We start from the raw sequence: 57,671 nt of genomic DNA, 5'->3' as shown, positions 1-57,671 counted from the left end.
CGTCGGCACCTTGCCGTAGACGGGACGGCCGATCGTCTCGAGTGCCGCTCCGACGGCCGGGGCGTGGTCGACGATCGCCCCAGCCGAGTCGACCGGATAGGGGCCGAAGTGTTTCTCGCCCCACTCCACGATCTCGGGGATCCGGCCGAGGACCTTGCGTGACGAGGCTTGCAGCCGGGGGTCCACCGCGTTGACGACGGGCACTCCGGACTTGGTCTTCTCCGTCTGCAGATCGAACTTCCCTACGGCCAGGGTGGCGGCGTACGGAATGGTCTGGGTCTTGTTGTTCCAGCAGAATGTGTTCTTGCCGGCCTCGGCGCTCTTCTTGCCCACGAAGTGGCCGTTGGAGACTCCGGTGAGGCCGGAAGGAACGGTGACCGCGACTGTGTACGTCGCCGGGTCGTGCACCGTGTTGTTCACCGGGTACCACGACATCGCGCCGAGCGGCTCACCCATCACGAAAGCGCCGTCGTCGGTCTTGATCCATCCGTCTTCGGATCCGGGGATGAGGCCTGGCAGAGTCGTGGGCATGCCTTGGTAGGTGACCGAGACCAGGAACTTCGCTCCCTTGGCTATTGCTTTGCCTGGTGTGATGGTGAGCTCAGTGCCTTTGTGGCTGAATGCGGCCTTCACGCCGTCGACGGTTGCTTTCTTGACAGTCAGTTGCGCCAAGTCGAGATTGAAGCGCGACAGATCCTGGGTCGCCACCGCCGTCATGGTACTGGTGCCGGAAAGCACTGTTTTTTTCGACGTGGGTTCGACCTTGAGATTGAGAGCGTAATGCGCTGCGTCATAGCCACCGTTGCCGGCCCCCGGAAAGACGGAGTCACCGGTTCCTGGCGCGCCGGGGGTGCCGCTCACAGATGCTGCGACGGCTTCGGCGTCGTCGAGGGGCGAACAGCCTGCGGTGACGGTGACGAGTCCGGCCGCGACTGCGATGGCGACAAGGGGCTTCTTGCGTGTGAGCATCCCTGAATCCCATCCTGGATTCGCCCCGTTCACCAGCCCGATCCCCCGAGAAATCGGGCGATCCGCACCGATAGATTCGCACCGAAAGCCCTTGCCGAGGACCGGTGGACAGTGCCTGCAGCGCAGGCAGAGCGGCAGGGACCAGCCGTGCCGACCGACTCGGAGGGGACCGAGCCGAGCGAACACGAGATCCGGGAGACCGCGGCCGCGCTGCCGATCGGCCAGCGTGCCGCAGTGGCCGCCAGGGCGATGCATCTCACCCTGGGAGCGGGTGTGCGTCGCCGCCCCCGCAGTCCAGTTCCTGCCGCCACAGTTCGTCGGTGAGCCGCTGGACTCCCGTCGCCAGATGACGGCGGTACGTGGACATCGGCAGACGCAGCACTTCCGCCGCACGCTGCTGTGTGCCCGCGGGCTGCAGATACGTGTGGTGCAGGGCACGGTAGCCCCGGCGTTCGGACGGGGCCCGGTCCAACTCGGCTGCCGTCTCCCTGATGACGGCGAGCAGCGCCGCCGCGCGGGCCGCGGAGTCCGCTCCCGGGCCGGCCCGCCGGGTCACCGCCCGCGTGTGCAGGAGCACGCTGTCACGCAGCCCGTTCGCGCGGCCCATCCCCAGCAGTGCCTCCCGTACCCCCGCGGTGAAAGTCTCGTGGTCGAGGAGGCGCAGCGGTTCTCCGCCCTCCGGGGCGGCGAGGGCCAGCGGATCGGGGGAGGACTCCCGCTCGGTGAGCAGGTTGAGCCAGGCGAGCGGGGGAGTGCGGCGCCAGTCGTGGGCGAAGACGCCGTACCGGCGACCGCCGATGTCGAAATCCGCCTCCGGGGCCCGGGTGAAGTCGGTGTAGGCGCAACCGGCGGCCCAGAACTCGGGGTCCGCGAAGGGCAGGAGGGTGAGGGCCGGCGGGTCCTGGGTGAGGTAGTGGTGCGTGAGGCGCAGGGTGATCAGGGTCTGCACGGGTGAGACGTCCTGGTAGGTGTCGGCGGCGAGCCAGGAGCGCACGAGCAACGCCTTCTCGCCCGTGCGGAGCGCCCCGTGCTCGCGCAGCCAGTGCCGGGCTGCATCGGTGGCGGGGTCGCAGGTGCCGTGTGCGGGGTGTTGCGTGCCCATGGTGACGAGCACGTAGAAGCCGGCAGGGTCCGGCCGGTTGCCCCGCACCGTGCCCCAGGACGCATCGGGACGGTCCCACCACTGTTCCAACAGGCGGGCGGAGCGGGGGCCTTCATGCCGTTCCGCCAGAGCGAGCAGTGCCGGCAGTTCGTCGGCGCGGCTCGGGGCGATGGTGAGGGCGTCGAGCCGCGCCGTGGCGGCGGAGCCTCCGGCCACCGGAGCGAGCAGCGGGCCGACGAGCGGGCTGTCGCGGTGCAGATAGGCGAAGTCGGTGAGGACGGTGCGCTGGCGGTGCCGGTCGCCGTCGGTGAACAGCTGCTGGTAGTACGCGCTCGCCCGGCGGCGCAACTCGGCCCGGCGTTCCGGATGGCGCCAGCGGAGTTCGGCGTCCAGCACGGAGCGCACCAGATCGTGCGGATGGATGCCGCGGCCGGCCAGTTCCACGATGGACAGCCCGCAGAGCCAGTCGAAGAGGTCACGGGCGTCGGGGACGCCGGTGAGCGCGGCCAGCAGGGGTTCGCTGGTCACCAGGACCTGGGCCACCGCCTCCAGAGCGGACCGGTGCCGGGCGCTGGGTACGGTGTCGAGCAGTGCTTCCAGCAGGGCGTTGACCACACGTGGGGACTCCACGGGGCTGACGGGGCCGCCGTGGCCGTCCTGGGCGTGGACGTCGGCGATCAGTGCCAGGGCCAGGGGGTGTCCGCGGGCGAAGTCCAGGGCTCCCCGATGGTCGGTGTCCGGAACGCCTCGCCGGCGCAGCAGGTCGCGGCTGTCGTCCTGGCCCAGTGGCCCCAGGGCCATGCTGTGCAGCAGCCCGTGCCAGGCGGGGTCGGTGCGCCACGCCAGTGGTGGCGGCTCGCGACCGGCGAGGACCAGTACGGCGTCGGCGGGAAGCAGGTCCAGCAGCCGCTCCGCCGGCTCCGACCGCCGGCCGGCCGCGGTGTGCTCGCCCGCCGGGTCGACGTCGTCGACGATGACGAGCGCGTTTGAGCCGGCACCGGCCGTCCCGAGCCGACCGTCGTGCAGGTCGTCGGCCTCCAGCCTGGTCACCGCACGTCCCGCTGCGGCACCCAGACGGGCGAAGTGATGGAGCAGTGTGCTCTTCCCGATGCCGCCCGGCCCATGGACGTGGACCACCGCTCCCTGACCGGTGGTGAGGATCCGTCGGAAGGCCTCGGTCTCGGCCTGCCGGCCGACGAATCCCCGTGCGCGTGCCGCGGCGAACCGGTCGGCGAGCCGCTGCGCGGCGCGGCCACGGGTCTCCCCCTTGCCGTCGATGCCCGGGTCCTCCTCACTCTTCCGATCAGACCCGAATTTCCCTGTCGCGCAGTTTCCTGTGGTGGTTTCCGGGGTGTCAACGGACCCGGGACGAGCACTCCGGACACGGAATGGACGGCGATCGGGCGGCGAACGGCCTGGGGGACGGCAAGCGCTCGCTCCTACCGTGGGCACGGCCCGAACGGGCTGACGGCAAAGACACCATGGAGGGGAGACACCATGTCCACCAGCAGCCCCGTCAACGTGATGAGGCGAATCGGTCTGGCGGTGGGTCTCGCGGGAACCTGCGCGGCGGCGGTCCTGAGCACCGCCGGCCCCGCGTCCGCGAGCCAGTTCTACGGCGGCACGCTCCACCCCGGCGAGCAGCGGTGCGTCCAGCAGTACGCCGGGTACCAGGTACGGGCCGACGGACGGGCCACCGGCCAGGGGGCCAAGTTCAAGCTCCAGTTCAACGGCGTCACCGTGCCCGGCACCGGCTCTCCCGGGCTGGTCACCAGCTGGGCGGCCGACTTGCGCACGTCCTGGGGTACCTTCCCCGGCGCCGGCTACTACACGGCCTGTGTGACGAACAACGGCACGGCGGACACGAACGTCCGGCTGGAACTGAAGACGGACGGCGAGTACTGACGTCCGGCGGCCGCGGGTCACCTGCCCTCGTGCGGGTGGCCCGCGGCCGCACGGATGCCCGCACCGCAAGGCATGGTGGGCTGCCCTTCCACGGAGCCGTCTTCGGGGCAGACTGGCTGTGTGACAGCTACCTCCATGAGCAAGGGCGCCAATCTTCCCGTCACCGCCTCCGTGGTGCACGTGGAACTCAGCTGGGCGGAAGGCCCCGGCACACCTGACGCCGACGCCTCGGCGCTGCTGCTGACCGGCACCGGACGGGTACGGGACGACGGCGACTTCGTCTTCTACAACCAGGCGGAACGCAGGTCCCACGCAGTACGGCACCTCGGAAAGCGCCGCGCTTCCGGGTCCGCCACCGACGTCGTCGCCGTCGACCTGCGCGCGGTGGAACAGGATGTCGACCGGATCGTGCTGTGCGCCTCCGCCGACGGAGGCACCTTCGGCTCGATATCCGGACTGACGCTCCGACTGCTGGATTCCGGGACAGGGACCGAAATCACCCGGTTCGAGATGGAGGCGACGACGGAGACGGCACTCATCAGCGGTGAGCTGTACCGTCGCGGCGGCCGGTGGAAGTTCCGCGCAGTGGGGCAGGGGTACGCCTCCGGCCTTGCGGGACTCGCCACCGACTTCGGTATCAGCGTCGACGATCGCGCCCCCGCCGCGGCTCCTCCGGTGACCCCCGAGGCCAGGACGCAGTCCGCCGCCCCCACCGCGCCGGTTCCGGGACCGCGTCTCACCAAGGGGGAGGAGCGTCTGCCCGACGACATGCGCAGACGCCTGTCCCTGCGCAAGGAACACGTGGCCGTCAGCCTGGACAAGCACGGCGCCGCCGGGGCCAGGGCGCGCGTCGTCCTCGTCCTCGACGCGTCCGGATCGATGTCCTCGCTGTACTCGAAGGGCATCGTGGCCGACGTCGTCGAGCGCATGGCCGCGGTGGCCGCCCAGCTCGACGACGACGGCGAGATGCAGGCGTGGACGTTCGCCACGCACCCGGCCAGGCTGCCCGATCTGAGGCCGGGGGAGCTGCCCGAGTGGCTGGAGCTCCATGTGAGGGTGGGGGAGATGAGCTTCTTCGGCCGGCCCAAGAGGCCCAGGGGCGGACTCCGTCCGGGGCAGGTGGACATGCGCATGGTCGGCATCCAGAACGAGGAACAGAAAGTGATCGCCGAAGTCCGTGAGTACGTTCGCCGGCACCCGGTCCCGGACCCCACGCTCGTCCTCTTCTTCTCCGACGGCGGTGTCTACCGCAACGCCGAGATCGAGCGGGAGCTGCGGGAGGCCGTGGAGGAACCGGTGTTCTGGCAGTTCGTGGGACTCGGAAGGGCCGACTACGGCGTCCTGGAACGCTTCGACACCATGCCGGGACGCCGGGTCGACAACGTGGGCTTCTTCGCGGTCGACGACATCGCCACGGTCTCCGACCCGGAGCTGTACGACCGGCTCCTCTCCGAGTTCCCGTCCTGGACGACCGCCGCTCGGAGGGCCGGCATTCTCTGAGAGGGGCGGGGGACCGAGGAGCAGGTGATCCGAACGACGGGCCCAGCGGGACCGTGCGGAGCCGCCGCCTTCCACTGCCGCCCCGATGACGTGCTCCGCTCCGCGGTGGACGACGGGCATGGCGCCCGGCGGCCCGCTGCAGGCATGGCGAGCGAACGGCGGAGCCCCGGCCACCGCCCTGGGGCAAGGCGGTGTGCCGGTGTATTCAGCCCCGGTTGGTATCAACAGTGCGTCGTTTGAGGGGAGTTGCCGTACGGACGAAGTGCCCGTGACCGGTGTGTGCCATGCTCCTGTTCGTCGCCAGGGCGACGCGTGACTTCCGGGGGTGGGATATGCGGCCGTTGACCAGTGACGACCCACGCCGGCTCGGCGAGTACCGCCTGCTCAGCCGGTTGGGCGAGGGCGGGATGGGCTGTGTGTATCTGGGCCGCTCACGTGGCGGGCGGACCGTCGCCCTGAAGGTGGTGCACACCGTGCTTGCGGTGGACCCGGGATTCCGCGCCCGCTTCGCACGCGAGGTCCGGGCGGCCCAGGCCCTCACCGGCGCCGGCACCGTCCCCGTCCTCGACGCCGAACCGGACGCCGCCGTGCCCTGGCTGGCCACCGCCTACGTGCCCGGACCGGCCCTGTCGGAGGCCGTCGACGCCCACGGAGCGCTCTCCGAGCCCGCGTTGTGGCGCCTGTTGTCCGGTCTGGCCCATGCCCTGGACGGCGTACACCGCGCCGGGCTCGTCCACCGTGACGTCAAACCGTCCAACGTGCTGCTCGCGCAGGCGGGCCCGCTCCTCATCGACTTCGGCATCGCGCGGTCCGCCGACGAGACGTCCCTGACCGGCACTGGGCTCGTCATCGGCTCGCCCGGCTACATGTCGCCGGAGCAGGCCGAGGGCCAGCCCGTCGGCCCGGCCTCGGACGTGTTCTCCCTCGGTGCGGTGCTCGCCTTCGCCGCCACCGGTCATGGGCCCTTCGGTACCGGCTCCGCGGCCCAGTTGCTGTACCGCGTCGTCCATCACGAACCAGAACTCACTGGAATGGCACCGAAGTTCGAGGATGTCGTCCGTGCTTGCCTTGCCAAGTCGCCGGCCGACCGCCCCACCGTCACCGAACTGTGTGCCACCGCGGACGCGCGGTGCGACGACGACGGCGCGCACTGGTTGCCCGGCCCCGTCGTCGCCGCCATCGCGCAGAAGGCGGAAGCCCTCCTGAACCTTGAAGCCGAGAACGAAGAGGAGGACCGGCCCACCGCCCTCGCGTCCGGCCACGGCGGCCCGCATCCCGCGGCGACAGCCGTACTGACCGAGGCTTCCGCGACCCGGCGGACTCCCGTCCCCGATCCTGTACCGCGAGCCACCGCTGCTCCTCCGCGCGCGCCCGCGGCTCGGGCTCGTGCCGCCAGTCAGGCCCCGCCCCGGAGCGTCGCCCGGAAGACGACCGTCATGTCCGTCACGAGCGGCCTGGGAAGACCCTTCTTCAGCCTGTTCTACCTGGTGCCCATCGTCTTCTACCTCGTCACCTGGCCCTCGATGAGAGAGCGTTCCGCCCGTCACCCCGACAACTGGGACGAGGACCGGGGCAGTGATTACGAGTGGGCGATGGACGTCTGGTGGCTGATCCCGCTGAGCCTTCTTCTGTTCTGCACAATGATCACGCTGTACGTTTGGCGCGATCGCCTCGCCCGTTCCTCGGAGCGCGCCACTCGTGTGTGGACGGTCTGTGTGGGCGCCCACTGGCTGGCCACAGCGGTCGTGCTGACCCTGCACGTGATGACGTTCATCATTCTCGACAGCGCCACGAACAGCAGCGCGGCAGGGGGCGATCACTGGATGGTGGGCGTCACGATCGGCGTACTCGTTCTGGGGCTCGGAACCACACCGCTCGTCATCGGTGCGGCCCTCCTGAGGATCTTCCGCGGGGTCACGGGCAAGCTGACGGGCAGCCTCTTCTCGCGCCGCGCGTTGTGACACCCGTACTTCGCACCGCCGACGCGTCGGACCGGTACCGGACGAGATCTGGAGCGAGGCCGCCAGGCACTCCGACGAGGAGCAGCCGAGCGCACTGCTCCTGGTGATCTCCACGGTGAACGTCTGGCACCGCCTCAACCTGGCCACCCGTCAGGTGGCGGACACCGTCGGCTGAGCCGGCACGATCAGGGCCAGGTGGCATCCCGCCCCGCGTCCGGGACGGGATGCCGCCGTCCGCGTTGTCAGTTCGCGTTGAGTTCGGCCACGATCGACTGTGGTGTGTGACCGCTGCCGTCGGACCGGCGGTGGAAGTCGACGGACACGTAGTTCGGGTTCCGTCCCCCTGCCGCGGGCCGGCACTGCTGGGCGATGCGGTTGCGCAGTTTCGTGCCGTTGTCCGCCCCGGCCGTGAGGACGGTCGGCACATTGCGGTGGTGGCTCATGGCGAAGAGCCGGCGGAATCCGGGCTCCTGCCGGTCCAGCGGCACATCGGACCACCGGCTCACACACGACAGGTCGTTGCCGAGGTCGCCCAGGCTCCAGTAGTTCATCACGGTCCACGCCTTGTCGTACATCACGCCGAGGTGCTCCCGGTCGGAGCTGCTGGAGAAGATCAGCAGACGCCGGCCGGCCGCGACCATGTCGGCGACCCGGGGCCAGCCGCGCTCCCGCACCTGCCATTCATCGGGCCGGAACACCAGGTCCGGCAGTCCACTGACCTTGCTCATGGACTGCTCGAGCTGAGCGGCGCCGACGTAGTCCTCCAGGAACACCGTCACGATCTCCTGCGGATGGGCGTCGAGGAAGTCCACGACGGTCTGCATGGTTCCGTGGAACGACTGACGCGGCAGGGCGTATGTCGCACCCGCGAACGTCGTGCAGCCGCCGTGGCACAGGTACACGCCGCTGGGGTAGCAGTCGCTGCCGAAACTGATGATGCAGAGCCATGTGCTCCGCTCGTACCAGTGCACGTCCAGGCTGAGCCCGCGCACGCCGCGCTCGAGCTGGCCCCGGACCGATTCGGCCTGGTTGACCGAGGCCCACCGGGCGTCCTCGTAGTTGGTGAACGAGTTGTGCGTGGTCAGCGCACTGATCTCGTCGAGTCGCTTGGCGCCCCATCGTTGGTCCGCCGCGGCTCTGGGGACGGCCGTCCGGGGGACCGTTGCGGGCCCGTCCGTCGCTGCGGCCGTCCCAGGAGACGCGGTCAGCACCAGGCAGAGGAGCACGAGCAGCAGCACGGACTTCCGGCCCGGGGAGGCGGGCCCACCGGCGCGGTGAGCGCGAAGCCGGTCCGAGGCGCGCAAGGCACCCCTTTTGAGAGTGCTCATGACAGTCATGGCTGGCGAGGGTACTGCGGAGGCCCCGCCTCCGCCCTCACCGTGAAGGCATCGTCTGCCGCTCCCCGGGAGCCGTGCCTGTCATGGGCACCACGAACTCGCGCCTCCGGCCGCGTCCGTTCCGTCCCCGTCGGCTCCTCCTACTCGAAGCGCGTCGTGTCACCCGCTCCCCGGCGCACGATCTCCGCCTCGCCGCCCGAGAAGTCGATGACGGTGGTCGGTTCCGTGCCGCAGTCGCCCGAGTCCAGCACGGCGTCGACCACGTGGTCGAGCCTCTCCTTGATCTCCCATCCCTGGGTCAGGGGCTCCGCCTCGTCGGGCAGGAGCAGGGTGGAGGAGAGGAGCGGTTCACCGAGCTCGGCGAGCAGGGCCTGAGTGACGACATGGTCGGGGATCCGCACCCCGACCGTCTTCTTCTTCGGGTGGAGCAACTGGCGCGGCACCTCCCTCGTCGCCGGGAGGACGAAGGTGTAGCTGCCGGGCGTCGCGGCCTTGACCGCCCGGAACACGTCGTTGTCGAGACGCACGAAATGGCCCAGCTGCGCGAAGTTCTGACACACCAGGGTGAAGTGATGACGGTCGTCCAGATTGCGGATGGACCTGATCCGGGCGAGGCCGTCACGGTCGCCCACACGGCACCCCAGGGCAAAGCAGGAGTCCGTCGGGTACGCGATGAGCGCGCCGGAGCGGATCAGGTCCGCCACGTTGCTGATGGTGCGCCGCTGAGGGTTCTCGGGGTGCACGTCGAAGTACTTCGCCATTCGCGGAGCCTATGTGATCCGGCCACCGCCTCCGGCGTCGAGCGCGGCCGTCATCGCCTCCCGGCCGTGGTCCACACGGAGGCCAGCGGTCATCGGGGCCGGTCCGCCTACCCGCACGTCGTCTCCGGAAACCACACGTTGGTGTTCCGCAGCCCAGCCCGTCTTGACGATGCATTGTCACGCTGACGGCGGCGCTTTCGTCCCTTACGCACCCTCGTCCTTGAGGAAGACGAAACTGTCCGAGTTGTAGTAGTTGGGCAGCTGCGCGAGGTGCGAGCCCTGTCCCGGCGGGTTCTCGTCCCACCAGTCCTCCGGTCCCAGAAGGTGCGCGGAGTAGTCGCTCGACGGGACGGGCGGCACGAACTGGAGCCGGAAGGCGGCTGTGCCGTCCTCGGGTCTGATCGTCCACAGCTGCCTGGTGCGCCAAGCGGAAGTCTCGTCATGGCAGTCGTACTGGACGACCCGGACGACGTTGCCGCCATTGCCGGTGCCGTCGAGACACTTGCCCGTCCCCGTGTTGCGGAACTGGTGGGTGCCGCCGCCGGCGTCGACGGTCTCCCATCGCTGCCACGCGGCCGCGGTGCACTTCTCCAGGCGCAGCATCGCCCCGTTGCCTTCGCCTCCGACACCGACGCACAGCCCGGTGCGCCTGTTGACGAGCCTGAATCCCTTCGGGGGCGGAGGCGTGGCATGAACTGCGACGGTGGAGGGCGACGCCGTTCCGGCCGGGCGCGTGGGGCTGCGCGTACCGCGGGGCGACGGCGCGGAGGTCGTGGCGGGCGCGGACGCCGGAGCCGTCGTTGCCGTCGTGGCCGGAAAGGTCGGCCGCAAGGGCACGACAGAGGCACGGGACGGTGCCGTACGGGTGTCCTCGGCCTGGTCGCCCGCGGAGAGGACCAGGGTGGCCGCCGCGAGCGCGGTGACCGCCACTCCCCCCACAGCCGCGGCGCCGACCGGTGAGGCCGCGAGAACCACGCGCAGCGGACGACGCCCACCGGCCGGCCGGGACAACGGGACGCCGGGCGTGATGACGTCCGGCGGAGCCGCGCGGTCATCGGGGCCGCGCTCCGCCCGGGCTCCGGCGTCGGCGGAGAGCCTCAGCAACTCGGCGACGGCTGACGGGGTTCCGCTGTGGACGGTGACGAGTTCCCTGCGCACCGAAGCGCATCTGCGGCACGTGGCGGTGTGGCGGTCCAGATCCTCGGTACGCCGGGAGAGACCGCCCCCTCTGACGGTGTCGTCCAGCACGGCGGTGAGGTGCCGGCAAGCACGCCTGGGGGCTTCGGCGGCATAGGCACGCAGGTAGGCCTCGCACAGGTGCTGACGGGCGAGCTCGGCGGGAGAACCATCCGAGCCGAACGGCGGCCCGGGGACGGGCCCGGTGGCTCCGGGCGCCTCGGCGAGGTCGAGGCACAGGACCGCCTGCCACGACGGATGCAAGGTGCGGTAGGCACGCAGGATCAGCGGGCCGTCGGCGGTCGGGGTCACGGTGCTGCTCCTCGTACACGGGCTCAAGGGGGTTCCCACTTGTGCGGGAGACGACGTCGTCGCCCTTCCCCGCAGGGGCGAGCGCGCCGACGACGCGGTCCTGGTGAGGAGATGACCGGGATGACCTGGACCACGCTGTCCGGAACGCTGACGGTGGTCTCTCCTGAGCCCCGTGGGAAGGGAATAGTGCAGGTGAGAGATATGCGGAGTCAAGTGCTCCAGTGGCTCATGGCAGTTGTGCGGGGCGGCGGTGAAAGCCCTTGCTGTCCGTGCCGGTTCGGCGTCGGCCGTGGTCGGCCGGGCGGTGGCTCATTCGACCCGCCCCCGCGACGGCTGCACTACGGAGGGCTGGTAGCCGAGCGGGCAACCATGACCGGCAGCAGTGCCTCGCACGCCCGTCGACCGTACGGTGCGGGCGGAGCGCCTTCCCTGGGCGGTCTCGCGATCCTCGTCACGCGGGGCCGTCACCCGGGTCGAGCCGGGCGGCCAGCGCCTCGAAGTAGCTGCGGTGCAGGGCGACCAGGTCCACCTGATCCGGGTCGAGCAGCCACAGCAGGTGGGCTCCCTCCAGGAACGCCGTCGTCTCCGCCGCGAGCGTCGCGGGGTCCAGGTCTGCCCGCGCCGAGCCGTCGGCGGCGGCGCGGGTGAACAGAGTGACGAGATGGCCGCGCAGTGCTCGACTGCGGTCGCGGAACCACTCGTGCAGGGCGGAGCCGGACTCCAGGTTCTCGGCGGTGAGCGTGGTGTGCAGGGCGGCGAGATCGCGTTCGGTGGTGGCGGTGTGCACCGCGTCGCGCACGAACCAGTCGAAGGCCTGGCGCAGTGCGGGTTCGGCGTCGGACGTCGCGGACAGCCGCTCCAGGGCGCGCCGGTCCGCTTCTTCGAGGACGGCCCGGACGAGTCCGTCCTTGCTGCCGAAGTGATGGATGAGGGCGGACGGGGTGACGCCGGCGGCCTCGGCGACGGCGGCCACCCCGGTGCCGCGCACCCCGTGCCGGGCGAACAGCCCCAGCGCCGCGCCCACGATGGCGCGGCGGCGTTCCACGCCCCGCCTCTGCACCTGCCCCTTGACTCCCGCCATGCGGATCAGGGTGCCCGGCCCGTGCGCGGTGTTCAAACCGGGTGGCGGAAATGCGATGGCCGAGCCGCCTCCGCTCCATTAACCTGAACAGTCATGCAGGAAAATGATCGGACGATGGAGCACCAGGTGAGCAGGGAACGTACGGCGCGTGCAGGGGACGTCGAGCTGTGGACCGAGGACTTCGGGGACGCGGGAGACCCGGCAGTGCTGCTGGTGATGGGAGCGGGCGCCCAGGGCGTCCAGTGGAACGACGCCTTCGTCGCACATCTCGTCGCCGGCGGCCGTCATGTGGTCCGCTACGACCATCGCGACACCGGCCGTTCCTCCCGGATCGACTTCGCCGCCCACCCCTACACCGTCGCCGACATGGCCTCCGACGCACTCGCGGTCCTGGACGCGTACGGCATCGAACGGGCCCACTTCGTCGGCGCGTCGCTCGGCGGCATCATCAGCCAGCGTCTCGCGGTGACGCACCCGCATCGCGTCCTGACCGTGACGAGCCTCGCCTCCTCCCCGCTGGGCACGGACACGGCGGGCACGGTGCAGCGCGCCATGGCGGGGCTGCCGCCGCTCCCGGACGAACTGCCCCCGCCCACCCCGGAGCTGATGGCGGCACTGGCCGTGTCACTGCCCGCGCCGGACGCGACCTGGGAGGAACGCATGGTCACCCGCCTCCGGTTGTGGCGTGTACTGCACGGGACGGTGCTCCCGTTCGACGAGGACGAGTACCGCGCGATGGAGAAGCGGGTGTGCGAGCGGGCGTCCGATGCCCAGGGCGTCGTCAACCACGCTCTCGCCGGAGGCGCCGGGGAGTACCGCACCGCGGACCTCGCCGCCGTCACGGCGCCCACTCTGGTGCTGCACGGATCGGAGGACCCGATGTTCCCGCCGGCGCATGGTGCGGCGACCGCCGCCGCCATCCCCGGTGCGCGTCTCATCACTCTCGAGGGCATGGGACACACCCTGCCCGCGGCGCTCGACCTGCGGCTGGCGGACGAGATCCTGCAGCACACGGCGGCGGCCCGCCGACGGTGAGTTCCCGCCGACGGCCGTGGCGGGACCGGGCCGGGAGCCGGTTTCGGCGCGGCCGGCCCCGGCGGGCGCCGGGAGGATGGCCGTAATCGCCGACAGCCTTCGTCGCCGAGGCCGATGGCCGGCCCCGGAGCACCGGCCGGGCGAACGCGGTGCCGGGATCGGCCCGGCGCCGCGGGCCCCGATCCCCGGCGCCACTGCTGAGCAGCGCTCGTCCACCTCGGGCCGCGGAACCGCTTGCTTACGCCGGGGCTGATCCGACAGACACCGGCGATCGAGGCCGGCAACCGGGCCGGCCGGGGCCGGACCGAGGGCGAGACCTCACACCGCGTCATTCGGCCGGAGCAGTGCGACCTCCGGCCCGAACGCGACCACGAAGCCCCCGCCGGGCGCGGCGGAGACCGCGTGCACAGGGAGGGGGAGCAGATAGTCGGTCGCCGCCTGGCCGCCGGTGACGGGATCGACGAAGTGCACGGCCCGGTCCAGACCGACGGCGGCGACCACTCGGCCGTCACCCCTCGTGGTGACGCACATGTTCGCACTCGAAGCCGCCCCGGACACCGGGTGGCCGCCGACCTGTTCCATGGCGCGCGGATCCCACACACGGAGCGTCCTGTCACGCGCGCCGGTGACCACGACGGGACCATCGCCGGCCGTCATGGTGAACACGGACGTCACCCAGTCGGTGTGGCCGGTCAGTGGCCCGCCGAGCTGACGGCCGGTCGTGAGGTCCCACAGCCGAACCGTCTTGTCCCAGCTGCCCGTCACGGCAACCGGCCGACCGTCCAGCACCATAGTGGCGACGGCAGTGACGCGACTGGTGTGCCCGGTGAGCCCCAGTATCTGTTCGCCGGTTGTGAGGTCCCAGACCCCGGCGGTGCGGTCACTGCCCGCGGTGAGGGCGACGGGCAGGCCGTCCACCGTCGCACCGGCCATGGCGAGGATCCTGCCCTGATGCGTGGGAACAGGGCTGTGCAGCTCCTGCCCGGTGGACAGGTCGAGCGTCCGCAAAGTGGCGTCGGAGGCGGCGCACACCACGACCGCCCGTCCGTTCACCTCGGTGGTCGTCATGACGGTGGCTTCGGCGTGCAGTGGGTCCGTCGGCTGCTGACCGGTGGCCAGATCCCATGTCCGTACGGTGTGGTCGGCGCCCGCCGTGACGGCCACGGGCCTGCCGTCGAGCAGAGCCGGGGCGAGAGCGACGACGTCCCCGGTGTGTCCGCAGCGATCGCGGCCGGCCGCCCGGGTGCCGCTGAGGTCCCACGTGCGTACGGTGTGGTCGGCGCCCGCGGTGACTGCCACGGGGCATGCGTCCAGCATGGTCGTCGTGACGTCCCACACCTGGCCGGTGTGCCCGGCGAGGGGTTCCCCCTGCTGCTGCCGCGCGGCAACGTCCCATACGCGTACGCTCTGGTCGAGACCGGTCGACACCGCCAGGGGCGCGTGCCCGGCGGAGACAGCGTCGATGGCCCACACGCGATCGGTGTGGCCGGCCAGCGGCCGGCCCAGGGACGATCCATCGACCCCGTCCCGCACCGTGAGCGCGGCGTCCTCGTCGGCGGTGAGACTGACCCGTCGTCCTTCCAGCGCGAACGGCCGGGACGCGACCGGGGTTCCGGCACCCATCGGGTTCAGCGCGGTGAGACCGCCGCTGCTCCGCTCGGAGATCAGATCCCACAAGTGCGTTCGCGCCTCGGTGCCGAAGGACAAGGCCTCCGCCCGCTCCGCCGGGACGATGCTCCGGAGGGCCCGCATACCGCCGACGTGCCGCGGGTCCGCCGTCAGGTCCCAGATGTGCAGCGACTGATCGGCTCCAGCCACCGGCGCGACGCGACGCGTTCCCAGCAGCACGTCCCTCGTCCCCGCCAGGGACCTGACGTTGTAGCAGCTCGTGGCCAAGTCCCCGGTCAGCTCCGGATCGTTCCGGTCGTCGAGCGTCACGGCGACGACTCGCCCGTCGACGACCGTCAGGGCCGACACCCCGGACAGCGGTTCGCTTCGTGCCGCCGACAGGTCTTCGCGGCCGACGTCCACGAGCGGGTGGCCGCTGCCGAGGTCCCACACCTTCGGCGTCTCGCCTTGCCGAACGGTCACCGCAAGCGCGCGCCCGTCTCCGTAGCAGCCTGCGTCCGCGACGTGGAGACATTCGCCGAGAGTGTGGCCGGTGGCGACGTCCCACACCATCGTCCGCTCGTCAGCGGCGGTGACGGCGACAAGGCGTCCGTCGAGCACACCGATGTCCACGATCGAGGGAAACTCGCCGAGCCGCTGCCGGGAATCCAGATCCCACACCTGAAGGGTTCGCGCCGCATCGACGGTGAGAACCGCACGACGCCCGTCGAGGTCCGTGCTCTCCACCATTCCGACGAGCTCGGCTGCCGGGCACCCGGTCTCCAGGTCCCGGACCCGCACTGCCCCGTCCGTATCGATGGTGAAGGCCAGCACGCGTCCGTCCACCACTGCCGTGGCCACGGACAGCACCTCGGCCGTCATGGACGAGATCGGATCGGCAGGGCCGGACACCCACTCGTGCAACTGCTTCCCGGCCGCCAGGTCCCACACCCGGACCGTGGTGTCCCTGCCGGCCGAGACGGCAACCGGCCGTCCGTCGACGACCGCCGTGGCCACCGCCGTCACCGGACCGCTGTGGCCGGTGAACGAATGCAGCAGACGGGGATCGGTGCCGGAGCCGCTGGTCCACTGCACCTCCCATTCCGCACCGGGCCGCCCCGGCACGTCCACCTCGTTGAACGACGCGCCCAGCCGCGGATCACCCATGCGTGCGGCGTCCAGCGCCAGCAACTGCCGCCGCTGCACCGGCGACGCCGTCGGGTGCACGTCTGCCGACGCCCGGTACACCGCCCCCACGAAGCGGGCACGCGGCTCCGACGCGGAACTCGGCAACCCGCCCACCTGCTGTGGATCGCCGTTCACCAGCAGTCCCGGATCCGTCCACCAGGCACCCGCCCCGGACTCGCCCGTGCCCGAAACTCCCTCACGCACATCGTCACTCATGATCGGAACGGTAGACATGCCCTCTGACAGTGGCGGGTGAACCGAATCCGTTCCGCGCCGGGAGGCGGTGTCTCCGTCACGCCGGGCGCGGGAGACATGGTCCGTTTCAGGATCACGAAGCCGGACGGTCACGGACGGTGAACCGGTGGGGAGTCGTGGCACCACGCCGGCCCCGACGGCGGACCGGGCGGCGCCCGATTCCGCCGCCGACGTGCGGTCCGCGGCGGGAAGCGTCGTGGATCTCTCACGTACCCGTCCGCCTCGCAGAGGGACGGCCGGCCGCACAGCGGTCCGGCCCGCAGTGACGTGGCGCGACGGGGCCGCCACGGATCTGCCGGGCTGCAGGGACCGAGCCTGCTCGGCTGGGCGGTGGATGCTTCGTCCGGGGGACGGACACGCGGCCGATCAGTTCTTCGTGTCCGTCCTCGGTCAGGCCGCCCCACACGCCGTACGGCGCCCGCGGGCCACCAGCGCCGCACCGCCGCTCCGGCTCCTTGCGGAGACCACGGTGAGCGGTGTGAGAACCGTTACGTTTTCATCCGATTTAGTCCGTTTTGGTGAATCATGGTGGGCTGAATCCGGCCGACGACTCTGGAAGGCACATGCGACGCACAGCCCGCATAAGGATCACCTGGCGTACAGCTCTCCCCGTGGTGGGCGGGACCGCCCTGCTCGGGCTCGGCGGCCTCTACGCCGCCGGAGCAGCGGCGGGGGAGGTACCCGAGGGCACCCGGGTGCACGGAGTCGACATCGGAGGGATGAGCCGCGCCGAGGCACAGCGCGTGCTGGACCGGAAGCTCGGTGCGACGTTCTCCAAGCCGATCGCGATGAAGATCGGCGATCGCGTCGAGAAGGCGGATCCCGGCACGCTCGGACTGTCCCTCGACACGGCCGCGACCGCTGCCCGCGCCGCCGGCACGGGATCCGGTCCGGTCACCGTGATCGGCAGGCTCTTCGCCGAGGGCAAGGACCTGGAGCCGGTGATACGCGTGGACGAACGCGCGAACCGTGCCGCGATCGACCGCCTCGGCGCCGCTGCCCTGCGCCACGCCCGTGACGGATCCATATCGTTCGACGACGGCAGGGCCAGGACCGTCGCGCCGGTCACCGGCGTCACACTGATCGCGGACCAGGCCCGCAAGGCCGTCCGCGACGCCTACCAGCGCCCGGACGAAGCCGGCCCCGTCGAGATGCCCGTCGCGAAGGCGGAGCCCCGGACGGGTTCCGGTGAGATCGAGCAGGCCATGAAGGGGTTCGCCCGGCCGGCGATGTCCGGTCCCGTCACGCTCACCGTCGCCGGCAAGCGCATCCTGATCACTCCGGACACGCTCGGCAGGCATCTGACGATGCAGTCCGGCCGTCATGGCCGGCTGGTGCCCGCCCTCGACTCCAAGGGCCTGCTCGCCGACCCCGTGGTCGCCCGCCAGGTCGAACTGGCCACCCCCGGCCCCCGGAACGCCGTGCTCGGCCTCGACCGCAACGGCCGGGCGGTGGTGACGAAGGAGAGCCGCACCGGGCACAAGATCACTGAGAAGGCGTTCCGTGACGCCGTCCTGCCGCTGCTCACCCGCTCCGGCGCCGCCCGCACCGGCGAGGTCTCCGCCCAGGCGACCGAGCCGCAGCTCACGAGCGCATCGGCCCGGAAGCTCGGCATCAAGGAGAAGGTCTCCTCCTTCACGGTCAACTTCCCGCCCGCCCCCTATCGCATCACCAACATCGCGCGTGCCGCGCAGCTCATCGACGGCTCGGTGGTGCTGCCCGGCCACGAGTGGAGCTTCAACAAGACGGTCGGAGAGCGCACGAAGGCGAACGGCTTCGTCGACGGCATCATGATCAACGACGGGCAGTACACGAAATCCGCAGGCGGCGGTGTGTCCGCCGTGGCCACGACCATGTTCAACGCCGCGTTCTTCGCCGGCGTCAAGCCCGTGGAGTACGGCGCGCACTCCTTCTACATCGAGCGCTATCCCGAAGGCCGGGAGGCCACGGTCGTCTGGAACAGCCTCGACATGCGCTGGCTCAACGACTCGGACCACGCCCTCTACATCAAGGCCGAATCCACCGACTCCTCGGTGACGATCACCTTCCTCGGTACGAAGAAGTACGACGAGATACGGGCGACCAAGGGACCGCGCACCAACATCGTGGAGCCCGCCGTACGCACCGGCAGTGGCCCCGAGTGCGAGGTCCAGACCCCCCTCGAGGGGTTCGACGTGGCGGTCGGCCGTGTCTTCGTCCAGCAGGGTCACGAGGTCAAGCGGGAGAACTTCAAGACCCACTACACGCCGCGTGACGAGGTCGTCTGCACCCCGCAAGAGGACGCGTAGGCGGTTCCCCTGGTCGGCCGGCCCCTCGCTGAGGGCGGCCGCCCCCGCGGCTGCCGGCGCGGCGCTCCACGGCGCAGTGGGGGTAACCCCCCATGGGGAAACGGTGGTTGACCGGATGGGAGGGAGCCTGGCTGATCCACGAGGCTTCTGTGCATGAAGCAGACCACCAGGAGAAGAACCGCTTGGATTTCCGTCTCGGCAGCCCTCCTTGCTCTCGCCGCCCCGCTGACCACGCCCGCCGCCGCATCGGCGGAGGTTCCCGCCTCGGTGGCCGCGCCCGCCCAGCGCCTGAAGTGGACCAAGTGCCCGGACCGTGAGCTCGATCCACGGCAGGAGTGCGCGTCCGTCGAGGTACCGATGGACTACGCCGACCCCCACGGCGCCGAGATCGTCGTTGCCGTATCCCGCATTCGTGCCGAGAAGCCGGCCGCCCGGCGCGGCGCTCTGCTGCTGATCCCCGGCGGGCCCGGCGGTTCCAGCCTCGCCGCCCCTTCGGGCAAGGGACAGAAGCTTCCGCAGGAGATCCGGGACGCCTACGACCTGATCGGATTCGCGCCGCGCGGGCTGGCCCCGTCCACCGCCGTCGACTGTTCACTCGACCACGGCGACCTCGCCCTCTCGAAGCTGCGGCCCTGGCCGGCTGCGGACGGGAGCATCGCGGAGAACATGACCACGGCCCGCAGGACGGCGGATGCGTGCGCACACCACGGCGGCGAGCTGATACGGCACATCAGCACGGTGAACGAAGCCCGCGACATCGACCGCATCCGTGCCGCACTCGGCGAGGAGCGGCTCTCCGCCTGGGGAGTGTCGTACGGGACCTATGCGGGCGCCGTCTACAGCCGGCTGTTCCCCCACCGCACCGACCGCATCGTGCTGGACAGCAACGACGATCCCGACCCCGTACGGGTCTCGCGTGCGTGGCTCGCCGGTTACGAGACCGGCGTCGAGGACACCTTCCCGGAGTTCGCCGAGTGGGCGTCGGATCCCGGCAACCCGGATCGGCTGGCCGACACAGCGTCCGAGGTGCGGCCGATGTTCCTGCGGCTCGCGGCGCGGCTGGACCGGGAACCGATCCCCTGGCCGGGCGCGAACCCGGAGGAGCTCAACGGCAACGTGCTGCGCCAGACCATGCTGGACAGCTTCTACGAGCCCAGAAGCCGTTTCCCGGTCCTGGCGAAGCTGATGCTGGCCGCGCTGCGCGGCACGGTGCCGCCCGCACCTCCGTCGCCACCGGAAGCAGTGCAGCAGAACGTCACTGCGGTCGCCGCGGCGACCCTCTGCAACGACGTGGCCTGGCCCACCTCCGTCGCCCGCTACCGCAAGGACGTCGCCGAGAGCCGGAGGAAGTACCCGCTGACCGCGGGGATGCCCCGCAACGCGATGGTCTGCGCCGCCTGGCCGTACCCTCCGGCGCACGCTCCGGTACGCATCACCGGCCACGGCCCCTCCAACATCCTGCTCGTGCAGAACGCGCGCGACGTCGCCACCCCGCTGAGCGGCGCCATGAGGCTCCGCGCCGCCCTCGGACGGCGCGCGGTCATGGTGACGGTCGAATCCACCGGCCACGGCGCCTATCTCGCCAACGGGAACACTTGCGGTGACCGCACGGTCTCCCGCTTCCTGGCCGTCGGTGAGCGGCCCGTCCGGGACACCCGCTGCGGCCGGGAACGGTCCGGCCGCTCAGGTGACGACGCATGACCGGCCGACGAGCGTCCGGCCCGTGAGGTGCTGGGAGAGGCCGCCGAGTGGCTGGCCGCTCCGCCGTCGTGGCTGCGCCGCCTCGCGGTCAACTGTCCGGTGCCGGCGCCACCGCCCGGCTGGGAGGTCGTGGACCCCCGCTTCCGGCCGGTGTCCGCGGTGAGCGGCGCGGGCCGACTGCCGATCGTGCTGACCCGAGCAGGGCTGGAGACCCCCCGAACTCTCAGCCACCGCTGCCGTGCAGTCCTCGCCGCCGCCGAGGACTGCACGGCAGCGGTGGAGGTGGTCGACGTCCCGCAGGGCCGCCATGGTTTCGAAACCCCCGACCTCACTGAGGAATCCCGCGACGCCGTCACCTGCGCCCTGCGCTCGGTGCTCACACACCTGCGGACCTGAGGTGAGGCGACGACAGCCCTGAATACAGCGGCCTGGGTGCCCGGCCGGTCGTGCCGGCCGGGCACCCACGCGTCGCGTCGCCCCTCGCCGGCCGGTGGGCCGCAAGGAGCACAGGAGTGCGGGAGGGCTCGGGTTCAGACGCGAGCCCTCGGTGACGGCGCGGGCGTGGTGCGGCACAGGCTGACGAACTCGTAGACGGCCCCGTACGGGACCTCCGCGGTCGGGGTCGCCGCAGGATCGCACGTTCCGGCGGGGGCCACTCCGCCGCTGGTGTTCAGGCGGCGGATCTTCACCACCTCGGCCAGTTTGCCGGTGGACCGGCCCGTCTGGGTGGCCTTCAGTTCCAGCTCGGGGATGTCGCCCGGGCCCTTCGGGGTCTTGCTCGTCACCGTGCCGGTCACGGAGCTTCCGTCGCGGGCGATCCACTGCGGCGGCCCGGAGTTCGGATTGACGAACGAGTGCTTGATGCCGCCCTGCAGGGTGGCACGGACACCACGCTGGGTGAAGGCGAAAGTGCCGTCGGCCTGCTGGGTGCAGGCATAGATCTGCACGCCGGACACCACGGAGGCGCGGAAGGTGCGCTCGACGGTTGCCCTGGGGGCTGCGGCCACTGTCCCGTCCTGAGACGCGAAGCCCGCTCCGGTCGCCGCCGCGAAGGCGCCGGTGACCATGCCGGCGCCGGCAACCAGCCACACGAGCTTCTTCTTCCGCGTTGCGGTTCGTTTTCTGGACATTCTGATCCTTGTCTCGATCGTTCCTGATGAAGGGTGGTGATTTCTGTACCTGAAAGCATGAATGCCATGCATTCCAGGGGGAATTGCGCGCTTTCCGGCCCGCCACCTTCTCCGTGTTCGGCAGTGGATGTCAACATCCTCCGAACCTGCCGCGAGAATCGGAGAACGTCGTTTTTCCCGAAACCCTCGACGCTCGCGAGCCCGGCCCGGAGATGCGTTGGACGACCTGATGTACGCGCCGCCCTCGCCGGGCACTCAACGCCCGGCGGACTTCTTTCGAAACCCCGCAGAAAGAGGCGTCGAATGCGTGGCGGGAACGCGTGGATCCGCGCGATCCGAGATAAGAAACAGCAGGTCAGGGCGTATGCCGATAGACGTTCAAGGTGATCTTCGGGTGCTCCCGAAAGTTTTTCTCAAGCCACCGAGAGGCCGCGAGGGGTGGACCGAAACCTTAGAGACCGCGGCTCCTTCCTCTTGACTGGCCGCGACGGATTCCCTTTTCATGGGATGTGATGGCCATGTATTTTCTGCCATCCGGGGATTGGTGTCCGGGTACGTTGCCCGCAAGGCCGCTGTGGGGGGCCGGAAAATCACGCCGAACCCGCATGCAGTCGCCGCACCTGGTGGTGGCGCGGCGCGGCTCGACCGTTGCGTCGATGCGGTTCCGAGGAGAAGCGGACCGTCGAACCCTTGTATCTCGGACAGTGTGATTGCCTCGGCCTCAGCCAGGCGGCGCCGGAATGCCGCGAAGCCGACGTAGGACCAGGAGATGCCCGGGCTGCTCACGATGCCGTCGTCATGCCGTCGTCTGGACACGGACACAGCCCCACACACGCTCCCTGTCACGGCCGAATGCCCGTGCCGCCCCAACGGGGCGGCACGGGCAACGGAGACGATCCCTGCTCTGGCAGTTGTGTCCGGCCGGACCAGACGACGGGGGAGGAGAGGAGCCCTGGGGAGACGGCGGCCGCTGCCGTACCCGCCCTGTCCCAGGACTCCCCGGAAGCGCGCGTCACCCCGGCCCGCGACGCTCCCGGCCGACGCCTCCCACCCGGCCGTTCACCCCGCGTCCGGTACCGTCCGGGCCCGGGCGCGTACCACCTCGGCCGGGTCCCAGCCCGGGCATGGCACGGACGCCAGCAGCAGCCGGGTGTACGGATCCTGCGGGGAACCCAGCACCTGGGCGGTCGGCCCGTGTTCGACCACCGCACCCCGTCGCATCACCACGGTCTCGTCCGTGATGTGCTGGACGACGGCCAGGTCGTGGCTGACGAAGACCAGCGCGACCGCGATGTCACGGCGGATCTCTTCGAGCAGCTGGAGGATCTGCGCCTGGATCGACACGTCCAGTGCCGCAACCGCCTCGTCCAGCACGAGTATGCGCGGATCGACGGCCAGCGCCCGCGCAATGGCGAGCCGCTGGCGCTGGCCGCCCGACAGCTCGTGCGGCCGGGCGCCGGCCTCGCGGGTGCCGAGCCCGACCTGGTCCAGCAGGGACCGTACACGGTCGTCGACCTGACCGAGCCCGTGCAGACGCAGCGCTGTCGTCAGGCACTGGCGGGCCGTGAGCCGCGGGTCGAGGGACACGTAGGGGTCCTGGAAGACCATCTGGATCTCGCGGGCGGAGGCCAGCCGGGCACGCCGGGACCGCGAGCCCCGCCCCGAGGTCCGGTCCCTGCCGTCCACGATCACCCGCCCGGAGTCCGGCCGGACCAGCCCGGCGAGCATGCGGGCCACTGTGCTCTTGCCCGACCCCGACTCCCCGACGATGCCGACCGAGCCGCCGCGGCGCACCGCGAAGGACACCTGGTCGGCCGCCGTGAGGCTGCCACCGCCGGACAGCCGGTAGGTCTTGCGCAGACGGTCGACCACCAGCAGGGGCGAGGCGTCCCCGGAGGGGACGGGATGGAGGCCGGTCACGGGGTGCTCCTCTGGGTGCGGGCGGCCGGCGGCGCGGGCGAAGGGCCGGACAGGGCGGAACGGCCGGATACGGAACCGTCGGACACCGCACCGACGGGGACGAACGCCGGGTCGTGGAGGCGCAGACAGGCGGCCGTACCTTCACCGGTCAGCTGCCGCGGCTCGGGGTGCCAGGTATCGCAGGCCGGTTCGGCGTGCGGACAACGGGAGGAGAAGGGACACCCGCTGAAGCGGTCCGCCAGGGACGGCGGCCGGCCCGGGATCGGCCTCAGGGCGCGGCTCGTACTGCCGAGCTCGGGTGAACAGTCCAGCAGCCCGCGGGTGTAGGGGTGCCGGGCGTGGCCGAAGAGGCGGTGTGCCTCCTGGTGCTCGACCACGCGGCCCGCGTACATCACGTACACCCGGTCGCAGTAGGCGGCGGCGAGGTGCAGGTCATGGGTGATGACCAGCATGCCGAGCCGGCGTTCCTCGCGCAGGTCGCGCAGCAGGCCGAGGATCTCCGCCTGGGTGGTGACGTCCAGGGCGCTGGTCGCCTCGTCGGCGAGCAGCAGGCGAGGGCGCGCCGCGAGCGCCCCGGCGATGACCACGCGCTGGAGCATCCCGCCCGACATCTCGTGCGGGTACTGCCGGCTACGGCGGCCGGGATCGTGCAGACCGACGGAGTCGAGGAGTCCGACGGCCTTGCGCCACGCGGCGCGCCGGTCCCGCTCGCCGGTTGCGGCGAGTCTCTCGACGAGGAAGTCGCCGACCCGCCGTACGGGGTTCAGTGCGGAGCGCGGGTCCTGGTGGACCATGCCGACCGTGTGGGCGCGATGCCTGCGCAGCCGCGCGCCGCTCATCGGGAGGACGTCGTCACCGTCGACGAGTACCCTCCCTTCGGTCTGCGCACCGTCGGGGAGGATCCTCAGGACCGCCTTGGCGGTGGTCGACTTCCCGGAGCCGGATTCACCGACGAGTCCGACGACCTCGCCGGCCGCGACCTGGAGGGTGACCTCGGCGAGCACGGGCCTGGCCGCCCCCGGTATACGCAGGGTCAGGTTGTCGATGTCGAGCAGCATGGCGGGACTACCTCCTGGCTCCGAGCCGGTCGGCGGCCCGGACACCGATGACGTTGAACGCGACCACCACGGCGGCTATGGCGGTGCCGGGCACGAGCGCGGGGAGCAGCGCACCCTGGACGAGGGCCGCTTGGCCCTCCTGCACCATCAGCCCCCAGTCGGAGCTGGGCGGCTGCGCCCCGAAGCCGAGATAGCTGAGAGTCGCCAGGCTCATCAGAGCCTCGCCGAACAGGACCACGAGGTAGCCGGCGATGGAGCGCGCGAGGTTGGGGACGAGGTGCCTCACGCAGATACGGGCGCCTCCCATGCCCTGGACCCGGTAGGCGTCGATGTAGGGCTTGGCCCGTTCGGACAGGGCGATGCTGCGGGTGTACTTGGCGATCGTCGGCGCGAAGGCCATTCCCAGGGCGATCACGGATGTGGTCATCCCGGCGCCGAACACCGCGATGATCAGGACGACGAAGAGCAGTCCGGGGAAGGCGTACATCACATCGGTGGCCCGGGACACCAGGGTGTCGGTCCAGCCGCCGCACCAGGCGGCGAGCGTGCCCAGGGTGACTCCGATGACGGCTGCCAGGGCCAGCAGCAGGATCGGTGCGACCAGGCTGGTCCGCGCCCCGTGCACCACCCGCGACAGCAGGTCCTGTCCGGAGGCGTCGGTTCCGAGCGGATGGTCGCCGCTGGTGCCGGCGAGCGAGTTCGACAGGTCGATGGCGTCCGGGGCGTACGGGGCGACGAGCGGGGCGAACAGGGCCGCGAGCAGCACCAGTACGAGGAATCCCGCAGCTGGCACGACGGCGACGGGGCGCCCGCTGCGCCTCTTCGCCGGAAGCAGGGTGCCGGCTGGTACGGCGGTCATACGGGGCTCCTGACGGTCTGCAGGCGGGGGTCGAGCAGGGGGTGCACCAGGTCCACGACGGTGGTGACCACGACGTATCCGGTGACCATCAGCAGCAGGACGGCCTGGGCCACCGGAAAGTCGTGGCTGTTGATCGCGCCGACGAGCAGGGACCCGATGCCGCTCAGCCCGAACACCGTCTCGACGGCGACGGTGCCGGCGAGCATGCCCGCCATGACCAGGCCGCACATGGTGATGATCGGGCCGAGGGCATTGCGCAGGACGTGCCGGCGGACGATCTCCCGCTCGGACAGGCCGGACGCCCGTGCCACCGCCACGTGGTCCGAGGCACCGGCGTCGAGCATGGCCTGGCGGGTGACCCGGCTGATGACGGCGAGGGCGCCGAGTGCCATGGCGACCGCGGGCAGTGTGAGGTGGTGCAGTGTTCCGGCGAGTCCCTCGCCGCTGCCGGAGACGGGGAACCAGCCGAGCTGGACGCCGAAGACCGCGACGAGGGCGATTCCTCCGACGAAGGACGGGACGGACGCGGCCAGGGTGGTTCCGCCGACGACGGCGGAGTCGGCCCAGGTACCGCGGCGGACCGCGGCGGCCACACCGGCACCCACGCCCAGCACCACGAACAGTGCCGTGGCGTAGGCGACGAGGGCGACGGTGGTGGGGAACCGCGCGGCCAGCAGGTCGGAGACCTGGTCGTTGTACTGGAAGGAGCGGCCGAGGTCGAGGCGGAGACAGTCCCAGAGCCAGCGGCCGTACTGGAGGACCAGGGGCTCGTCGAGGTGGTACTGCTCCCGTACGCTTGCCAGCCGCTCAGGGGTGAGCTTGTCACGGCCCCCCGCCAGGAACACGGCGGGGTCACCGGGAGCTGCGTACACGGCGGCGAAGATCACGAAGGATGCGGCCAGCAGTGTGGCCAGCAGTCCTCCGACTCTTCGGCCGATGGCGCCGATCATTCCTGCTCAACCCTTCTTGGCGCCGAGGTCCGCGGCCCAGGGGTAGTAGAGGTACGACATCGAGGCGGGCGGGCCGGTCAGCTTGTCGTTCAGCACCAGCGCGGTGGGCATCTGGGCGATGGGGATCCACACGGCCGCGTCGGTGAACTGCCGCTGGATGTCGATCGCGAGGCCGGCTCGCTTCTTGTCGTCGAGCGTGCCCAGCGCCTCCTTGACCTTGGCGTCGTAGTCCTTGCTGCGGAACCCGACCCAGTTGTTGGAACTGGTGGACAGGGCGTTGTCGTAGAAGCCGATCGGATCGCTCTTGGAGATGTACCAGTCGGCGACCAGGACGTCGATGCCGGCGCGTGCCCCCTTGTCGCCGTAGAACTCGCCGTACTCGGCGGACGGGACCGTCTTGATCTGGCCGGTGAGCCCGATCTGCCGGAGGGCGGAGCGGACGGCGTTGGCGATCACCGTGCGGCCGGGATTGTTGTCCGTACCGATCACGATGGGTCCGGTCGGCGCCTTCTTCGCCGTCTTGACCAGGTCCTTCGCCTTGGCGATGTCGGCCGCCGCCGGTGAGGCCGGGGCATTGGTGATCTTCTTCTGGGCGTCGGCGAAGGCGTCCTGCTCATAGCCCCAGGCGCCGGAGCCGACGGGAGTGGCCCAGGGTTCCACGAGACCGCCGTATCCGGACTTGGCGATGCCCGCGCGGTCCAGCGCGAGGGAGAGCGCCCGGCGGACCTCGGGGTCGGCGAGACCACCTCGCTCCGTGGGTATCAGGGAGAGGGCGGCACTGCTGGGGCCGTAGTGCTGGTCGAGTCCGGTGGCACCGCGCAGGGCGGCCGCCGTTCCGAGGGAGTCCGCGTAGGTGCCGTCCGCGGCAGCGGTCTTCAGCGAGTTGACCATGGCGCTGGCGTCCGCCCATTGGAAGACGACGTTCTTGGTGAGCGGCTTGCGTCCCCAGTAGGAGTCGTGGCGGGTGATGGTGATCGAGTCGCCGGACCTCCACTGCGCGAGCTCGTACGGGCCGGAGCAGGCGTCCCCCTGTCCGGGAGTGCCGAAGTCCTTCCCCGCCTTCTCGACCAGCTTGCGGTTGTAGACGAGCCCCGCGTCGCCGGCGAGCGCCTTGATGAACAGCGCGTCGGGCTGCTTGAACGTGATCGTGACCTCGCGGTCGCCGGTCTTCGTCATCCGGTCGACGTTCTCGAACTCGTCGGACTGCTCCATCTCCGGCTTGGCGTGCCGTTGCAGGCTGAAGAGGACGTCGTCGGCGGTCATCGCGGAGCCGTCGTGGAACCTGACGTCGTCGCGGAGGGTCAGCACGAGCGTCTTGGGGTCGGGTGTGGCGTCGTCGCGGACGAGGTGGGGGCGCACCGTCATGTCGGGCTGGAGCTGGTACAGGCGCTCGCACACGTTGGTGAGGACGGTCCGGCCCGCGGTGCTGCCCTGGGTGTCCAGGTCGAGGGAGTCCGGTTCGCCCTCCAGCATCCACTTCACGCCGTCGACGCGTCCGGTGGCCATGGGGGTGGTGGGTCTGAGGGTGAGGCTCGCGGTGTTGGCGATGGTGCCTTCGCCCGTGCCGGCGCCGCTGCAGCCGGCGGTGAGGGCCATCGTTCCGGCGAGCGAAGCGGCCGCGACGGAGGTCTTGAGCTTCATGGCAATGCTCCTGAGCGGTGGGGAAGAGGCCGGGAGGGGGTGTCAGTTCGGTGCGTGAGGGCCGTCGTAGAGGTTCCAGGGGAGGTGCTGGTACTCGTGGTCGCACGGGGTGCCGGCCGTGACGTGGTAGTCGCCGGCCGTGAGGTCCACACAGGAGGACACGAGGGTCTGCCATTGCTTGACCAGCGGTTTGCGCCGGTCGACGTGGGTGCACAAGGACTCGGGGTGGCCGAGGTGGTCCGACATGGCCTGCCTGATGAGCTTGCGGGACTCGTCGGGGCCGGTTGACCTGCTGAGCAGGCGCAGGCCCTCCTCTGCGCGGGGTACTCGCACGAGGGAGTCGAAGGCCAGTGGGCGGTAGCCTACGGCCAGGGCCGCGGGGACACCTGCCTGATAGTGGTTGCCGTGAACCAGCAGGCCGTCCGTTGGGTACAGCCAGCCGTGGTCGGAGGGTGTGGTCTCCAGGTCGATACTGAAGCCCTCGCGGCAGGTCAGCAGGGCATTGCTGGCGATATGTGCACGAGTGCGGCTCAGTTCGCCCAGGGCGTCGGTGATCGAGCTCTGGTCGAGGACACACCGGCGGACGACGGTCTGCGGCAGGCCGACGGTGTCGTCGAAGCGTCCGCCGAGGCCGTTGGCGTTGAGGGCGATGCCCGCCGAGTTCGCTCCCTGGCGCCCGATCTGGCCCGCCTCGACCTGCATGATCAGGGTGGGCCTGGGCGGCTGGACGATGCGCAGCATGACGACGGTGTCGGCGACTCCCGCCCTCCAGTCCCAGTTCTGCCCGGCGTATACATGGCCGTCGCCGCTGGCGGGGCCATACGCCGAGAAGGATGTGCAGCCCTCCGCCGGCTCCTCCGTCCGCATCTGTGCGAAGGAGTCGTCGTAGATGACCTCACCGCGGGCATTGAGGGCCAGGATGTCGAGGAGTTCGACCCCGGCACCGTCGGCGATGCCCTGCATCTCGTCCAGCAGGTGCGGGGAGTGATCGCGAACGGGTTCCAGCCAGCGGGCGGCCCTCGCGGTGACCTGGGTCCAGGTGAGTCCGGACGAGTCGCCGAAGGCCTCCGCGTAGTAGGCAAGGCCCGCCCCGATCTGCTCGCTTACGGCTTCTCCGTACTGTCGGCCCCGCTCGACCGGGGTCCCCGCGATTTCGACGACCGGAAGGCTGTGTTTCATCGCTGGTCTCCTCGGGGGCACAAGGCTGCTGTAATGTCGGTTCCAGAAGTGTGTGTTCCTGGAACGGAATGGCCACGATCGTAACGCCAGTGACGGGGGAGTCAATACCTGTAATGAAGATTCCAGAAGTCGGCAGTGCCGCACCCGGAGGCGTGACCCGTCTGCGGACCGCTGTCCGTGACACATGGGACGAACTGTCCGCATCCGAGCGAGCCGTGGCCCAGTACCTCGCGAGCGCGCCGCCCGAGCAGGTGATGTTCGCCAGCGCCCAGGAACTCGGCACGGCGACCGGCACCAGCAACGCCACGGTCGTACGGGCCCTCCAACGCCTCGGCTACGCGGGCCTGCCCGCCCTCAAACGGGAGCTGGCCGCCGACTTCACCTCGGCACTCGCACCCGAGGTACGGCTCCAGCAGCGCATCGCCCACGCGGGACACGACCTGGAGAAGATCTGGGACGACGTGTTCGACGAGGCACGGGACCGTATCGACCAGTGCAGACGGCTCACCGGAACCGAAGCGCTCCAGCGAGCCGTCGCCGCGCTCGCCGGAGCCCGTGAGGTGTTCTGTTACGGAGTGGCCGCCTGTGAGCTCGCGGCCCGCCACCTGGCACTGACACTCGCCCGCATCGGCCGGCGGGCCCGATTCGTCGGCGCCACCGGGTTCGCCCTCGCCGACCACCTCCTCGCCCTCGAACAGGGCGACGCCGTGGTGATCTTCCAGCCCGGACGGCAACTGACGGAACTCACCGTCCTGGTGGAGCGGGCGCGGTCGGTCGGGGCGAAGGTCGTCTTCGTCACCGACGAACTGGGCGAGGCGTTCGAGGACCGGGTCGACGCAGTGCTCACCGCACCTCACACACCCACCGGCAGCACCAACGAGGCGCTCACCGGCCTCGTCATCGCCGACGTCCTGCTGCTCGCGCTCACCACGCTCGACGAGGCACGGGCCGTAGAACACTCACACCAGCTGACGGCCCTCCGGGAACAGCTGCTGTCCCCGAAAGAGCAACGGAGCCGCCGCAGTTGAACGGTGAGCGGGGCCGCGCGTCTTGGGGTCGGGGACTCGGGCGGTCCACCTGCTGCGGGGTCCGTCTACTCCGCGGTCCGGAGATCCGTGGTCCGGACCCAGCGGGCGTCCCGGACGGGCGCCAGGACATGTCGATCCACGGGACACATGCGGATCCGGAGGGAGGAGCAGCCCTGCCCCGGGTGCGGCCGGCGGTGGGGTGACACGTGCCGTGCATACTGCCGGGCATGGAGATCCGATTCGCTGAGCGATTTCACCTGCTGATCATGGTGGGCCTGGTCCTGTGGGCGGTCGTCCTCGGGGCGGGCTGCGGCTATCTCCTGGGCGGCCCCGCCACGGCCGGGCTCACTGCGGCCGCGGCCGGCCTGGGCGCCGGCGTCGGAGCGTTCCTCGCCCGCCGCCGCACCCTCGCACGCTTCAAGCAGGTCCGGGACGCCGCGGCGGCCGACGGCTACGCCGAGGGCCTGGCGCACGCCGTACTCGTGGGCATAGCGACGTACCAGGCGGCCGTCTTCCCGTTCGCCCCCGACGGCGTGACCGATGGTGAACGCGCCGCCCGCCGGACGTTCGCCTACCGGATCGCCGCGTCCGACGGCCTCCCGCACCCGGTGCGCACCTCGGCCGCGGCCGCACTGGAGAGCATCGACCACGGAGTGGACCCCGAACGTGCACGGGCGGCGATGACGGCGCTGGCCGCCACCGTCTACGAACACCACACCCGCCGCTGACCCCGAGGCGGGCCATGCCCGCCTCGGGGTCAGCGGCGGGTGTGCAATCCTGCTTACGGACCCCACGGTCGCTGGAATGACCAGCCGCCAGGAGCACGCGGCGAGCCCCGCCGCAACGTGGCCTACGCCATTCCCGAAGGATCCTGGAACCTGGCTGCAGCCGCCTGGATCTCGATTTCGTACGGCCCGCCGACATCGCTGGTGCCGGTGCCAGAAGGTACCCCTGGCCCACGCCGATGCTCGGGGGTGGGCGCCTCCGGACGGGCGCCGGGCAGCGGGCGGTCCTGCGGTACAGCCGGGTCGGGCGTGCCGGCGCCGTTGGTGAGCATCGACGAGACCACCATGAGACCACCGGCCGCCCCGATCCCGCACACCCCCACGAGGCGTCCTGGCCTCACCACGAGGCGTGCCCTCCTGACGCCCTTGCTCCTTCCTCTCGGACGGGCCGATGGCGGTGACGTATCCGAGGCCACGGGCCGCTCGAAACGACGCGATCCGGATGCGGCCCGGGAGACAGAATCGGTGCGCGTGATGCCCGACGCGGGCTCCCAGGAGGGCGGGTTGTTCTCGGCAGGCCAGTCCGGTCCGGCAGATGCGGAGTACAAGGCGTCGACAGGGGGCAGGTGCCCTTCCACGGCGGGTTCGGCCTGCGTGCCACGCGCCCACAGGGGCTTCACCGCAACGGGTGCCGAGGCCATGGGGTGTGCAACCCTGGCCGTTCCGAACGGCTTTCGCGGTCGGAACGCATCCCAGTCGTCGACGCCGACGTCGGACTGCTGCGACGGTGCGGGAAGCGACGGCTCGGGCCGTGACGGGCCGCCGACACCGGCACCGTCCTCCTGGACCCCCACGCCGGCGGAGCGCTCCCCGGACGACCGGCTCCCGGCCTCACGCCTCGCGTCGCCGGCTCCGCGCGTCGAGGGAACGCCGTCCAGGAGCTCGGCCCGTGCGGCGTCCAGTGCGTCCAGCACTTCCCGGAACGAGTCCATGATCGAGTGCCCGGAGTCGGTTCCCGAACCGAAAGCTCCGTGAGGCTTGCTGTCGTCAACGTGCACCGGCAGTCCTCCTTGGTCGACCTCCTCCGACCGCCCGGACCTCGGACCGTCGAGGGACGTCCTGTAGCGGACGGATCATCATCGGAACGATGAGCCGCGCGCTTTCCGCAGTTCCTCGGGGCCCGAGGCCGCAGAGGCTCGTGTGTGGTCACGGATCAATACGGGCCCGACGCTGTCTTGTCTCATACGACTTCCGTGCGACTCCTGATCCGTCCGTGAACAGGGCTGGTGCGGAGGTCGCCGATGACCGTCGTACATCCGTGTCCGCACCACCCGTCACCCCGTCCGGCGCACGGTCGCCGTAGGGTCGCCGTACGGCGAAGGGCGGGCCGTACGACACGACGGAAGTCCGTGCAGTCGCCGTGCCCGCCTGCGGGTTTCGGGACCAGGGGCCGACGGCCGGTGCCGGCCGACCGTCGGTCGCCGACGCCGCCTGCGTCAGTGCGACGGCGAGGGAAGGCCCGGACGGAGAACCGAGTCCGGGCCGCTCCGGGAGCGAATGGACATCGGCAGGTCACGAGAGCGCCGGATCGGCGAGAAGAGCAGGGTGAGCGCCGCCAGCGGTACTCCCGCCGTTGTGATCCACATGGCTGTGCGGAGATCGAAGACGGTCCCGAGCCAGCCTGCGAGCACGGCCCCCAGCGGGATCGTTCCGTAGTTGAGGAAGGCCGTGCTCGCGGTGAGGCGACCGAGGAGATCCGGAGGGCAATAGCGCTGCTGGAAGCTCGTCTGTGGTGGTCGGCGTTGCGCTCGTCTCCATGGCTCATGGCGGCAGCCTGTTGCAGAGAGATCGCTGCGAAGAACCCTCTGTAACGTGGGCCTCTGTGAACGGCTTTGTGGTGGTGGACGGTTGTCCGCGGGCTCCACCGATCAGTGACGACCTCTCAAGTCAGCTGGAAATGCACTCCAATTGAGCCCGCCTCGGCCGGCGCGGGTCGCTTCGGACCGAACGCGGTCCCGACGTCGGGCTGTTGAACTCGAACACCGAAGCCACCCGGCCGGACCTGTGTGATCCGACCGAGTGGCGTAGTAGGCAGGGCAGGGCGACTCAGTGGCGGCGGGACGCTGCCCGGTTGCGGCCGCGCACGTGGACGAGTGCCGCGCCCGCAGCGAGCATCGCGAGCGCTGCGCCGGCCGGCCACAGCACGGTGCCGGTGTTCGCCAGCCCGCCTGGGCGAGCCTCGGCCTGCGGGCTCAGGGCAGAGCCGCCCGTGTCCTGTGAGCCTTCCGCGGCAGGAGGCTGTGCGGTGCTCGGTTCCGCGCCCGGGTCAGTGGCCGTCGCCATGGGGCGGGTCGGCTCCCGGTCTCCTCCCGTCGAGGCGCCGGAGGCAGCCAATGCGCCCGTGCCGGAACCGCCGTCCGAGTCGGAGCCGGCGCTACCGGCGGACGGCTTTCCGGCGATCGGGGAGGTCGTGCGCGTCGCCGCAGGGCTCGCCCCGGATCCCAGCGGACGCGCGCTCTGCGAGTTCTTCGGGCTCTCCGACACCGCCCCACCGGGCGTGCCGGGGGCACCGGCGAACCCGTCCTGCGGAGCTGTCGGCTTGCCGGGGGCGGATGCCGACGGCGTCACGGACGCCGAGGGCTCCTCGTCGGGATCCGTAGGGGTCTCGTCCGGCGCGGACGGCGAGTCGTCCGGAGCCGGGCGGGTCGGCTCACCCGAGGGCTGTTCCTCGCCTTCCGCGGGGCACTGCCGCCCGGTGTTGATGCAGTCCACCATCTCCTGCATCAGGCCCCCGTCGAAGACGTTGATGAAGTCGCCGTGGTCCGTGACGGGCTTGTGCAGCTGCTCCGGGAAGGAGTCCACGGCGAAGAACGGCCTGGAGCGCCCGTTGTCGTTCGTACTGGGGGCGTCCACCCGGTACACGATCCGCTGGACCAGCTGCGGAATGGCGCGGAACCCGTTGGAGCAGTTGCCGTTCTCGTCGGCGAAGGCCACATGGGTGCGGTGGTTCGCACTGTCGATGTTCTGGCCGTCCCAGCAGCTCTGGAACTTGAAGGTCCGTACGACATCACTGCCCCTGGGGCAGAGCGGGTACTTGTCCTTGAGCTGACGGTCCTCGAACCCGGTACAGCTCCACGAAGCGTTGGCATTGGCCGGTCCGTTGACGAACGCCTTGGCGTCGCCCGTGATGATGCGCAGGAGCCGAGGCATGGCCACGACCGGGCCCTGCGGGTTGCCGACGAACTGCATGGTGACCTGCTTGGGCGTGAGGATCCTCCCCGCGTTGCCCTCGACGCCACCGCCGGGCCGGTCGGCATCTGCTTCCTGCCGGCCGTCCTGCAGTCGCAGTACGGGCCAGAAGTAGGAGGACTTGTCGCCCTGGTTCTCGCAGGTGGTCCTGCCCTTGGCGAGGTCGTCGTCTCCGGCGAACGCGTCGTTGGCCTGGTTGCCGACGTAGTCGTGCATGTGGTGGGCGCCGTTGGACACCCCGGGGGCGACGATGACGTTGTCCGAGTTGAATTTGCGTTCGGCGTTCACCCCGCAGTTCGTGGCGAAGCTACCGCGGGACGCGTTCGCGCCCTGACGGGGTGCACGGACATTGGGCTGAACGGCAGTGATCTCCTGGTAGTCGGCGGGTGCCGGGCCATTGCCGCCCTGCCCCTTGCCGTCCTGCCCGTTCCCGGCCTGCTCCCCGTCGCCCTGGCCGCCATCGTCCGGCTCTCCTCCGCCGGCAGCGTTGTCGGAGGCGCGCACGGTACACGCAGCCAGGGGCCCGAGGTCCTGTGGGCGGTCGCCGGCCCTGTCCATGGCGGTCACGATCCGGTCCAGAGTCGCCGTCCGCTTCGCCTCGAGCGGCTTCATGATCGCGTTGTCCGCGAAAGAGTCGTCCTGCTGCCGGGCGTCCGCAGAGTCCTTGAGCCGCTGGTAAGCCTCGGACACCTGCTGGTCCAGCAGGGCGAGTTCCTTGTCGACGTCGGGCCTGGCCTGCGCCGGTACATCCGTCAGCCGCGTCCCGACATCGGGGCAGTCGATGGTGGCCCCGGCGGCGAGGGCCTGAGCCGAGGGACGGCCGTCACCACCCCAGAACTGGCCGGCCGAGGCGTACACGTTCGCCGCGATCAGCCCGCCGGCCCCCAACGATAGTGCGGCAGCGCCGACGATGATTCTTCTGCCTGCCGTCGGTCTTCTTCGTGCGTGTGCCATGGAACTCCTTCGTCCCGGCCGGCTGTATCCCTGGCATGGACCGGTCACGGTGGGGTGGTGGAGGCATGTACGTGCCGGAACCCCGAGGTGTTCATCCGACGGCAGAAAAAGTCGGAGCCCCGATGGCGCTGCGCGAAGAGCCGCCGGGGCGTTCGAGACGAAGGAGGTGGCGGGCCGGTGCTCCCGGCCTGTGTCGAGGTGGGGCCGACCGACTCCCGGGGCCCTCCAGGTGGCAGTGACAGGCTCGTCTGCGGCCTGAACGGGCAGCGCGGGACGGGGGCAGGCCGCGGGGACGCAGTCCCGGCTCTCAGGCGTGATCCACGACCCGGGTCACACCCTTCGCTCGGGCGCAGTGGGCGCAGCAGAAGAACTGCCCGTCCGCCTGCACGCCATGACCGAGGATCCGGCACCCGCAGTTCTCGCAGATCGGCGCCATCCTGTGGGCGGCGCATTCGATGCTGTCGAAGGTGTGAACGGCTCCCGCCGCATGAACCTCGAACGTCAGCTCGTAGTCGTTGCCGCAGACCTCGCACACGGCCATGCTGATCATCTCCTTGTCGCGGACAGGAGGGGTCCGCTGGTCGGCACTCCTGCGGGCAGTACTTACCAGGCGGAGCCGCTCGGACCTCCGGTGGCGCGTTGGGCGGACGGGACCCCGACAGCAGGGATCACTCCGGTGGGGTAGCGAGTCGCGCTCCCCGCCGGACGCGCCCAGGAATCCGCACCCGTCATCGCGGCAAAGGTGAATGCGCCGAAGCCGGATGGCGCGTATTCCATGATCGGCATGCGAGGAACGGGCGATGCGCAGCCGGATGGATGAACCAGGCAGTTCAGCAGAGTTTCATAATTGACACTCCATCGCATGATGAGAATTCTGATCCGCAGCAAGGAGCCGTCTGCACCGGGCGAGGAAGAATGTTTTCCATTTCGAAGTGGGGCGTCGTTGCGGCGACGGCAGTTTCGCTGGCGGCTGTCTCAGGCTCCGCCTCTGCGATCAACGATCCGCTCGCGCTGGTCGGGGGCAAGGACAGAAAGGTCGTGGGCGTCCTCAGCCTGACCACGGTGGGCACCGGAACCACGGTGATCGACAACGGTGAACCCGGACCAGGCGTCGGCGACCAGATCGTCATCACCGCGAAACTCTTCCGCAAGGGCGTCAATTACGGCGAGGAGGGAGCCGTGTGTACCCGGGTGGCAGCAGCAACCACCCTCTGTACGGGCACCTTCAGCCTTCCACAAGGGCAGGTGATGTGGCAGCACCTGCAGACCACCCCCAGGGGAGCCCCTCCCAAGGACTTCCACGTGGCCATCACCGGCGGCACGGGTGCCTATGCCACTGCACGCGGCTACGCCCATATCGCCCGGATCTCGGAATCGGGCGGTGCGTTCACCCTCTATTTCATGCCCTGAGCGGTACGGCCGGCAACGGCGGCGACGTGATTTGTCATGGCCGCGGCTCGGATCCCACGGTGCCATCACGCAGACCGCGCATCTCGGCGAGCCATGGGGGCCAGGCGTCTCGCAGATAAAGCGCGAAGGGGATCCACCAGATCACATCATTGGTGACCAGGATGATGCCGGACGCGAACGGCCATTGGCCGGTGGCCCACAACCCGAGCCATCCGAGCGGGCCGAGAATCTTGCCGACGAGACCCACGGCTGCGACGAGGAAGCCGGAAGCCGGCCGCAGCGCCACGTCCAGGTAGAGGATGCCGTACAGACCCAGGACCATCCCGAGTGTCATGAAGATCTGCGGATGGTTCTGCGATGCCATGTCCGCAAAACGGAACACCCACTGCGGGTCGAGAAGCGCGTAGGAACCCCAGGCGATGTTGTAGACGCCCGCAGCGAGGAAGACCGTCCGATGCATGCGCTGACGAGGTATAGGCACGTGGGCACCCTAGCCTCGATCCTGCATGAGGGTCCGTCAGACACGACTGCTCGACCGGATCGGCATCATGCGGCGACCTCGCGGATTCCAGGACTGGCGCTGTGTCGGTAAGGGTGCGGCCTTTGACGCGGAACGCGACATCACCGTAGCGCGGTGACAGCGGGCGAGGCCATCGCCGCCACCACCGGTCGACACACTCGACATCAAGCGTCCCTCCCTGCGCGTCCGCAATCCGCCGGACCCGGCTTCCCGACCGCACCGGGGATCTGTCTTGTGGAGGAGCTCCGGCCCGGCTCCTCCCGCCTGCATGTCCGCCGTGTGATGGCGCGTGCTGTGAGGGGCGAGGATCGGACGCATCCGCCTCGTCCGTCGCCTTCGTCCCGTGTGGGTATCGCCCTGTATACCGGCAGCCCCCGCGATTCACGGGGCCCGGCCGATGAGCTCGCACCACCAGCGGGATACCGGCCGTCCAGGCGGCACCCCGCTTCCTCCCTGCGCGGGCACTCCAGGAACTCTCAGTGGCCCTCGTCCCGCCCGGGGCACAGGTCGAGCGGATCGCACAACTGGATCACCTGGTAGGGACTTTCGTCCAGTCCGGCACGGTGTGCAGTGTGCGACTTCGAGACGAATCGCCACTGCGAAGCCTTGACATGCTCGGTCTGACCGGCCTTCTCCACATGAGTGTGGAGGGTGCGGGTCTCCGGGTCGTTCGTCTCGACCAGGACCTCGTTCGCCGCGAGCGGGAAGTGGTCGTGCAGCAGGCACAGGCCGAAGCGTTCCAGATTGCCGTGCTTTTCCAGCACCATGACCAGGTCCCGCACGAATTCCGCGTCCTGTGGACCCAGGCCCTCCGCCTCGTCGAACCGGGGAAGTGGCCGCCGTGAAGTGGTTGCCTTCTCGTCCATGGTCTTCTTCGCCTCGTGAGGTGTGAGAACTCCATTTCCATTACATGCTGAACCCTTGAGAGTTTTAGTGCAATGGCGCGGGCGGCCTGCTATTTCCATTTCAACTACTTGGCCGGTCCATGGATGTGCGTCTGGAGCCTTCGGGTCTGCGGCTGACGGGGTTGGATGCTGATGGCATCGGTGTGTTTCCGGTTGACGTGCAACACCTCATGGATAAGGTCCTGCACGCTTCTGGTGGCACGTCTTCCGGATCGGTGAACGGCGGTGTGCGGTGGAGATGATCCGGTGGTGGCACCGTCTCTTGCTGGTGATCCTCGTCGTGGCGTGGTCTTGGCTATGGTCCACGGGGGTGCAAGGAACCCCCCGTGACGCCTGTGCGACGGACCATATCAATCCTCGCGTGACTCATGCCGGAGTTCGTTTTACTCACCATCGCCAAACGTATGTGCAGGTTCAGACGAATACGACGGTCAAGGTGCCTTTGAAGGGTTGGAGCCTGGCAAAAGGACTGACGCTCAGTGAGGATTCGACGGGGTATCGAGCGGCCATGCGTTGCCTGCTGCGTGGGCCCGAGGAAGTGCTGAACCGCCGACCGGATGAGTGGCGCTTCCGTAGCCCGCAGGTGACTGCGGAACGCGGCTGGGTCACGGTTGAGTACGAGGCAATCGCCTGGATCAATCACCGCGGGCGGATCTCGGTCGGTCCCTGGGAGTTCAACGTCGATGCGAGCGAGGGGAGGTGGCTGGTAGGACTCCGGCCGCCGAAATCACTGGTGAATGTCCGGTGGAAGCGGATCGAGGTGGACTTGGGCGGCCTCGACGCCCACGAGATCACCCCGCCCGCGTCCTCCGTACAGCAGGACCGTCTGGTGTGGGATGAACAATGGCCCACAGAAGTGAAGATCCAGCTCGAGCCCCCATGGCAGCGGGACTTCGCCCTGAGCAATGACGAACGGTCATGGGTGAGCCTAGTGGGCATCGCCTCATGGTGGTTGTGTGCTTCGGGAGTGATCGTGCTGGCCGCGCTCCGTGCGTGGCGGCTCCGTTCGTCTCCCGACGGAATGGCCTGGGGCCCATGGCTCCGGGCGCAGTGGCGGGAGCACAGGAGCGGGAGCTGGCGAGGGGACAGGCCGACGCGCGCGGTCCTGGAGTGGGCCGTCCTCAGCTCGGCAGTGGCCCTGACCCTGCTCCTGCTGATCCCGGGGGCGCCCACAGCCGACGTACAGCCCCGGTACGCAGTCACCAGTATCGCGTCGGGCCTCGCCATGATCCTCGTCGCCCGCCCTTGGTGCGCTGTCCCCTCGGGCGATGCGGATATGGCCGCCGCCGCGGATTCTGCCACCCCTGAAGGAGCACAGCGTCGCCAAGCCTTCGGTGTGATCACGTTCTCCTCCCTGGTGGCTGCAGCCGGTTTGCTCGTCGCCTTTGCGCCAAAGCTCTTCGGGCTTCCGCAGGACCTGACGCCGCAGACACCTCAGCCCCCGTCCGGTCTCTTCGGACTCCTGTTGATGGGAATGGCCGTGATGTGGCTGTGGCTTGCTGCGATGACGGCGTGGGCATGGCGCTTCGCGCGGGAAGGGGGAATGGTCCGCAGGACCTGGACGTCGGTCTGGGAGACAGCGCCTTTCCGTTGCCTCGCTGTGATCGGCGCCCTGCTGACAATGATCGCCGGTGTCATACTCCTGTGCTTCTGGTGGGCTCACGAGCGCCAATGGGAACGCCACACCTGGCTCACGGGTGCGACCAGAACTTCGTACGAGATCGCACAGAGCCTGTTCTATGCCAGGTTCGCGGCGACCGGCCTCCGGTGGGCCTACTCCTACGCATGGGTGCTGACAGGGATCGCACTCCTCGCTCTCCTCTACACCCACGTCAGGGCCGAGAGGTGCGAGGAGCACCTGAAGCAGGAACTGGAGCCGCCCAAACAGGACTTCCTGCTGAGCGCCGCGGTCTTCGCCTTTCTCGCGGGGCTGAGGCAGGTCTCGTTCGCCGGCTCCGCGGCACTGTACGGTCTCTGGCTCCCCCTGAACATCGCCGCCCTGTACGCCTTGCGGGCTGTGGGCCGGCGATGGTCAGTGCTCACCCGTACGGGGAAGGACTTCCGGACCACGGAGCTCGGTGCCGGCGAACGCCGCCGACGACTGCTGACCATGGCCCACCAGTACCGCACGCTTCACCATCGGCTCCTGCTGGTGGACCGGGGCCATGAGGGAGGCACAGAACGCGAGAAGCTGGAAGGCGAGCTGCGAAACCTGCACGAGTGGCTGCACAGCGATTCCGCTTCCGGCCGCCTCCCGGACCGGGTGTCCGTGCTGGACGTCGCCCTGAGCTGGGGACCCGAGGACCACTGGTGGGACAACGCGGTCCATGCCGCGCGTCTGGCGTTCTTCTTCGGGATTCCGGCCACCGTCGCCATCACCTGGCTGGACTACCTCAGGGATTCCAGGACCTGGATGCTCACGCTCCACAGCTCCGTCGGGCTGCCCGAGATCGCGGCGAGCCTGGTCAGATGGCAACTGGCATGGGCCGGTGCGGGCCTCTTCATGGGGGCGCTGTGGCGTGTGCTGCCCGGAGCCCGCGGTCCTGCGCGCGCGTTGGGCGTCACGGTCGCCTATGCCGTCCCCATCGGAGTGGGCACCGTATTCAGCCGTATCACGGATACGGAACGCGGCTACGCCTTGCTCAACGTCATCCTCATGCTCAGCGTCCTGACTCTCGCCAGCATGTGGATGGACATGAAGACCTTCAGCGGCGAAAGGCAGTACTGGCCCACTCGGCTCGGCTTGCTGCTGTCGATCTACCAGTTGCGCGGTATCTCCACGCAGATCGCCTACCTCCTCGCCCAACTGACCGCCGCCGTGGCGCTCTGGAGCCAGCTGGCCGGCAGCGATTCCGATCCGCCGTAACCACTCGGCGGTCGGACGACGCTGCCGAGGCGTTCGAGGCCGCCCCGGCATGTCGTGGGCCGACTCCGATAAACCGGATGCGCTTCCGAGCCGGAGCAGGTAGCCGGCCCCGACGCCTTCCGATGCGCCGCGCCCCGGATACCGGGTCCCTTGCAGAAAGCCCCGGCGCTCACGCCGGGGTTGAACGCATGTCAAGGCTGCTCTGAGGTGTACTTCGGAGTGGGTGTTTTTTGCTGCTCGATGTACTGGCGGACGATTGCCAACGGTGCTCCGTCGCACGATGCGGAGAAACGCGAGGGCGATCACAGGTGCCCCTGCGTGATGGCGCGGTTGATCCGGTCGGTGAACTCCTGCCGTATCCGGCGGGCGGATACGCCCTTGAGGCTGTTGACCAGCTTCGAGACGGCGACCTTGGGCGGGTGGTGCACCAGGAGGTGGACGTGATCGCGTACGCCGTTGAACTCCTTCAGGTCCGCCTCGAAGTCCTCGCACACCCTGCACATGATTTCTTCGCAGCGCGTCAGTATCTCGTCGTCGAACACCCCGTGTCGGTGCTTTGTCACGAAGACTCTTTCGGGCGTTGATGGACTGCCCGGTCTTTCGTTTCTGTTCGTGTGCCCCGGTCACTCGGTGGGTTTTCACGAGAAGCCGGGTTCAGTGGACGGAGAACCCGCCGTCGACGAAGATCGCCTGCCCGGTGACATAGCCGGAGGCGCGGCTTGCCAGGAACACCGCCGCTCCGGCGAAGTCCTCCGCCAGGCCGTTGCGCCCGACCATCGTGCGGGCGGCCAACGCCGCTACCTTCTCCGGGTCGGACGACAACCGTGCGTTGAGCGGGGTCATGACGAAGCCGGGCACCAGGGTGTTGCACGTGACGCCGTAGGGCGACCAGGCCTCGGCTTGTGAACGGGCCAACGACTCCAGCGCTCCCTTGGAGACCCCGTAGGCGCCGCTCTGGACGAACGCCCGGTGCGCCTGCTGGGAGGTGATGTGGATGATCCGGCCGAAGCCCCGCTCGGCCATGCCGGGTCCGAACCGCCGTCCCAGCAAGTAGGGGGCCTCCAGGTTGACCGTCATCGTGGCGTCCCACACGTCCTCGCCCAGTTCGCCCATCGGCGGCCGCAAGTTGATCCCGGCGCTGTTGACGAGAATGTCGGGCTCCCCGAATGGCTCGGCTGCCTGCTCGGCCGCGGCTCGCACCCCCTCGCGGGTGCTCAGGTTTGCGCTCACCCAAGCCGCCCGGCAGCCGTCCGCGGCCAGTTCGTCGACCATGGCGGCCAGTTCCGCCTCCCTGCGTGCCACGATCACGACGCTCGCGCCCGCTCGTGCGAGAGCCCCGGCGATGGCGCGGCCGATCCCGGAACTGCCGCCCGTCACCACGGCAACCCGGTCATCGAGCGAGAAGAGTTCGGAGAGGTAGCTGTGCGAGGTCATCCCTGCACCCTAGACGGAGTGCGTCCACGGCGAACGGGCCAGTGAAAACTACGGGTTCGAAGATTCACAACATCTGTGACCGCAACGGGCCGCCGATCGCGGTGGGCGTCTCCGGTGCCAACCTGCATGACAGCCAGTCCCTGATCCCGCTGATGCGCGGCATTCCTCCGATCCGCTCCCGCTACGGGCCAAGGCGCCGCCGCCCGGCCAAGCTGCATGCCGACAAGGGCTACGACTTCGACCACCTGCACCGCCGGCATATCGTGCCGCGCGTCGCCCGCCGCGGCATCGAGTCCTCCGGCCGCTACGGGCCAAAAAAGGGCGAACTCACAGGTCCGAGCCCCGTGGACCGGGGCGAGGCGGGTTCCAAGACGCACGTCCTGTCGGACGCGAACGGACTGCCACTGTTCGTCGGCGTCTCCGCCGCCAACACGCACGACAGCCTCGGACTGAAACCCATGGTGGCCGGTCTCCGATCGAGACACGACCCCCACCGCGGCCGGCACGACAAGCCCCGCAAACTCCACGCCGACAAGGCATACGACGTACCTGACCTGCGAAAATGGTTATGTGGCAAATGCGTCGGGGTCCGCATCGCCCGCAAGGGCATCGAGTCCAGCGAACGCCTCGGCCGCCACAGGTGGGTCATCGAACGCACCATGACCTGGCTCACCGGCTACCGCCGCCTCAACCGCTACGAACGCCATCCCCGCAACTACCTGGCCTTTCTCGGCCTCGCCGCAGCCCTCTGCTGCTACAAACGCCTCATCCGCCTCACCACACAGGACATGGTCTCAGCCCAGCTCCTGGGGGATCTCTCCCCCTACCCGCGCCCGGTACGGGGCAACAGCTCAGTGTGCGCCTGTCTGATACCGCGGGGCCGTCCCGACCGCGCTGACCAAGAGGTACGCCGACAGGCACAGCACTTGGCGCATGCTGGCCCTCTGCGTGATACCGCTGGTACCGTTGGTGTCATGAAGGAGCCGAAGGCCATGAGCTTGCGTTTCCCCGACCCGGAGCAGCGGGCCGCGATCGCCGCCGCAGCCCGACAGGAAGGGGTGAGCATGCAGGAGTACATCCTCTCCGCCGCCTATGCCCGCGCCACCGCCGTCGAGGGCCGGTTCCTGGACGCCTTCCGGATGTCGATGGCGCGCAGTGGGGCGGTGTTCGCCGCCGAACCGAGCACAACCGATCCGTCGGCGGAGCAGCGGACCGCCGAGCAGCAGGCACTCGCCGATCTGGAGCAACAGGAAGAGGGCCGGGCCGCGTGACCCGGCCCGACCCGCATCCGCTCGACGTCGCGTACTTGCTCCACGCCGCCGAGCTGCTACCCGGGGACCCTCAGGTCGACGACCTCGGCCCTCTGTACGCGGCAGTGGCCCGCGTGAATGCCCGGGCGATGGAACGCGACATCTACGCCACGCTGAACCTCAAGGCCGCCGCACTGCTGCAGACCCTGGCGAAGCTTCCCAGCCTGGAGCACTCCAACGAGGCGTTCTCCTGGCACTCCACCGAGGCCTACCTCGCTCTCAACAGCCGCCACCTGGAATACCGGCCCAAGGACGCCCTCACCCTCGTGCGCGACGCTGCCCAGGGGTTGCTCGGTGTCCCACGCATCGCCCGCCAGCTGCGTGAATGGACGATCGACTGACCCGCGGAGCATGCCGCCCGGGACGAGCGCCCGGTACTACGCCAGGGCAGCGAGTGCGCGGTGGTGACGCTTCCCTGCTCGGGCGGGACCGTTCTCGGCAAGCCGCCTGGCCCGGACGGCGCCGCCGTGGATGAGGCTCCGATCTGCGGTGCCGGTCTCGGCCGGCCCGCACGGCGGGCGTGGCCTCGACGGTCGCTGCGTTCTACGGGCTGGGCAGGCCCAAGCGTGGCTGGGACGGTATGGCGGGCACGGACGCGTTCACCGGTCTCCCGGTCCGCTGATCCGGGAGCCGGGCACGGGCCGAGGGGTGGAGCGCTCCCTTCCGGCGAGGCAGGCTGTACCTATGCGTTCCCCCCTCCGCCTCACTCTGCGGGCCGGAGCGTCCACTCGACCAGGAGCGGGCGGTTACGGCGGGGTTCCGTTCAGGCTGGGGCAGTGTGTGCCCTTCGCGATCGTGTTGGCCGTGCTGGGCGTCGAGCTCTCGCCCGCGCATGATCTGGTCACCGGCCCCGTGCTCACCACGACGCCGGCGCTGGCCGCGCTGACGATGGGGCCGCTGGGCACGCTGTCCACGGCAGTCCTCGCCGCGGGTGTGAACGCGGCCTCCGCAACCTACAACCATTCGTGGGGGGCGCTGACCCAGCTGATCGCCGGGAACTTCCTGGGTCTGTTCGTGGTGTCCGTGGCCAGTGTCATCCTGAGCAACGCCATGCGTACGCGCCGGCAGGGCGAGCTTGACCAGGTCCGCCGGATCGCTGTGGCGGCGCAGGAGGTCGTCCTGCGGCCCGTCCCCGAGCGGCTGGGCCCGGTGCGAGCCGCCAGCCTGTGCCTCGCGGCGGGGACAGGGGCGCTGGTCGGCGGTGATCTGTACGAGGCCGTGCAGACGCCGTACGGCGTCCGGCTGATCGTGGGGGACGTGAGGGGCAAGGGGCTGACTGCCATGCGCGCGGTCGCAGTGACCCTAGGCGCGTTCCGAGTGTCCGTGCACTACGAGGACGAGCTGACGGAGGTCATGTCCTGCTGCGAGGCCGCGCTGCGACGGGAGGCGGCCGTGCCCGGTACGTACTCTCAGGAGGTTCTGACGGAGGGATTCATCACCGCCCTCGTGGCCCAGGTACCGGACGAACAGGTAGTGCTCGTGGTCAACCGTGGCCATCCACCTCCGCTGGTGCTGCACCGGGGCAGCGTTCAAACCCTGATGCCCGACACGCCACTGCCGCCGCTGGGTCTGGAAGACCTCGTGGACGGCCTTACCGCAAAGGTCGAGAGCTATCCGTTCGTACGCGGCGACCGTCTGCTCCTGTACACCGACGGCGTGATCGAAGCCCGCAATCGCGACAACGACTTCTTCCCTCTGCCGGAGATCATGGAGGAGATACGGGCGAGCACCACCCCCCGGGAGTTCCTGGAAGAACTGCACCAGGCGTTGATCTGCCATACCGGAGGCCGCTTGACGGACGACGTGGCGATGATCCTCGTCGACCGGGTCGACGAGGACACCGCCGGCAGCGGCTAACGTGTCGAGCACGGCGCGTGCAGCCCGCTCCACGCGCCCCATGTCCTCGGCGGAGAGGTAGCCGAGGAGCTCTGCTTCCTCGAACCTCTGAGGGCGGAGGCAGGAGCGATGGCAGCCCAAGTGCGTCACAGTGGGACGACGGCACGTGGGTGGCCTGTCCCCGGACGTACAGGACCACTACCAGCCGGGGCTGTGCGGGTTCAGTGCAGGGCCGCCACTGCTGGTCTCCCGGCTGTCGTGGCCTGTGTTGCTCGCCGTTGTCGACGAACACCTCCAGGGCGTGGAACTTCTGGCGCACCGACGAGTACCGCCCCTTCGTCCCGCCGCTGCGCGCCGGTGCGGGGTGCGCCCCAGTCTTCCGAGTCGGGAGTTCCATTCAGATGTGTGGGGTTGCGGGGCGGCGCGTACTGGGCCGAAGGCCGAGTTGATCCTGTCGGATGAGGAACGGGCTGCGCTGGAGGGGTGGGTGCGGCGCCGTTCCACGCCGCAGGCGTGGGCTCTGCGGTGCCGGAGCATCCCGTGTGCCTCTGGGGCGTCGAACAAGGATGTGGCCGCCAGACTCGGCTCGACACCACACGCGGTGGGCCGGTGGCGGGCGCGGTTCGTCGAACACCGGATCGCCGGCCTGGGTCACATGCCACGCTCGGGCGGGCCCCGGACGGTCAGCGACGAGCAGGTTGCCGTGGTGGTGACCAAGAGGCTGGAGGCCACGCCGTCCTCGAGCGCCTTGCCAGTCATCTGAACAGAATTCCTGACTCAGAAGACTAGTCGTCCTCGCCCGGCTCCCCCGGTCGCCGTGTTGTCAGTGGCGTCGTCGATGCTCTGCCGATGACCGACATCGATCAGCTGTTGTACGGCGCGGCCGCGAAGGCGACCCTGGGCAAGCCCCCTGGGACGGTGGCTTGCCCAGCGTGGCTGGAGCTCCCATCCGCGGTTCCGGTTCCGGCTGGTACCGACGCGGAGGGGGCAGGGGTTCGGTCACCGCGCTGGAGAAGCGTGCGTTGCCGCCGGGGCCTTGACTGCCAGGGCCGCTGAACCGGACCTTCGTCGCGCAACTGTCCGCAACCGACTCGTCGGCTCAACCGAGTGGGTGGCCGGCCACAAGGTGGGGATCCCGGCGCACGAGCGGGTGATCCGCGTCTTGGCCCGGATGGTGCCGATCCTGAGGGAGGCGCGCGATGCCACAGAGCGCGCTGCACTGTGCGACGTTTGCTGAGCTGTTGGCCGTCACGGAGCGCACGGCCGTCCATCTGGCGATGCGCGACGTGTACGCCGTAGGCGACGAGAAGGACGACTGCGGGAGCTTCCTGCGTACCGGCGTCCCGAACCTGGACCCGGCCCGCTCGTTCTGGCCGCAGTAGATGCCCCTCGTCGAGGACGCGATGGCCCGGGGCACGGTGATGCGCCGCGAGCGGATCGTCTCCGAGCCGGTCACCGACTACATCCGCTACGAGCACGCCATCCCCAGCGAGCCCGTGACGGCACGGACGTGGTCGAACCGACCGCCGTGAGAGAGGGCACCCTCGCGTCCTGGCCGAGCCGCCGCCCCTGAGACCGCTGCTGCCGCGGCCGCGCCGGCCGGCACAGGGACGGCCGCCCGCGACGCCGGCGAAGGCGACGGCCGCACCCGGAGCAGCTGACAACCGGCCTGTGCCGCCCCTACGGTGACGGTATGACTGCACAGGACGGGGGGACCGCCGCCACGGCCGATCGGGCCTCTGTGGCGGTTCGGTTTGTATTGGCCTGCATCGGCTTGTCGATCGCCGTCGGCGGGGCGTGGATGGCGTTGGTGTTCGGCGGGAAGGTCTTTGCCGGTGCCGACTGGGCCGGCACCCCGGGCCGGCTCATGGTCGAGTCGTGCCCGCTCGTCGCGTCGTCCTCGGAAAGAACTGGTGGCGCGACGAACTACCGGACAGGCCCGTGCTACGGCGTCTTCCACCCCGACGACGGCGGACCGAAGATCGAGGACGTGGTCCTCAAGGGCCGTGACGGCCAGGAGTACCTGCAACCACGGCGAGGAAGCCGGTGCTACGGCGACTCACCGGACCAGCCCTCGTGGTGCAAGGGTCGGCCGGCCTCGGCGCAAGTGCGCTACCTAGACGGCCAGGCCTGGATGTCCGGCAGCGGCATGCTCCTCCCGGGTGCCCTTGCAGTCCTCGGCCTGTGCGGACTGGGGCTGGGACTCCTGCTGGGCGCCCAGCAACTGGTGTGGCCGGACACCGAACGGCGGCCACCGTGGCTGCGCCCCACCCTGCACCGCCTTCTCATGACCGGAGTGGCCTGCACGGCCGGACTGATCCTCCTGGTGGCCTTCGAGGTCAACGGCTGACCGGGCCGGCCCCGCACCGCGCCGTCGGCCGACGATCCGCCGCCGTTGCGGCGCCGAGACGATGCCGACTACGGACGAGATCCGTGCACTCCACGAGCGGTACGCGCTTTCCCGTGACCTGCCACACCTGGCACGTGCCTTCGCCGTCGAATGAGGGCCGGCCGGAGTGGCTCATCACGTGGCGGAGGCGAGCGCGCTGCTGCCCGCGGCCGAACCGGCCCCCGCCCTACCGCCTGCGTTCAGGCCCGCGCCGGCCTCGGGTCGGCCGGTGGCTCAACCTGCCCGCACTGACCACGCTCAGCGCTTTCGACGCCGCCACCCGTCCCTGCCAGTGCAGCCCACACCGCACGCCGCAATCCCCGTCATGGCCACGTGGAAACCCATGAAACGGCGGCCACCCGATCGCCCCGCTGAACCGAAGCCCTCAGCTGGCCGCCCGACAGAAGGCACCGCTCCGAAGCCCGCGGCTTCCCTGGCCGCCATCGGGCTGCGCCCCCTTTGTCGGGCCCGGCCGCCGGGCGGCAGGCCGGCGGTAGTGTTGGGCGGCCGGCGCCCCCTTGGCTGCAACCGTGGCGTGCGCCGCCCCTCGGTGCTGCCTGGGAGGATCCGGTCATGAAGGCCGGCCGCCGGGCGTGGGACGGTGACAACACGTACGTCGACCTGTTCCCGGGGCCCAAGGGATCCGTGGTCAGGTGATCACCTCTGTCGCCGAAGGCCGTGCCCCGGATCGGCTGGAGGACGGGAGCAGCAATCCGCCGCTTCCCCGAGTCACCCGTTCGGAGTAATCGCGCGTGCTCACAGGCACGCCACGCCGTCATCCTGGGAAGACCCGAACGGGTTAATCCCGAGAGGAGCAAGCCATGCGCGTTCGACGACTGCTCGGACTGGCCCTCGCAACCGTGGCCTTCGCAGGAGTGAGCGTCACCGGGTCCTTCGCGGCCGAGGTGGTCGCACCCCAGGTGTCCTGGGCGGACTGCAGGTACGGCGGCGGCCATCCAGTGAAGCACAGCAGCGGCTACTGGTACTGCCAGGGCGGCACGTACGACGGCCAGCGGATCTACGGCAGCAGCGGCTACTGACCGCGCACGACCCAGGGCGTCTGCACCACCAACGACACAAGGCTCGTGCTGGCGCCCTCAAGACGCCTCCCGCCGGGAACGCCGCTTCGGCCGTCTTTTTCGCCCGCACTTTCTTCTCACAGTCCGAGTGCAACGGTCCCGACACGACCCCTTCATCTTCCCTTCGATCAGACCGCACATCCCGCATCTCGCAGGCCCCGTGCCGCCGCGAATTGCCGGAGCCGCCTTCCGGGCGGTCTATGCCGACTAGACGAGTCATTCCGAAGTGATCAGTGGTCGTAGGCGATCAGGGACCGTGTGATTGGCTGTCCGGTCTTGTGGTTGTGCCAGATCGCTGCGGCCAGCGCGAGGACGCGTTGGGCGATGCGGACAGCGACGCCCTCAAAAGTCCGGCCGCCGTGTTGTTCCAGGTCGAGCTGGCCTTTGAGGGTGTCGTTCACCGACTCGATCAGTTGCCGCACCGATTTCAGTAGTGACTCGCCCTTGCGGCGTTTCTCCCGCTTGAACGAGGGCCGCAGCAGCTCTGCCCCGCGCATGGCCAGATCGGTCTCGAATTCCTTGGAGGCGAAGCCCTTGTCCGTGATCACCAGCAGGCCGGGGCGGTCGGTGACTGTGTCCGGCTCACGATCCAACATCGCCGTCAGCACCTCGCGCTCGTCCAACTTCGGGTTCGCAAGGGACCACAAGATCGGCATACCGGTTGGGGTGCACACCAGGTACAGCCGCAGACCCCAGAAGAATCGGGAATGACTGGCGCAGTATCCATATCCGGCCCAGCCGGCCAGGTCCGACCGCTTCACCGTGGGGCGTGACCGGCCGCACTCGACCGGGGTGGAGTCGATGATCCAGTGGTTGTCGAACCAGAAGTCGGTGTCCGTCGCAAGGAGCCGTACAGCCCGCTTGACCAGCGGCAGCGCAGCCCGCAGCCGCTTGTTCCAGCCCGGCTGCTTCGGCACGAAGGGGAACATCTCGCCGAGGCGGGAGCCGACGAACCTCAGCCACCTGGACTCCGAAGTGAAGCCCAGCATCGCCTGGGCGACGGCGAGGCAGACAAGCTCGGAATCGGTCAGCCGGGGAGGGCGCCCCAGCCACCGGGTGTCCGTGATCTCGTCGTCGATCTTCACATACAGTGCGGTGAGCAGGGCGTCCAGGTCATTCGTCACAGAACGATCTTGGACGCCCTGTCTACATCTCCGGCCGCCAGCAGGGGCTGCCCAATTGCTCGGCTTCACGCTTGAGTAGGCCGACAAGCTGCGGGAGACCGGACGCCACCTCCACGGCCGCCCAGTACCGGACCTCCCGGTCCGCGCTGTGGCCAAGAGCACCAGGAAAACGCGAAGATCTCAGATCTTCCGCCGTCTGCTGCCCGCCGCTGTCGAAGGCGGCGACGACCTTGCCGTCCGCGTGTCCCTGTCCGGCCCGAAATTGCCCGAACCCTGGCCCCCATGTCCATGCCATCGATGTCATAGTCTGACGTTGTGTGGACAACGCTTGCGCCGCTCATCGGCGTCCTGCTCGGCGGGCTCATGTCGATACTGACCCAGCGCTCGGCAGGACACGCCTTGGAACGCGGCGAGGCGCGCCGCAGTGCTCGTGAACTTGCCGAGGCGCGCCGTAACGAGCGTCTCACTCACCTCATCGAATTTCTGTCTGCGGTGCAGGAAGCAGAACGAGTTGCGGTGGATCGGCATCACCACAACCTGGCTGACGAGCAGTGGCAGGCCCGGGCACGGCAGGTCCTTGACAGGGTGTGGGTGACGCAGAAGACGATCCACGTACTGTGCGCGCCCGAGGTCAGCGAAGCGGCACGCAGCCTCGCCTGGGCAGTACAGGAGGTGATCAGAAAGGGCCCCGACGACCCGGAAGATCCGCAGGACGAGAAGGTCTGGGCGCACATACATCCGAGCCGACAGGCATTCCTTGATCTCGTGCGCGACCAGCTGAGTTGAACCCAGGGCGGGATTCAGCAGCTGTCGTGAGCGGCCCGGGACAAGCAGCACCAGCTCCGGCCTCCATTGTGCGGCGAGCGTCATCTACTTCGCCGGCTTCTCGAGGGACGCAAGGCCGGCCTTGGGGCAGTAGGCGTGCATGTCCACGGACCAGCAGGACGCCATCGAATAGCCCCTTGGCCCATCGACAAGCTGATCACGATCACTTCGGAATGACTCGTCTAGGGCTCCACCGTCCCGTCGCCCGCGTCACGGTCACCGGCTACGCCAGTGCCACCGTGTAGCACCACAGGTGGCTCCCAGCCAGTCGACGGGCTGCGGCCTTGCGCGACCCCGTCGAAGGGGGCAGCAGCATGCGCTACCGCGTTGTGGAAAGGTCGGCCTTCACCATCGTGGGCTTCAAGACCAGGGCGCCGTGGGCGCACGCCGCTGTGGCTCCCTGTCGAGCCACAGCCAGGCTGAGGCGCGACGTTCTCAAAGGCAGATGCGTGTGAGCGCTTCCGGTGCCTGGCCGTCGGCCACCTGAAACGCTCCATGCGTTGTCGGTGGCCCCGGAGGTGATCGAGCAGCGGGTTTGGTGCAGATGGCGTCGTAGCCCTGGCCAGTGGCAGGCCTACGCGCAGTGGACCAGCATGGTGAAATCCGTCGCCTCGCCGCCGGAATTAGGCCGGGGCCCCTGGCCGGTGTGCTAGCCGACCATGATCAATCTCACCGGTACCGCCGCAGGACGCCGCACCGACTGACAAACCCCCGCCGCTTGATTCGGTTGTTTGGTGGGTGCCGATCTTCGAAGCTCTCGCCCTCGCGTCACGCTGTGGACCCGGACACCGCCAGGCGGCTCACCCGGGGTCATCCACGAGCGCTCAAAAAACGGACGGTGATGTCGAGAAGCTGTGGCCGGCTCCGTCCCCGCTATGAACGCGACCACAATGGGTCGCACCAGCGAGGAGGAACACGATGGCCAAGTACTTGCTGCTCAAGCACTACCGCGGAGCCCCGGCTTCGGTCAACGACGTGCCGATGGACCAGTGGACGCCAGAGGAGATCTCGGCCCACGTGCAGTACATGCGCGACTTCGCGGCCCGGCTCGAGGGGACCGGCGAGTTCGTCGACGGTCAGGCGCTCGCCCCCGAGGGGACGTGGGTCCGCTACGACGGTGAGGGTCGCCCGCCGGTGACCGACGGGCCGTTCGCCGAGACCAAGGACCTCATCGCCGGCTGGATGGTGATCGACGTCGACAGCTACGAGCGCGCCATCGAGCTGGCCGGGGAGCTGTCGGCCGCCCCTGGGGCGGGCGGGAAGCCGATCCACGAGTGGCTCGAGGTGCGCCCGTTCCTGGCCGCGCCGCCCACCGTCACGGAGTGACCTCATCGATGAACGAGGCCCTGCTCCGGAGCCTCACGCCGAGCGTGCTCGGGATCCTCGTCCGCCGCGGAGCCGACTTCACGGCGGCCGAGGACGCCGTGCAGGACGCGCTCGTCGAGGCGCTCCGCGTCTGGCCGGCCGACCCTCCGCGGGATGCGAAGGGCTGGCTGGTCACCGTGGCCTGGCGCCGGTTCATCGACGCGAGGCGGGTGGACGCCGCCCGCCGCCGACGTGAGGACGTCGTCGGCGAGGAGCCGGTGCCCGGGCCCGCGTCCGCGGTGGACGACACCCTCCAGCTCTACTTCCTGTGCGCCCACCCGTTGCTGACGCCGTCGTCGGCCGTCGCGCTCACGCTGCGCGCCGTCGGCGGGCTGACCACCCGCCAGATCGCCCAGGCCTATCTGGTGCCCGAGGCGACCATGGCGCAGCGCGTCAGCCGGGCCAAGCGCACCGTCTCCGGCGTTTGCTTCGGCCATCCCGGCGGTGTCGCCACGGTGCTGCGCGTGCTCTACCTGGTCTTCAATGAGGGCTACTCCGGCGACGTCGACCTCGCCGCCGAGGCCATCCGGCTCACCCGGCAGCTCGCGGCCGCCATCGACTACCCCGAGGCGGCGGGGCTGCTCGCGCTCATGCTGCTCCACCGGGCGCGGCGTGCCGCCCGGACCGCGTCGGATGGCAGCCTCGTGCCGCTCGCCGAGCAGGACCGCGGCCGGTGGGACACTGCGTTGATCTCCGAGGGCGTCGGGATCCTCCAGGCGGCCCTCGCCCGCGACCGGCTGGGCGAGTTCCAGGCCCAGGCCGCCATCGCTGCCCTCCACGCTGACGCGCCCACCGCCGAGGAGACCGACTGGGCGCAGATCGTCGAGTGGTACGACGAGCTCACGCGCCTGACCGACAGCCCGGTCGTCCGGCTCAACCGCGCGGTTGCCGTCGGGGAGGCCGACGGACCGCGCGCCGGCCTGGCGGCGTTCGCGGCGCTGGACGCCTCACTGCCCCGCCACGCCGCGGTGGCGGCGTACCTCCACGAGCGTGACGGAGACCTGGCGACGGCGGCACGGCTGTACGCCGAGGCGGCCCTCAAGGCACCCAACCTCGCCGAGCGCGACCACCTGACGCGCCAGGCCGCCCGGCTCAACGCCCGTCGATGTCTCTGACGGGGCGCGCTCGGATTCTCCGCCGACCAGCTCAACCGCCGCCCACGCACAACGCTCGGCTGGGAAACCCCGGCCGAGCGCCTGCATAAACTGCTCGCGGCCTGATCAACACGACCACGTGTTGCGACGACCCCTAGATCGCCCGGGGTGGGCTGGGGCCTGGGCCCTTTCGGGTCTTGGGGGGTGTGTTATTTGGGTTTGGGTGTGTTGATGTGGTATTCGGTGGTTTGTGTTTTGCGGTTTCTGAGTTCGGTGCGGCGGATTTTGCCTGAGGTGGTGCGTGGGAGGGAGGGGATGAATTCCAGGACTCTGATCCATTTTTCGGGTGGGAGTTCGGTTTGTGCGCGTTCGAGGATTTGTTGTGCGGTGTGGTGGCTGGCGGGGTGTTGGGGTGTGGTGACTACGTAGGCTTTGGGTGTCCAGAGTCCGATCGGGTCGGGTACGGGTACGACTGCGGCGTCGGTGACTGCGGTGTCGCGTAGGAGGACGTCTTCGAGTTCGCGTGGTGAGATGCGGTGGTCGAACGCTTTGAACATGTCGTCGGCGCGTGCGAGGTAGGTGAGTGTGCCGTCGGGGGTGCGCAGGGCGAGGTCGCCGGTGTGGTAGTAGCCGTCTGCGAGGGCTTTGGCGGTGCGGGTTTCGTCGCCGACGTAGCCGCGCATCAGGCCCAGTGGGGGGTCGGTGAGGTCCAGGCAGATCTCGCCGGGGCTGCCGTCGGGGACTTCCTGGCCGGTTTCCGGGTCGAGTAGGACGACGTGGTGGCCGGGTAGTGGGTATCCCATGCTGCCGGGGGTGGGGGAGCGGCCGGGCGGGTTGCCGATCTGGGCGGTGGTTTCGGTCTGTCCGTATCCGTCGCGTAGGTCGATGCCCCAGTGGTGGGTGACCTGTTCGATCAGGGAGGGTTCCAGTGGTTCGCCGGCTGCGACGGTTTCGCGGAGTGCGGGCGGGCGGGGTCCCAGGCCGTGGGCTGCCATGGCGCGCCAGATGGTGGGGGGCGCGCAGAAGGTGGTGACTTTGCGGCTGCGCAGGATGTCCAGGATGTCGGCGGGGGTGCTGCGTGAGGCGTCCAGGGCGACGATCTGGGCCTCGGCGTTCCAGGGGACGAAGAAGGAGCTCCAGGAGTGTTTGGCCCAGCCGGGGGCTGAGATGTTCAGGTGGACGTCCCCGGGTCTGACGCCGTTCCAGTACATGCCTGAGAGGTGGCCGACCGGGTAGCTGACGTGGGAGTGTTCCACCATCTTGGGCTTGGAGGTGGTGCCGGAGGTGAAGTAGCGGAACAGGGGGTCGTCGGCGCGGGTGGGGCCGTCCGGGACGAAGCCGTCGGCCGCCGATTCTGACAGCTCGTACGGCACCCAGCCCCCACTCTCGCTGCGGACGGCGTCGGTGCTTGCGGTGGTTTCGCCGTGGGTGGTGTCTGTGGTGGGTTCGTGGTCGGTTTCGCGGCGGGTGGCGTCGGTGCTTGCGGTGGTTTCGCCGTGGGTGGTGTCTGTGGTGGGTTCGTGGTCGGTTTTGCTGCTGGTGTGTCTGTTCCCGGTGCTGTGATTGGTCCGGGTGCGTCTGGTGCGCGGGTCACTGAGGGTGTGCGGGCTCCGGTTGTCGGCGTTGTTGGTGTCGTCTGTGTTCTGGGTGTCGGTGTTGCTGGTTGTGATGCTGATTCCGCGCCAGGTGCGGGGTGTGTCGCCTTGGGCTTGGTCGAACCGGCTGGTCAGGTGTGTCTCGGTGATCACGTAGCGTATGTGTGCCCGGTGGAGCCGGTCGGTGAGTTCGGCGGGGGTGGCGGTGGTGTAGGTGGGGATGAGGACTGCGCCGAGTCTGATGGCGGCGAGTATCGTTTCCCATACCTCGGTGCGGTTGCCGAGCATCAGCAGGATCGGGTCGCCGCGTTGGACGCCCAGGGTGCGCAGCCAGTTGGCGACTTGTGCGGATCTGCGGGCCAGTGCGGGGAAGGTCAGCAGGCGGTCGGTGGCGGGGCCGCCGTGACCGACGACGCGCAGGGCGGTGGCGTCGTTGCGGGCGGCCACTGTGTCGAACCAGTCCAGGGCCCAGTTGAACTCGGCCGGCCGTGGCCACCGGAACTCGGCCACGGCCTTGGCCAGGTCGGTGCGGTGGAGGAGCAGCACGTCCCGGGCGGCTTGGAACTCCTCGGTCGCGGTCCGGTGGTTCATGCCGCGCCCTCGTGGTGTGCGGTGACCGTGTCCGGGGTGCCGGTCCGGCTGCCGATGAGCACGGGGCCTGCGGCCGCGGCATGCACCGCGGCCCCGTCCCCGCCCCCGTTCCCGTTCCCGTTCCCGTTCCCGTTCCCGTTCCTGTTCCTGTTCCTGTCGTCGGTGTTGCCGGTGTTGCCGGTGTTGTTGTTGTGGGCGGCTGGGGTGTCGGCCGGCTGGAGGGTGTCCGCGGCGATCGCGTCGGCGTCCCGGTAGAACAGTGTGTTCACTCCGGGCCGGCTGCTGCCGACCTGGGTGAACCAGCGGGTGTGCTCGGTGGGGATGCCCAGGGCGTACAGGTCGGGGTGTGGTGTGCCGTGGGCGTCGACCACGTGGAACGGGCTGTCGGTCACTTCCATGCCGCCGGTGACGTGTGTGTCCTGCGGGCCGTGGATCACGTATTCGCGGACCAGGCCGTCGGCCAGGAGCTGACGGGTCAGTGGCGAGGTGTCACGGCGGAGGTCGGGGGTGGGGATACGGGCGTCGATCAGGGTGTGCACCAGCCGTCCGGAGCCCTCCACCTGAGGGGAGCTCACCCGGAATCCGCCTGCCTTCTCGTCGGTGGTGAACCGGCTGCCCGGTCCGGCGACTTCCACCACGCCCTGCTCGATCAGCGCGCGGAGCTGCTCGACCCGGTACATCGGGGGTCCGGCCGACAGCAGGGCGTTGACGGGCAGGAACCGTGCGTGGAAGAACCCGGTGTGGGAGTGGGGGAGCAGTCCGCCGAAGTCGACGGCTTCCCGGACGACGTTGCGGATGTCCCGCAGGACGTCGAGGGAGGATTTCAGGGGGCCGTCCAGGGTGCCGAGCGCGGCCGCGGCGAGGTCTTCGTCCATCACCTTCAGCAGCCGTGTCCGGAAGTCCTCCGGGGAGTCGAAGTGTTCGCCGGCGAACGGGCGGGCCAGGGCTTCGAGGTCCAGGGGCGGTACGTCGGCGAGCCCGGCTTCCGCCAGGAGGGTGCGGCGGTCCTGCCCGGTCCGCAGGGCGGCGGTGTGCGCGGCGGCGAACGCCTGGGCGGCTGCGGGGCCTTGGGCGATGCGGACGTGGGTGAGGTAGTAGATGTGCTCGACTTCCTGCAGGAGCAGGGGCAGGACGTCCTCGGCGAAGTCGAGCTGGCCGGTTCCGCCGGCGGCGCGGCGGGCGGCGCGGGCGGTGTGCAGGGCGTCCCGGGTCAGGAAGAGCGCCTTGTGGCTGAAGGAGGGTTCCTTCTGGTTCCGGCCGCGGGCCGGGATGGGCAGTCCGCTGCGGGACCCGGCCACGATCCGCGGCTCCTTCCCGCTGGGCTGGTAGGCGAGCCTGCCGTCGCCGCGGGCGGTGAACGTCCCGCCGCGGCCCACGGTCAGGGAGAGCATCACGTCGTAGAAGGACAGTCCGATGCCGCGGATCCCGACCGCGCTGCCGGCCGGGATCTCCTGCGGTCCGAGCGGCATGTCGGCCGCCGAGTCACCGCACAGGTAGCGGGTGCCCGGCGTGCGGGCGGCGAAGCCGAGCATCTCGTGTTCGAAGGTGTCGGGGGCGTTGAACGGGTGACCGGTGGCCAGTACGACCCGGTCGGCCTCCAGCAGGTGCGGAGCCGACTCGAGCCCGAGCAGCCAGCCGCCCTCGGCGCCCCGGCGCAGCGCCGTCACCCGGCCGGTGACGGGCGCGAACTCGACGTGGCCGGGCAGGGCGCGCACGATGCTGCGGTAGACGTCGGCGAGATAGTGCCCGTACCGGACGCGCGGTGCGTAGTCGTCCGGGCCCAGCGGCTCCTCGCCCAGCTGGGCGCGTTCGGCGATCCACTGGCCCAGCGACGGGCCGGCGCCGGGCCGGGCGGGGCCGCCGTCGGGGTCACCGGAGTACATGGTCACCTGGCTGATGACCGTGTTCATGGTGAACCACTCGTCCTGGTCGGTGCGCCATACCCGGCCCGCGCCGACTTCGGTGGCGTCGATGAGATGGATCCGCACCGGACGGGGCCGGCTCCCGCCGGCCGCCTGGGCGGCTTCGGCCGTCACCCGGACGGCCAGCCGCTCCAGGACGGAGATGCCGCGCGGGCCGCTGCCGACGATGGCGATGACAAGGGGACGCGTATCGGATATGTGTCCGGGCACAGGAGTTTCCTTGAATCGTGTGGAGGAACGCCGGAAGGGAGTAGGACCGGGCGCGGGGAAGCAGCCGGCGCCCGGCAGAAGAGACAGAAAAGACAGAGACGAGACGGGGCGGGGCGGGGCGGGGGCCGGTTCTTCTCCGCCGGGCCGGGCCCGGGCCGCCCGGGCTTCATCTGGGTCTGGACAGGGCGGCGCTGCTGCCGCGTTCACCGTTCCCGGTCAGGGCGGCGCTGCTGCCGCGTTCACCGTTCCCGGTCAGGGTGGCGCTGCTGTCGCGTTCACTGTTCCCGGTCAGGGTGGCGCTGCTGTCGCGTTCACTGTTCCCGG

General features: G+C 69.8%; 43 protein-coding genes and 5 pseudogenes (2 of these 48 only partly in view). 23 read left to right on the top strand and 25 right to left on the bottom strand.

Annotation, left to right across the window (positions count from 1 at the left end):
• Together ACZ4Z5_RS18200 and ACZ4Z5_RS18195 are read right to left on the bottom strand one after the other, a co-directional pair.
• On the bottom strand, positions 1 to 1,002 hold the 5' portion of the coding sequence (locus tag ACZ4Z5_RS18200; protein WP_468263601.1) for a M1 family metallopeptidase. Its footprint begins 462 nt before the window's first position; only the first 1,002 of its 1,464 coding nucleotides appear in the window; the start codon lies at positions 1,000 to 1,002; its stop codon lies beyond the left edge, outside the window.
• Positions 1,003 to 1,225: 223 nt separating this feature from the next.
• Positions 1,226 to 3,121 (bottom strand): hypothetical protein, encoded by a 1,896-nt coding sequence (locus tag ACZ4Z5_RS18195; RefSeq protein ID WP_468263599.1) that lies wholly within the window; start codon positions 3,119 to 3,121, stop codon positions 1,226 to 1,228.
• Positions 3,122 to 3,568: 447 nt separating this feature from the next.
• On the opposite strand from ACZ4Z5_RS18195, the gene ACZ4Z5_RS18190 reads away from it, so the two are divergent.
• From ACZ4Z5_RS18190 to ACZ4Z5_RS18180, 3 genes are all read left to right on the top strand, one after another.
• On the top strand, positions 3,569 to 3,976 hold the full coding sequence (locus tag ACZ4Z5_RS18190; protein WP_468263597.1) for a hypothetical protein: 408 nt from the start codon (positions 3,569 to 3,571) through the stop codon (positions 3,974 to 3,976).
• Positions 3,977 to 4,111: 135 nt separating this feature from the next.
• A complete protein-coding gene (locus ACZ4Z5_RS18185; protein ID WP_468263812.1) occupies positions 4,112 to 5,476 on the top strand; it encodes a VWA domain-containing protein in 1,365 nt (454 codons plus the stop codon).
• A gap of 341 nt (positions 5,477 to 5,817) precedes the next feature.
• On the top strand, positions 5,818 to 7,437 hold the full coding sequence (locus tag ACZ4Z5_RS18180; RefSeq protein ID WP_468263594.1) for a serine/threonine-protein kinase: 1,620 nt from the start codon (positions 5,818 to 5,820) through the stop codon (positions 7,435 to 7,437).
• 242 nt (positions 7,438 to 7,679) lie between these two features.
• Here the strand turns inward: ACZ4Z5_RS18180 and ACZ4Z5_RS18175 are convergent, their stop codons facing one another.
• The 4 genes from ACZ4Z5_RS18175 to ACZ4Z5_RS18160 all read right to left on the bottom strand — a co-directional run bounded on the left by ACZ4Z5_RS18175 (position 7,680) and on the right by ACZ4Z5_RS18160 (position 12,104).
• Positions 7,680 to 8,774, bottom strand: coding sequence for a PI-PLC domain-containing protein (locus ACZ4Z5_RS18175; RefSeq protein WP_468263591.1), 1,095 nt, complete (start codon positions 8,772 to 8,774; stop codon positions 7,680 to 7,682).
• A 140-nt stretch (positions 8,775 to 8,914) separates the two neighbouring features.
• Positions 8,915 to 9,535, bottom strand: a complete 621-nt coding sequence (locus ACZ4Z5_RS18170; protein ID WP_468263589.1) for an L-threonylcarbamoyladenylate synthase — start codon at positions 9,533 to 9,535, stop codon at positions 8,915 to 8,917.
• A gap of 204 nt (positions 9,536 to 9,739) precedes the next feature.
• Positions 9,740 to 11,023: an RICIN domain-containing protein gene (locus ACZ4Z5_RS18165; RefSeq protein WP_468263586.1), complete on the bottom strand. Its 1,284-nt coding sequence runs from the start codon at positions 11,021 to 11,023 to the stop codon at positions 9,740 to 9,742.
• Between the two features lie 451 nt (positions 11,024 to 11,474).
• On the bottom strand, positions 11,475 to 12,104 hold the full coding sequence (locus tag ACZ4Z5_RS18160) for a TetR/AcrR family transcriptional regulator (RefSeq protein ID WP_468263583.1): 630 nt from the start codon (positions 12,102 to 12,104) through the stop codon (positions 11,475 to 11,477).
• 126 nt (positions 12,105 to 12,230) lie between these two features.
• Here ACZ4Z5_RS18160 and ACZ4Z5_RS18155 point away from each other — a divergent pair, with 126 nt between their 5' ends.
• Positions 12,231 to 13,139: an alpha/beta fold hydrolase gene (locus ACZ4Z5_RS18155; protein ID WP_468263580.1), complete on the top strand. Its 909-nt coding sequence runs from the start codon at positions 12,231 to 12,233 to the stop codon at positions 13,137 to 13,139.
• 318 nt (positions 13,140 to 13,457) lie between these two features.
• On the opposite strand, the gene ACZ4Z5_RS18150 is transcribed toward ACZ4Z5_RS18155, so the two are convergent.
• Entirely contained in the window at positions 13,458 to 16,151 is a 2,694-nt protein-coding gene (locus ACZ4Z5_RS18150; protein WP_468263577.1) for a WD40 repeat domain-containing protein, read from the bottom strand.
• A gap of 602 nt (positions 16,152 to 16,753) precedes the next feature.
• Here ACZ4Z5_RS18150 and ACZ4Z5_RS18145 point away from each other — a divergent pair.
• From ACZ4Z5_RS18145 to ACZ4Z5_RS18135, 3 genes are all read left to right on the top strand, one after another.
• Positions 16,754 to 18,478 (top strand): VanW family protein, encoded by a 1,725-nt coding sequence (locus tag ACZ4Z5_RS18145; protein ID WP_468263574.1) that lies wholly within the window; start codon positions 16,754 to 16,756, stop codon positions 18,476 to 18,478.
• Positions 18,479 to 18,631: 153 nt separating this feature from the next.
• On the top strand, positions 18,632 to 20,179 hold the full coding sequence (locus tag ACZ4Z5_RS18140) for an alpha/beta hydrolase (protein ID WP_468263572.1): 1,548 nt from the start codon (positions 18,632 to 18,634) through the stop codon (positions 20,177 to 20,179).
• 27 nt (positions 20,180 to 20,206) lie between these two features.
• A complete protein-coding gene (locus ACZ4Z5_RS18135) occupies positions 20,207 to 20,575 on the top strand; it encodes a hypothetical protein (RefSeq protein WP_468263569.1) in 369 nt (122 codons plus the stop codon).
• A gap of 134 nt (positions 20,576 to 20,709) precedes the next feature.
• Here the strand turns inward: ACZ4Z5_RS18135 and ACZ4Z5_RS18130 are convergent, their stop codons facing one another.
• From ACZ4Z5_RS18130 to ACZ4Z5_RS18100, 7 genes are all read right to left on the bottom strand, one after another.
• Positions 20,710 to 21,309, bottom strand: coding sequence for a DUF3455 domain-containing protein (locus ACZ4Z5_RS18130; protein WP_468263567.1), 600 nt, complete (start codon positions 21,307 to 21,309; stop codon positions 20,710 to 20,712).
• 1,059 nt (positions 21,310 to 22,368) lie between these two features.
• Entirely contained in the window at positions 22,369 to 23,229 is an 861-nt protein-coding gene (locus ACZ4Z5_RS18125; protein WP_468263564.1) for an ABC transporter ATP-binding protein, read from the bottom strand.
• Positions 23,226 to 24,287 carry an ABC transporter ATP-binding protein gene (locus ACZ4Z5_RS18120; protein WP_468263561.1) on the bottom strand — a complete coding sequence of 354 codons (1,062 nt, stop codon included), beginning with the start codon at positions 24,285 to 24,287 and terminating at the stop codon, positions 23,226 to 23,228. The genes ACZ4Z5_RS18125 and ACZ4Z5_RS18120 overlap by 4 nt, the downstream gene beginning before the upstream one ends.
• 7 nt (positions 24,288 to 24,294) lie before the next feature.
• A complete protein-coding gene (locus ACZ4Z5_RS18115) occupies positions 24,295 to 25,146 on the bottom strand; it encodes an ABC transporter permease (RefSeq protein WP_468263559.1) in 852 nt (283 codons plus the stop codon).
• Positions 25,143 to 26,096, bottom strand: a complete 954-nt coding sequence (locus tag ACZ4Z5_RS18110; protein WP_468263557.1) for an ABC transporter permease — start codon at positions 26,094 to 26,096, stop codon at positions 25,143 to 25,145. Before ACZ4Z5_RS18110 ends, ACZ4Z5_RS18115 begins: the two co-directional genes overlap by 4 nt.
• A 6-nt stretch (positions 26,097 to 26,102) precedes the next feature.
• Positions 26,103 to 27,737, bottom strand: a complete 1,635-nt coding sequence (locus ACZ4Z5_RS18105) for an ABC transporter substrate-binding protein (protein WP_468263554.1) — start codon at positions 27,735 to 27,737, stop codon at positions 26,103 to 26,105.
• A gap of 42 nt (positions 27,738 to 27,779) precedes the next feature.
• The gene (locus tag ACZ4Z5_RS18100) at positions 27,780 to 28,916 is read right to left on the bottom strand and encodes a C45 family autoproteolytic acyltransferase/hydolase (RefSeq protein WP_468263551.1); all 1,137 of its coding nucleotides are present in this window, start codon (positions 28,914 to 28,916) and stop codon (positions 27,780 to 27,782) included.
• A gap of 113 nt (positions 28,917 to 29,029) precedes the next feature.
• Here ACZ4Z5_RS18100 and ACZ4Z5_RS18095 point away from each other — a divergent pair, with 113 nt between their 5' ends.
• Together ACZ4Z5_RS18095 and ACZ4Z5_RS18090 are read left to right on the top strand one after the other, a co-directional pair.
• Entirely contained in the window at positions 29,030 to 29,944 is a 915-nt protein-coding gene (locus ACZ4Z5_RS18095; protein ID WP_468263548.1) for a MurR/RpiR family transcriptional regulator, read from the top strand.
• Between the two features lie 227 nt (positions 29,945 to 30,171).
• Entirely contained in the window at positions 30,172 to 30,672 is a 501-nt protein-coding gene (locus ACZ4Z5_RS18090; protein WP_468263546.1) for a hypothetical protein, read from the top strand.
• A gap of 1,493 nt (positions 30,673 to 32,165) precedes the next feature.
• Here the strand turns inward: ACZ4Z5_RS18090 and ACZ4Z5_RS18085 are convergent.
• The 3 genes and pseudogenes from ACZ4Z5_RS18085 to ACZ4Z5_RS18075 all read right to left on the bottom strand — a co-directional run.
• A pseudogene (locus tag ACZ4Z5_RS18085) lies at positions 32,166 to 32,459 on the bottom strand (MFS transporter); the annotation flags it as partial.
• 316 nt (positions 32,460 to 32,775) lie between these two features.
• Positions 32,776 to 34,872: a DUF1996 domain-containing protein gene (locus tag ACZ4Z5_RS18080; RefSeq protein ID WP_468263543.1), complete on the bottom strand. Its 2,097-nt coding sequence runs from the start codon at positions 34,870 to 34,872 to the stop codon at positions 32,776 to 32,778.
• Between the two features lie 307 nt (positions 34,873 to 35,179).
• Positions 35,180 to 35,413 carry a hypothetical protein gene (locus tag ACZ4Z5_RS18075; protein ID WP_468263810.1) on the bottom strand — a complete coding sequence of 78 codons (234 nt, stop codon included), beginning with the start codon at positions 35,411 to 35,413 and terminating at the stop codon, positions 35,180 to 35,182.
• Between the two features lie 374 nt (positions 35,414 to 35,787).
• Here ACZ4Z5_RS18075 and ACZ4Z5_RS18070 point away from each other — a divergent pair, with 374 nt between their 5' ends.
• Complete coding sequence (locus tag ACZ4Z5_RS18070) at positions 35,788 to 36,282, top strand: hypothetical protein (RefSeq protein WP_468263540.1); 495 nt, start codon at positions 35,788 to 35,790, stop codon at positions 36,280 to 36,282.
• Positions 36,283 to 36,316: 34 nt separating this feature from the next.
• Here the strand turns inward: ACZ4Z5_RS18070 and ACZ4Z5_RS18065 are convergent, their stop codons facing one another.
• A complete protein-coding gene (locus ACZ4Z5_RS18065) occupies positions 36,317 to 36,763 on the bottom strand; it encodes a hypothetical protein (protein ID WP_468263538.1) in 447 nt (148 codons plus the stop codon).
• 515 nt (positions 36,764 to 37,278) lie between these two features.
• Entirely contained in the window at positions 37,279 to 37,668 is a 390-nt protein-coding gene (locus tag ACZ4Z5_RS18060) for a hypothetical protein (RefSeq protein ID WP_468263535.1), read from the bottom strand.
• Between the two features lie 277 nt (positions 37,669 to 37,945).
• Between ACZ4Z5_RS18060 and ACZ4Z5_RS18055 the strand changes: the two genes are divergently transcribed.
• A complete protein-coding gene (locus tag ACZ4Z5_RS18055) occupies positions 37,946 to 40,573 on the top strand; it encodes a DUF6185 family protein (protein WP_468263807.1) in 2,628 nt (875 codons plus the stop codon).
• Between the two features lie 191 nt (positions 40,574 to 40,764).
• On the opposite strand, the pseudogene tnpA reads toward ACZ4Z5_RS18055, so the two are convergent.
• Positions 40,765 to 41,142 (bottom strand): annotated as a pseudogene (tnpA, locus tag ACZ4Z5_RS18050) (IS200/IS605 family transposase); the annotation flags it as partial.
• Positions 41,143 to 41,227: 85 nt separating this feature from the next.
• Positions 41,228 to 42,007, bottom strand: a complete 780-nt coding sequence (locus tag ACZ4Z5_RS18045; RefSeq protein ID WP_468263532.1) for an SDR family NAD(P)-dependent oxidoreductase — start codon at positions 42,005 to 42,007, stop codon at positions 41,228 to 41,230.
• Between ACZ4Z5_RS18045 and ACZ4Z5_RS18040 the strand changes: the two are divergent.
• The 9 genes and pseudogenes from ACZ4Z5_RS18040 to ACZ4Z5_RS18000 all read left to right on the top strand — a co-directional run.
• Positions 41,899 to 42,255: pseudogene (locus ACZ4Z5_RS18040) on the top strand (transposase); the annotation flags it as partial. The gene ACZ4Z5_RS18045 and the pseudogene ACZ4Z5_RS18040 overlap by 109 nt on opposite strands.
• A gap of 66 nt (positions 42,256 to 42,321) precedes the next feature.
• Positions 42,322 to 42,789, top strand: a pseudogene (locus ACZ4Z5_RS18035) (IS5 family transposase); the annotation flags it as partial.
• 210 nt (positions 42,790 to 42,999) lie between these two features.
• Positions 43,000 to 43,278, top strand: coding sequence for a type II toxin -antitoxin system TacA 1-like antitoxin (locus tag ACZ4Z5_RS18030; protein WP_468263804.1), 279 nt, complete (start codon positions 43,000 to 43,002; stop codon positions 43,276 to 43,278).
• A complete protein-coding gene (locus ACZ4Z5_RS18025; RefSeq protein WP_468263529.1) occupies positions 43,275 to 43,658 on the top strand; it encodes a fic family toxin-antitoxin system, toxin component in 384 nt (127 codons plus the stop codon). The genes ACZ4Z5_RS18030 and ACZ4Z5_RS18025 overlap by 4 nt, the downstream gene beginning before the upstream one ends.
• A 439-nt stretch (positions 43,659 to 44,097) precedes the next feature.
• Positions 44,098 to 45,174, top strand: a complete 1,077-nt coding sequence (locus ACZ4Z5_RS18020; RefSeq protein WP_468263526.1) for a PP2C family protein-serine/threonine phosphatase — start codon at positions 44,098 to 44,100, stop codon at positions 45,172 to 45,174.
• Positions 45,175 to 45,304: 130 nt separating this feature from the next.
• Complete coding sequence (locus ACZ4Z5_RS18015) at positions 45,305 to 45,916, top strand: helix-turn-helix domain-containing protein (protein ID WP_468263523.1); 612 nt, start codon at positions 45,305 to 45,307, stop codon at positions 45,914 to 45,916.
• A 436-nt stretch (positions 45,917 to 46,352) separates the two neighbouring features.
• Positions 46,353 to 46,637, top strand: a pseudogene (locus tag ACZ4Z5_RS18010) (DUF6879 family protein); the annotation flags it as partial.
• Between the two features lie 290 nt (positions 46,638 to 46,927).
• Positions 46,928 to 47,503: a hypothetical protein gene (locus tag ACZ4Z5_RS18005; RefSeq protein WP_468263520.1), complete on the top strand. Its 576-nt coding sequence runs from the start codon at positions 46,928 to 46,930 to the stop codon at positions 47,501 to 47,503.
• An 860-nt stretch (positions 47,504 to 48,363) separates the two neighbouring features.
• The gene (locus ACZ4Z5_RS18000) at positions 48,364 to 48,582 is read left to right on the top strand and encodes a hypothetical protein (RefSeq protein WP_468263517.1); all 219 of its coding nucleotides are present in this window, start codon (positions 48,364 to 48,366) and stop codon (positions 48,580 to 48,582) included.
• Positions 48,583 to 48,851: 269 nt separating this feature from the next.
• Here the strand turns inward: ACZ4Z5_RS18000 and ACZ4Z5_RS17995 are convergent, their stop codons facing one another.
• Positions 48,852 to 49,745 (bottom strand): IS982 family transposase, encoded by an 894-nt coding sequence (locus tag ACZ4Z5_RS17995; protein ID WP_468263514.1) that lies wholly within the window; start codon positions 49,743 to 49,745, stop codon positions 48,852 to 48,854.
• 315 nt (positions 49,746 to 50,060) lie between these two features.
• Between ACZ4Z5_RS17995 and ACZ4Z5_RS17990 the strand changes: the two genes are divergently transcribed.
• The 3 genes from ACZ4Z5_RS17990 (at position 50,061) to ACZ4Z5_RS17980 (ending at position 53,050) form a co-directional block, all read left to right on the top strand.
• Complete coding sequence (locus ACZ4Z5_RS17990; RefSeq protein ID WP_365759164.1) at positions 50,061 to 50,531, top strand: hypothetical protein; 471 nt, start codon at positions 50,061 to 50,063, stop codon at positions 50,529 to 50,531.
• A gap of 957 nt (positions 50,532 to 51,488) precedes the next feature.
• On the top strand, positions 51,489 to 51,896 hold the full coding sequence (locus ACZ4Z5_RS17985) for a YciI family protein (protein ID WP_468263511.1): 408 nt from the start codon (positions 51,489 to 51,491) through the stop codon (positions 51,894 to 51,896).
• 8 nt (positions 51,897 to 51,904) lie between these two features.
• Positions 51,905 to 53,050 carry an RNA polymerase sigma factor gene (locus ACZ4Z5_RS17980; RefSeq protein ID WP_468263801.1) on the top strand — a complete coding sequence of 382 codons (1,146 nt, stop codon included), beginning with the start codon at positions 51,905 to 51,907 and terminating at the stop codon, positions 53,048 to 53,050.
• Positions 53,051 to 53,238: 188 nt separating this feature from the next.
• Here ACZ4Z5_RS17980 and ACZ4Z5_RS17975 read toward each other — a convergent pair whose 3' ends face one another.
• From ACZ4Z5_RS17975 to ACZ4Z5_RS17965, 3 genes are all read right to left on the bottom strand, one after another.
• Complete coding sequence (locus ACZ4Z5_RS17975) at positions 53,239 to 55,215, bottom strand: AMP-binding protein (RefSeq protein WP_468263508.1); 1,977 nt, start codon at positions 55,213 to 55,215, stop codon at positions 53,239 to 53,241.
• On the bottom strand, positions 55,212 to 57,347 hold the full coding sequence (locus tag ACZ4Z5_RS17970) for an FAD/NAD(P)-binding protein (RefSeq protein ID WP_468263506.1): 2,136 nt from the start codon (positions 57,345 to 57,347) through the stop codon (positions 55,212 to 55,214). Before ACZ4Z5_RS17970 ends, ACZ4Z5_RS17975 begins: the two co-directional genes overlap by 4 nt.
• A 166-nt stretch (positions 57,348 to 57,513) precedes the next feature.
• On the bottom strand, positions 57,514 to 57,671 hold the final stretch of the coding sequence (locus ACZ4Z5_RS17965; protein ID WP_468263798.1) for a methylaspartate mutase. Its footprint extends 1,309 nt past the window's final position; only the last 158 of its 1,467 coding nucleotides appear in the window; its start codon lies off the right edge, out of view — the gene reads right to left on this strand; its stop codon occupies positions 57,514 to 57,516.

This window comes from Streptomyces sp. NPDC030222 (assembly GCF_055573115.1).
This window is presented reverse-complemented; position numbering and strand designations above follow the sequence as displayed.

Excerpts from the sequence above, each read along its gene's own strand:
- ACZ4Z5_RS18190 (WP_468263597.1), top strand. The coding sequence starts at position 3,569 with ATGTCCACCAGCAGCCCCGTCAACGTGATGAGGCGAATCGGTCTGGCG.
- ACZ4Z5_RS18185 (WP_468263812.1), top strand. The coding sequence starts at position 4,112 with ATGAGCAAGGGCGCCAATCTTCCCGTCACCGCCTCCGTGGTGCACGTG.
- ACZ4Z5_RS18175 (WP_468263591.1), bottom strand. The coding sequence starts at position 8,774 with ATGACTGTCATGAGCACTCTCAAAAGGGGTGCCTTGCGCGCCTCGGAC.
- ACZ4Z5_RS18170 (WP_468263589.1), bottom strand. The coding sequence starts at position 9,535 with ATGGCGAAGTACTTCGACGTGCACCCCGAGAACCCTCAGCGGCGCACC.
- ACZ4Z5_RS18160 (WP_468263583.1), bottom strand. The coding sequence starts at position 12,104 with ATGGCGGGAGTCAAGGGGCAGGTGCAGAGGCGGGGCGTGGAACGCCGC.
- ACZ4Z5_RS18150 (WP_468263577.1), bottom strand. The coding sequence starts at position 16,151 with ATGAGTGACGATGTGCGTGAGGGAGTTTCGGGCACGGGCGAGTCCGGG.
- ACZ4Z5_RS18145 (WP_468263574.1), top strand. The coding sequence starts at position 16,754 with ATGCGACGCACAGCCCGCATAAGGATCACCTGGCGTACAGCTCTCCCC.
- ACZ4Z5_RS18140 (WP_468263572.1), top strand. The coding sequence starts at position 18,632 with ATGAAGCAGACCACCAGGAGAAGAACCGCTTGGATTTCCGTCTCGGCA.
- ACZ4Z5_RS18130 (WP_468263567.1), bottom strand. The coding sequence starts at position 21,309 with ATGTCCAGAAAACGAACCGCAACGCGGAAGAAGAAGCTCGTGTGGCTG.
- ACZ4Z5_RS18120 (WP_468263561.1), bottom strand. The coding sequence starts at position 24,287 with ATGCTGCTCGACATCGACAACCTGACCCTGCGTATACCGGGGGCGGCC.
- ACZ4Z5_RS18115 (WP_468263559.1), bottom strand. The coding sequence starts at position 25,146 with ATGACCGCCGTACCAGCCGGCACCCTGCTTCCGGCGAAGAGGCGCAGC.
- ACZ4Z5_RS18110 (WP_468263557.1), bottom strand. The coding sequence starts at position 26,096 with ATGATCGGCGCCATCGGCCGAAGAGTCGGAGGACTGCTGGCCACACTG.
- ACZ4Z5_RS18105 (WP_468263554.1), bottom strand. The coding sequence starts at position 27,737 with ATGAAGCTCAAGACCTCCGTCGCGGCCGCTTCGCTCGCCGGAACGATG.
- ACZ4Z5_RS18100 (WP_468263551.1), bottom strand. The coding sequence starts at position 28,916 with ATGAAACACAGCCTTCCGGTCGTCGAAATCGCGGGGACCCCGGTCGAG.
- ACZ4Z5_RS18095 (WP_468263548.1), top strand. The coding sequence starts at position 29,030 with ATGAAGATTCCAGAAGTCGGCAGTGCCGCACCCGGAGGCGTGACCCGT.
- ACZ4Z5_RS18090 (WP_468263546.1), top strand. The coding sequence starts at position 30,172 with ATGGAGATCCGATTCGCTGAGCGATTTCACCTGCTGATCATGGTGGGC.
- ACZ4Z5_RS18080 (WP_468263543.1), bottom strand. The coding sequence starts at position 34,872 with ATGGCACACGCACGAAGAAGACCGACGGCAGGCAGAAGAATCATCGTC.
- ACZ4Z5_RS18075 (WP_468263810.1), bottom strand. The coding sequence starts at position 35,413 with ATGGCCGTGTGCGAGGTCTGCGGCAACGACTACGAGCTGACGTTCGAG.
- ACZ4Z5_RS18070 (WP_468263540.1), top strand. The coding sequence starts at position 35,788 with ATGTTTTCCATTTCGAAGTGGGGCGTCGTTGCGGCGACGGCAGTTTCG.
- ACZ4Z5_RS18060 (WP_468263535.1), bottom strand. The coding sequence starts at position 37,668 with ATGGACGAGAAGGCAACCACTTCACGGCGGCCACTTCCCCGGTTCGAC.
- ACZ4Z5_RS18055 (WP_468263807.1), top strand. The coding sequence starts at position 37,946 with ATGATCCGGTGGTGGCACCGTCTCTTGCTGGTGATCCTCGTCGTGGCG.
- ACZ4Z5_RS18045 (WP_468263532.1), bottom strand. The coding sequence starts at position 42,007 with ATGACCTCGCACAGCTACCTCTCCGAACTCTTCTCGCTCGATGACCGG.
- ACZ4Z5_RS18030 (WP_468263804.1), top strand. The coding sequence starts at position 43,000 with ATGAGCTTGCGTTTCCCCGACCCGGAGCAGCGGGCCGCGATCGCCGCC.
- ACZ4Z5_RS18000 (WP_468263517.1), top strand. The coding sequence starts at position 48,364 with ATGCGCGTTCGACGACTGCTCGGACTGGCCCTCGCAACCGTGGCCTTC.
- ACZ4Z5_RS17985 (WP_468263511.1), top strand. The coding sequence starts at position 51,489 with ATGGCCAAGTACTTGCTGCTCAAGCACTACCGCGGAGCCCCGGCTTCG.
- ACZ4Z5_RS17980 (WP_468263801.1), top strand. The coding sequence starts at position 51,905 with ATGAACGAGGCCCTGCTCCGGAGCCTCACGCCGAGCGTGCTCGGGATC.
- ACZ4Z5_RS17975 (WP_468263508.1), bottom strand. The coding sequence starts at position 55,215 with ATGAACCACCGGACCGCGACCGAGGAGTTCCAAGCCGCCCGGGACGTG.